General features: G+C 72.4%; 49 protein-coding genes, 3 tRNA genes and 1 pseudogene (2 of these 53 only partly in view). 29 read left to right on the plus strand and 24 right to left on the minus strand.

Annotated elements, in window-relative coordinates; translation table 11 throughout:
* Nucleotides 1-1,380 carry the 3' portion of a DNA primase gene (gene dnaG, locus ACF1BH_RS14010; RefSeq protein WP_391642712.1) on the plus strand. 522 nt of this gene lie to the left of the window's left edge, so 1,380 of the gene's 1,902 nt are visible here — the last part of the coding sequence; its start codon lies beyond the left edge, outside the window; the stop codon is at nucleotides 1,378-1,380.
* A 398-nt stretch (nucleotides 1,381-1,778) separates the two neighbouring features.
* Complete coding sequence (locus ACF1BH_RS14015) at nucleotides 1,779-2,948, plus strand: sigma-70 family RNA polymerase sigma factor (protein ID WP_391642713.1); 1,170 nt, start codon at nucleotides 1,779-1,781, stop codon at nucleotides 2,946-2,948.
* Between the two features lie 4 nt (nucleotides 2,949-2,952).
* Here the strand turns inward: ACF1BH_RS14015 and ACF1BH_RS14020 are convergent, their stop codons facing one another.
* Both ACF1BH_RS14020 and ACF1BH_RS14025 read right to left on the minus strand, forming a co-directional pair.
* Nucleotides 2,953-4,437 carry an FGGY family carbohydrate kinase gene (locus ACF1BH_RS14020; RefSeq protein ID WP_391642714.1) on the minus strand — a complete coding sequence of 495 codons (1,485 nt, stop codon included), beginning with the start codon at nucleotides 4,435-4,437 and terminating at the stop codon, nucleotides 2,953-2,955.
* Nucleotides 4,438-4,519: 82 nt separating this feature from the next.
* Complete coding sequence (locus ACF1BH_RS14025; RefSeq protein WP_391642715.1) at nucleotides 4,520-4,819, minus strand: YtxH domain-containing protein; 300 nt, start codon at nucleotides 4,817-4,819, stop codon at nucleotides 4,520-4,522.
* Nucleotides 4,820-5,079: 260 nt separating this feature from the next.
* On the opposite strand from ACF1BH_RS14025, the gene ACF1BH_RS14030 reads away from it, so the two are divergent.
* The 5 genes from ACF1BH_RS14030 (at nucleotide 5,080) to ACF1BH_RS14050 (ending at nucleotide 6,995) form a co-directional block, all read left to right on the plus strand.
* Nucleotides 5,080-5,152, plus strand: a tRNA-Asn gene (locus ACF1BH_RS14030).
* A gap of 5 nt (nucleotides 5,153-5,157) precedes the next feature.
* Nucleotides 5,158-5,230 (plus strand) — tRNA-Asn (locus ACF1BH_RS14035).
* 179 nt (nucleotides 5,231-5,409) lie between these two features.
* Nucleotides 5,410-5,483: transfer RNA gene (locus ACF1BH_RS14040), tRNA-Ile, on the plus strand.
* A gap of 541 nt (nucleotides 5,484-6,024) precedes the next feature.
* The gene (gene trxA, locus ACF1BH_RS14045) at nucleotides 6,025-6,408 is read left to right on the plus strand and encodes a thioredoxin (protein ID WP_030286841.1); all 384 of its coding nucleotides are present in this window, start codon (nucleotides 6,025-6,027) and stop codon (nucleotides 6,406-6,408) included.
* Nucleotides 6,405-6,995 carry a histidine phosphatase family protein gene (locus tag ACF1BH_RS14050; protein ID WP_391642716.1) on the plus strand — a complete coding sequence of 197 codons (591 nt, stop codon included), beginning with the start codon at nucleotides 6,405-6,407 and terminating at the stop codon, nucleotides 6,993-6,995. The genes trxA and ACF1BH_RS14050 overlap by 4 nt, the downstream gene beginning before the upstream one ends.
* 38 nt (nucleotides 6,996-7,033) lie before the next feature.
* Here the strand turns inward: ACF1BH_RS14050 and ACF1BH_RS14055 are convergent, their stop codons facing one another.
* The 4 genes from ACF1BH_RS14055 to ACF1BH_RS14070 form a co-directional block, all read right to left on the minus strand.
* On the minus strand, nucleotides 7,034-8,065 hold the full coding sequence (locus ACF1BH_RS14055) for a rod shape-determining protein (protein WP_391642717.1): 1,032 nt from the start codon (nucleotides 8,063-8,065) through the stop codon (nucleotides 7,034-7,036).
* Between the two features lie 148 nt (nucleotides 8,066-8,213).
* On the minus strand, nucleotides 8,214-8,810 hold the full coding sequence (locus ACF1BH_RS14060; protein WP_391642718.1) for a hypothetical protein: 597 nt from the start codon (nucleotides 8,808-8,810) through the stop codon (nucleotides 8,214-8,216).
* A gap of 148 nt (nucleotides 8,811-8,958) precedes the next feature.
* Nucleotides 8,959-9,612 carry a disulfide bond formation protein DsbA gene (locus ACF1BH_RS14065; protein ID WP_391642719.1) on the minus strand — a complete coding sequence of 218 codons (654 nt, stop codon included), beginning with the start codon at nucleotides 9,610-9,612 and terminating at the stop codon, nucleotides 8,959-8,961.
* A 111-nt stretch (nucleotides 9,613-9,723) separates the two neighbouring features.
* The gene (locus ACF1BH_RS14070; RefSeq protein ID WP_391642720.1) at nucleotides 9,724-10,155 is read right to left on the minus strand and encodes a MarR family winged helix-turn-helix transcriptional regulator; all 432 of its coding nucleotides are present in this window, start codon (nucleotides 10,153-10,155) and stop codon (nucleotides 9,724-9,726) included.
* Nucleotides 10,156-10,242: 87 nt separating this feature from the next.
* On the opposite strand from ACF1BH_RS14070, the gene ACF1BH_RS14075 reads away from it, so the two are divergent.
* The 6 genes and pseudogenes from ACF1BH_RS14075 to ACF1BH_RS14100 all read left to right on the plus strand — a co-directional run bounded on the left by ACF1BH_RS14075 (nucleotide 10,243) and on the right by ACF1BH_RS14100 (nucleotide 18,696).
* Entirely contained in the window at nucleotides 10,243-11,262 is a 1,020-nt protein-coding gene (locus tag ACF1BH_RS14075) for an NADP-dependent oxidoreductase (RefSeq protein WP_391642721.1), read from the plus strand.
* Between the two features lie 267 nt (nucleotides 11,263-11,529).
* Nucleotides 11,530-11,958: an organic hydroperoxide resistance protein gene (locus tag ACF1BH_RS14080; protein ID WP_391642722.1), complete on the plus strand. Its 429-nt coding sequence runs from the start codon at nucleotides 11,530-11,532 to the stop codon at nucleotides 11,956-11,958.
* Nucleotides 11,959-12,625: 667 nt separating this feature from the next.
* Nucleotides 12,626-13,660: a LacI family DNA-binding transcriptional regulator gene (locus tag ACF1BH_RS14085; protein ID WP_391642723.1), complete on the plus strand. Its 1,035-nt coding sequence runs from the start codon at nucleotides 12,626-12,628 to the stop codon at nucleotides 13,658-13,660.
* A 268-nt stretch (nucleotides 13,661-13,928) separates the two neighbouring features.
* Entirely contained in the window at nucleotides 13,929-15,656 is a 1,728-nt protein-coding gene (locus ACF1BH_RS14090) for a sugar ABC transporter ATP-binding protein (RefSeq protein ID WP_391642724.1), read from the plus strand.
* Nucleotides 15,649-17,642, plus strand: a pseudogene (locus tag ACF1BH_RS14095) (substrate-binding domain-containing protein). Before ACF1BH_RS14090 ends, ACF1BH_RS14095 begins: the two are co-directional and overlap by 8 nt.
* Before the next feature lie 127 nt (nucleotides 17,643-17,769).
* Nucleotides 17,770-18,696: a ribokinase gene (locus tag ACF1BH_RS14100; protein ID WP_391642725.1), complete on the plus strand. Its 927-nt coding sequence runs from the start codon at nucleotides 17,770-17,772 to the stop codon at nucleotides 18,694-18,696.
* A 118-nt stretch (nucleotides 18,697-18,814) separates the two neighbouring features.
* Here ACF1BH_RS14100 and ACF1BH_RS14105 read toward each other — a convergent pair whose 3' ends face one another.
* From ACF1BH_RS14105 to ACF1BH_RS14120, 4 genes are all read right to left on the minus strand, one after another.
* Nucleotides 18,815-19,759, minus strand: a complete 945-nt coding sequence (locus tag ACF1BH_RS14105) for an ornithine cyclodeaminase family protein (RefSeq protein ID WP_391642726.1) — start codon at nucleotides 19,757-19,759, stop codon at nucleotides 18,815-18,817.
* Nucleotides 19,756-21,147: a nitrilase-related carbon-nitrogen hydrolase gene (locus ACF1BH_RS14110; protein ID WP_391642727.1), complete on the minus strand. Its 1,392-nt coding sequence runs from the start codon at nucleotides 21,145-21,147 to the stop codon at nucleotides 19,756-19,758. Before ACF1BH_RS14110 ends, ACF1BH_RS14105 begins: the two co-directional genes overlap by 4 nt.
* A 124-nt stretch (nucleotides 21,148-21,271) precedes the next feature.
* Nucleotides 21,272-22,012: a DUF4097 family beta strand repeat-containing protein gene (locus tag ACF1BH_RS14115; RefSeq protein WP_391642728.1), complete on the minus strand. Its 741-nt coding sequence runs from the start codon at nucleotides 22,010-22,012 to the stop codon at nucleotides 21,272-21,274.
* Nucleotides 22,013-22,086: 74 nt separating this feature from the next.
* On the minus strand, nucleotides 22,087-23,070 hold the full coding sequence (locus ACF1BH_RS14120; protein ID WP_391642729.1) for a GDSL-type esterase/lipase family protein: 984 nt from the start codon (nucleotides 23,068-23,070) through the stop codon (nucleotides 22,087-22,089).
* Nucleotides 23,071-23,406: 336 nt separating this feature from the next.
* Between ACF1BH_RS14120 and ACF1BH_RS14125 the strand changes: the two genes are divergently transcribed.
* Both ACF1BH_RS14125 and ACF1BH_RS14130 read left to right on the plus strand, forming a co-directional pair.
* The gene (locus ACF1BH_RS14125; RefSeq protein ID WP_391642730.1) at nucleotides 23,407-23,901 is read left to right on the plus strand and encodes a DUF3145 domain-containing protein; all 495 of its coding nucleotides are present in this window, start codon (nucleotides 23,407-23,409) and stop codon (nucleotides 23,899-23,901) included.
* 52 nt (nucleotides 23,902-23,953) lie between these two features.
* A complete protein-coding gene (locus ACF1BH_RS14130; protein WP_391642731.1) occupies nucleotides 23,954-24,829 on the plus strand; it encodes an NAD(P)-dependent oxidoreductase in 876 nt (291 codons plus the stop codon).
* A gap of 70 nt (nucleotides 24,830-24,899) precedes the next feature.
* On the opposite strand, the gene ACF1BH_RS14135 is transcribed toward ACF1BH_RS14130, so the two are convergent.
* The 5 genes from ACF1BH_RS14135 to ACF1BH_RS14155 all read right to left on the minus strand — a co-directional run bounded on the left by ACF1BH_RS14135 (nucleotide 24,900) and on the right by ACF1BH_RS14155 (nucleotide 29,876).
* Complete coding sequence (locus ACF1BH_RS14135; RefSeq protein WP_391642732.1) at nucleotides 24,900-26,165, minus strand: beta-ketoacyl-[acyl-carrier-protein] synthase family protein; 1,266 nt, start codon at nucleotides 26,163-26,165, stop codon at nucleotides 24,900-24,902.
* Between the two features lie 75 nt (nucleotides 26,166-26,240).
* Complete coding sequence (locus ACF1BH_RS14140; RefSeq protein WP_033268693.1) at nucleotides 26,241-26,489, minus strand: acyl carrier protein; 249 nt, start codon at nucleotides 26,487-26,489, stop codon at nucleotides 26,241-26,243.
* A 98-nt stretch (nucleotides 26,490-26,587) separates the two neighbouring features.
* On the minus strand, nucleotides 26,588-27,634 hold the full coding sequence (locus ACF1BH_RS14145; RefSeq protein WP_391642733.1) for a ketoacyl-ACP synthase III: 1,047 nt from the start codon (nucleotides 27,632-27,634) through the stop codon (nucleotides 26,588-26,590).
* Nucleotides 27,631-28,602: an ACP S-malonyltransferase gene (locus ACF1BH_RS14150; protein ID WP_391643063.1), complete on the minus strand. Its 972-nt coding sequence runs from the start codon at nucleotides 28,600-28,602 to the stop codon at nucleotides 27,631-27,633. Before ACF1BH_RS14150 ends, ACF1BH_RS14145 begins: the two co-directional genes overlap by 4 nt.
* 89 nt (nucleotides 28,603-28,691) lie before the next feature.
* Nucleotides 28,692-29,876, minus strand: coding sequence for a CdaR family transcriptional regulator (locus ACF1BH_RS14155; RefSeq protein ID WP_030286795.1), 1,185 nt, complete (start codon nucleotides 29,874-29,876; stop codon nucleotides 28,692-28,694).
* A 57-nt stretch (nucleotides 29,877-29,933) separates the two neighbouring features.
* Between ACF1BH_RS14155 and ACF1BH_RS14160 the strand changes: the two genes are divergently transcribed.
* The gene (locus ACF1BH_RS14160; RefSeq protein WP_391642734.1) at nucleotides 29,934-30,605 is read left to right on the plus strand and encodes a pirin family protein; all 672 of its coding nucleotides are present in this window, start codon (nucleotides 29,934-29,936) and stop codon (nucleotides 30,603-30,605) included.
* Nucleotides 30,606-30,763: 158 nt separating this feature from the next.
* Here the strand turns inward: ACF1BH_RS14160 and ACF1BH_RS14165 are convergent, their stop codons facing one another.
* Entirely contained in the window at nucleotides 30,764-31,591 is an 828-nt protein-coding gene (locus ACF1BH_RS14165) for a serine hydrolase domain-containing protein (protein ID WP_391642735.1), read from the minus strand.
* A 250-nt stretch (nucleotides 31,592-31,841) separates the two neighbouring features.
* Here ACF1BH_RS14165 and ACF1BH_RS14170 point away from each other — a divergent pair, with 250 nt between their 5' ends.
* Entirely contained in the window at nucleotides 31,842-32,363 is a 522-nt protein-coding gene (locus tag ACF1BH_RS14170) for a MerR family transcriptional regulator (RefSeq protein WP_391642736.1), read from the plus strand.
* A gap of 6 nt (nucleotides 32,364-32,369) precedes the next feature.
* A complete protein-coding gene (locus ACF1BH_RS14175; RefSeq protein WP_391642737.1) occupies nucleotides 32,370-33,386 on the plus strand; it encodes an aldo/keto reductase in 1,017 nt (338 codons plus the stop codon).
* A gap of 130 nt (nucleotides 33,387-33,516) precedes the next feature.
* Here ACF1BH_RS14175 and ACF1BH_RS14180 read toward each other — a convergent pair whose 3' ends face one another.
* From ACF1BH_RS14180 to ACF1BH_RS14205, 6 genes are all read right to left on the minus strand, one after another.
* Entirely contained in the window at nucleotides 33,517-34,680 is a 1,164-nt protein-coding gene (locus tag ACF1BH_RS14180) for an alpha/beta hydrolase (protein ID WP_391642738.1), read from the minus strand.
* 353 nt (nucleotides 34,681-35,033) lie between these two features.
* Nucleotides 35,034-35,714, minus strand: a complete 681-nt coding sequence (locus tag ACF1BH_RS14185; RefSeq protein ID WP_391642739.1) for a response regulator — start codon at nucleotides 35,712-35,714, stop codon at nucleotides 35,034-35,036.
* Entirely contained in the window at nucleotides 35,711-37,084 is a 1,374-nt protein-coding gene (locus ACF1BH_RS14190) for a sensor histidine kinase (RefSeq protein WP_391642740.1), read from the minus strand. Before ACF1BH_RS14190 ends, ACF1BH_RS14185 begins: the two co-directional genes overlap by 4 nt.
* 112 nt (nucleotides 37,085-37,196) lie before the next feature.
* Complete coding sequence (locus ACF1BH_RS14195; RefSeq protein ID WP_391642741.1) at nucleotides 37,197-38,075, minus strand: DUF4429 domain-containing protein; 879 nt, start codon at nucleotides 38,073-38,075, stop codon at nucleotides 37,197-37,199.
* Nucleotides 38,076-38,166: 91 nt separating this feature from the next.
* Nucleotides 38,167-39,390 carry an alpha/beta hydrolase gene (locus ACF1BH_RS14200; protein ID WP_391642742.1) on the minus strand — a complete coding sequence of 408 codons (1,224 nt, stop codon included), beginning with the start codon at nucleotides 39,388-39,390 and terminating at the stop codon, nucleotides 38,167-38,169.
* 233 nt (nucleotides 39,391-39,623) lie between these two features.
* The gene (locus ACF1BH_RS14205) at nucleotides 39,624-40,283 is read right to left on the minus strand and encodes a TetR family transcriptional regulator (protein WP_391642743.1); all 660 of its coding nucleotides are present in this window, start codon (nucleotides 40,281-40,283) and stop codon (nucleotides 39,624-39,626) included.
* 117 nt (nucleotides 40,284-40,400) lie between these two features.
* Here ACF1BH_RS14205 and ACF1BH_RS14210 point away from each other — a divergent pair, with 117 nt between their 5' ends.
* On the plus strand, nucleotides 40,401-42,002 hold the full coding sequence (locus ACF1BH_RS14210) for an MFS transporter (protein WP_391642744.1): 1,602 nt from the start codon (nucleotides 40,401-40,403) through the stop codon (nucleotides 42,000-42,002).
* Between the two features lie 597 nt (nucleotides 42,003-42,599).
* A complete protein-coding gene (locus tag ACF1BH_RS14215) occupies nucleotides 42,600-43,004 on the plus strand; it encodes a peptidase inhibitor family I36 protein (protein ID WP_391642745.1) in 405 nt (134 codons plus the stop codon).
* Between the two features lie 99 nt (nucleotides 43,005-43,103).
* On the opposite strand, the gene aceE is transcribed toward ACF1BH_RS14215, so the two are convergent.
* Nucleotides 43,104-45,836, minus strand: a complete 2,733-nt coding sequence (aceE, locus tag ACF1BH_RS14220; RefSeq protein ID WP_391642746.1) for a pyruvate dehydrogenase (acetyl-transferring), homodimeric type — start codon at nucleotides 45,834-45,836, stop codon at nucleotides 43,104-43,106.
* 529 nt (nucleotides 45,837-46,365) lie between these two features.
* Here aceE and ACF1BH_RS14225 point away from each other — a divergent pair.
* The 6 genes from ACF1BH_RS14225 (at nucleotide 46,366) to ACF1BH_RS14250 (ending at nucleotide 50,909) form a co-directional block, all read left to right on the plus strand.
* Entirely contained in the window at nucleotides 46,366-46,806 is a 441-nt protein-coding gene (locus ACF1BH_RS14225; RefSeq protein WP_391642747.1) for a DUF3052 domain-containing protein, read from the plus strand.
* Nucleotides 46,807-46,952: 146 nt separating this feature from the next.
* Nucleotides 46,953-47,411, plus strand: coding sequence for a peroxiredoxin (locus tag ACF1BH_RS14230; RefSeq protein WP_391642748.1), 459 nt, complete (start codon nucleotides 46,953-46,955; stop codon nucleotides 47,409-47,411).
* Nucleotides 47,412-47,572: 161 nt separating this feature from the next.
* The gene (locus ACF1BH_RS14235; protein ID WP_391642749.1) at nucleotides 47,573-48,148 is read left to right on the plus strand and encodes a TerD family protein; all 576 of its coding nucleotides are present in this window, start codon (nucleotides 47,573-47,575) and stop codon (nucleotides 48,146-48,148) included.
* A 164-nt stretch (nucleotides 48,149-48,312) separates the two neighbouring features.
* Nucleotides 48,313-48,888, plus strand: a complete 576-nt coding sequence (locus ACF1BH_RS14240; RefSeq protein ID WP_391642750.1) for a TerD family protein — start codon at nucleotides 48,313-48,315, stop codon at nucleotides 48,886-48,888.
* 53 nt (nucleotides 48,889-48,941) lie between these two features.
* Nucleotides 48,942-50,075 (plus strand): DUF475 domain-containing protein, encoded by a 1,134-nt coding sequence (locus ACF1BH_RS14245; protein ID WP_391642751.1) that lies wholly within the window; start codon nucleotides 48,942-48,944, stop codon nucleotides 50,073-50,075.
* A gap of 96 nt (nucleotides 50,076-50,171) precedes the next feature.
* Nucleotides 50,172-50,909 (plus strand): Tellurium resistance, encoded by a 738-nt coding sequence (locus ACF1BH_RS14250; RefSeq protein WP_391642752.1) that lies wholly within the window; start codon nucleotides 50,172-50,174, stop codon nucleotides 50,907-50,909.
* Nucleotides 50,910-50,988: 79 nt separating this feature from the next.
* On the opposite strand, the gene ACF1BH_RS14255 is transcribed toward ACF1BH_RS14250, so the two are convergent.
* Nucleotides 50,989-52,002, minus strand: a complete 1,014-nt coding sequence (locus ACF1BH_RS14255; protein ID WP_391642753.1) for a TerD family protein — start codon at nucleotides 52,000-52,002, stop codon at nucleotides 50,989-50,991.
* Between the two features lie 195 nt (nucleotides 52,003-52,197).
* On the opposite strand from ACF1BH_RS14255, the gene ACF1BH_RS14260 reads away from it, so the two are divergent.
* From ACF1BH_RS14260 to ACF1BH_RS14270, 3 genes are all read left to right on the plus strand, one after another.
* Nucleotides 52,198-53,370 (plus strand): HpcH/HpaI aldolase/citrate lyase family protein, encoded by a 1,173-nt coding sequence (locus tag ACF1BH_RS14260; protein WP_391642754.1) that lies wholly within the window; start codon nucleotides 52,198-52,200, stop codon nucleotides 53,368-53,370.
* A 98-nt stretch (nucleotides 53,371-53,468) separates the two neighbouring features.
* Nucleotides 53,469-56,015, plus strand: a complete 2,547-nt coding sequence (locus tag ACF1BH_RS14265) for a phosphoribosyltransferase (RefSeq protein ID WP_391642755.1) — start codon at nucleotides 53,469-53,471, stop codon at nucleotides 56,013-56,015.
* Nucleotides 56,015-56,479 carry the 5' portion of an HAD family hydrolase gene (locus ACF1BH_RS14270; protein ID WP_391642756.1) on the plus strand. It continues 372 nt past the right edge of the window, so 465 of the gene's 837 nt are visible here — the first part of the coding sequence; its start codon is at nucleotides 56,015-56,017; its stop codon lies off the right edge, out of view. Before ACF1BH_RS14265 ends, ACF1BH_RS14270 begins: the two co-directional genes overlap by 1 nt.

Below are 56,479 nucleotides of genomic sequence, written 5' to 3' on the forward strand. Positions count from 1 at the left end.
GGCCGCGGCTTCACCGACAAGGAGCTGATCCTCTCCGGACTCTCCCAGGACGGCCGCCGCGGCCCCATCGACCGCTTCCGCGGCCGTCTGATGTGGCCGATCCGCGACATCTCCGGCGAGGTCGTCGGCTTCGGCGCCCGCAAGCTCCGCGACGACGACAACGGCCCCAAGTACCTCAACACCCCCGAGACCCCGATCTACAAGAAGGGCCAGGTCCTGTACGGCATCGACCTGGCCAAGAAGGAGATCGCCAAGACCTCCCGCGCGGTCGTCGTCGAGGGCTACACCGACGTCATGGCCTGCCATCTCGCCGGGGTCACCACCGCCATCGCCACCTCCGGCACCGCCTTCGGCGAGGGCCACATCAAGATCCTCCGCAGGCTCCTGATGGACAACGGCTCGGCCCGGGTGATCTTCACCTTCGACGGCGACGCAGCAGGCCAGAAGGCCGCCCTGCGCGCCTTCGAGGACGACCAGAAGTTCGCCGCCGAGACCTACATCGCGATCGCCCCCGACGGTATGGACCCGTGCGAGCTGCGCCTCGCCAAGGGGGACGCGGCAGTCACCGATCTCGTCGAACCCCGCACCCCGCTCTTCGAGTTCGCCCTCCGCCAGATCGTGAGCCGCTACGCCCTGGAGACCCCCGCGGGCCGCGCCGCCGCTCTCGACGAGGCGGCGCCCGTCGTGGCCCGGATCAAGAACAGCGGCGCACAGCACGAGGTCGCCGTCCAGCTGGCCGGGCTGCTCGGCATCCTCGACACCCAGTTCGTCGTCCGCCGCGTCGCCCAGCTGGCCCGCTGGGCCCGCGAGCGCGGCCGCGACGGCGGCGACCAGCCGCGCAGAGCCCCCCGCGGCCAGGCCCCGGCGCCCGAGGCGCCCGCCCCCGGCCTGCGCGGCCCCGCGCTCAACCTCCGCAGCCCCGCCCACCGCGTCGAACGCGAACTCCTCAAGCTCGCCCTGCAACGCCCCGACCTGGTCTCCCCGGCCTTCGACGCCTACGGCATCGACGAGTTCACCGCCCCGCCGTACGCCGTGGTCCGCCGCTGCATCGAGGACGCCGGGGGCGCCGCGGCGCACGACGACGGCTATGTCCAGCGGGTCCGCGAGGCCGCGCCGGACGACACCGTCCGTGCCCTGGTCACCGAGCTGATCGTCGAGCCGCTGCACACCCGCCGAGATCCGGACGAGGCCTACGCGGGCGTCCAGCTCGTCGCCGTCCGCCTCGCCGCGGTCAATCAGCGCGTCACCGAGATCCGCGGCACCCTCCAACGCCTCGGCCCCCAGGCCGACCCGGAACACCTCGCCGCCGTCCAGAACGAACTCTGGGTCCTCCAGCAGTACGGCCAGTCCCTGCGCGACCGGGGCTACGCGGCGCTGTAGGCCGGGCGGGGCCGCGTACCCGGCCCGGCGGCCCCGCTCCCGGCGCCGCCGCCCGGCCCTCGTACGTCCGCCCCGGCCGCGTGACCCGGCCGTTTCCGGCCCCGAGCCCGCCCCGCCGACCCCAGAAGCCTCCCGTATCCCGCACGCCCGGCCGCCGCGCTCCGCACGACGCCCCGGCGTAGCCGGACGGTAACGGAACGAACTCAGAAAGTACTCGCACGCCCCTCGTGGCAGCCCTGTGTCGTACTCCACACTGAGAAGCGGTGCGCGAGCTCGCCGCGCCCCATCCGCTCCCGCGCACCCGCTTCCCGCCCGCGGCCACTCGCGGTACGACGGCCGGCCCGCCGCCGCTCCCGGACTCTGCCGCCCGCGCAGCGAAACCCCTGGAGGTCGCCCCCGTGCAGAGCCAGATCCTCCCCGGGGCGTCCGGCGCCCCGCAGGCCGCGACCGGGACGACCCTGCCGCAGGGGGAGGAGGCCCCGGCCCGCGGCCCCGCCGGCCGCGACAGCCCCCGGCCGGCCCCCCGCGCGGTCCGCGTCCCCGTACAGCCCACCGGCCCCGCCCGCACCGCCCCGCCGGAGACCGGGCACCTCCTGGACGACCCGGAGGCGGCCCCCGAGGACGCCCCCGGCGCACCGCTGCGACCCGAGACGGCGGGCCCGTCCGCCGACCTGTTCCGTCAGTACCTCCGCGAGATCGGCCGCATCCCGCTGCTCACCGCCGCCGACGAGGTCGACCTCGCGCGCCGCGTCGAGGCCGGTCTCTTCGCCGAGGAGAAGCTGGCCCGCACCCCGGACCTCGACTCCCAACTCGCCGGTGACCTCGACACGTTGGTGGTCCGCGGCCGGATGGCCAAACGCCGTCTGATCGAGGCCAACCTCCGCCTCGTCGTCTCCGTCGCCAAGCGCTACCTCGGACGCGGCCTGACCATGCTCGACCTCGTCCAGGAGGGCAACCTCGGCCTGATCCGCGCCGTCGAGAAGTTCGACTACGCCCGCGGCTTCAAGTTCTCCACCTACGCCACGTGGTGGATCCGCCAGGCGATGTCCCGCGCCCTCGCCGACCAGGCGCGCACCATCCGCGTCCCGGTCCACGTCGTCGAACTGATCAACCGCGTGGTCCGCACCCAGCGCCGCATCCTCCAGGAGACCGGCCACGAACCGTCCCACGACGAGATCGCCGCCCAGCTGGGCCTGACCACCGAACGCGTCGCGGAGGTGCTGCGCCTCGCCCAGGAACCGGTCTCGCTGCACGCCCCCGTGGGCGAGGAGGACGACGTCTCCTTCGGCGATCTCATCGAGGACGGCGACGCCCCCTCACCCGCCGAATCCGCCGCCTTCCTCCTGCTCCGCGAACACCTCGACGCCGTCCTGTCCACCCTCGGCGAACGCGAACGCCGCGTCGTCCAGCTCCGCTACGGACTCGCCGACGGCCGCCCCCGCACCCTGGAGGAGATCGGCCGCCTCTTCGGCGTCACCCGCGAACGCATACGCCAGATCGAGTCCAAGACCCTCGGCAAGCTCCGCGACCACGCCTACGCCGACCAGCTCCGCGGCTACCTCGACTGACGCCTCACCCCTCCGGTACGAACGCCTCCGCGGGCGCCGCCGCGGCGAACGCGCCCGGGTACGCCTCCTCCCGCACCGCCGCGTACTGCTGGCGCACCGCCTGGCCCACCGGCAGCTCCTCGCCCGGCTCGAAGACCTGGCTCGCCGCCGCCGGCCACTGCGGCGGCTCCGCGGGACCGCCCGGCTCGGCGGCGGGCAGCGTGCCGTGCGCCGCACCGAGCGCCCACGCCGCCTGCCGCGCCGCGCCCAGCGCCGCGTACTCGGCCGGCTGCGGCACCACGACCTGCACCCCGAAGAGCGCCGGCGCGGCCGCCTGCACCGCGGTCAGCTCCGCCGCCGCGCCCAGCAGGAACACCCGGCGCACCGTCACGCCCCGCCCGCGCAGCACGTCCAGCGCGTCCGCGAGCCCGCAGAGCATCCCCTCGACCGCGGCGCGCGCCAGATGCTCCGGCTTCATGCTCTCCCGGCGCATTCCGTGCAACGACCCCGCGGTGTGCGGCAGATGCGGCGTCCGCTCCCCTTCCAGGTACGGCAGCAGCACCATGCCGTACGCGCCGGGCGTCGACCGCAGCGCCAGTTCCGACAGCCCCTCCAGGTCCGTCCCGAGCATCTCGGCGGTGCCGCGCAGCACCCGCACCGCGTTGCTGGTGTGCACCACCGGCAGATGGCGGCCGGTCGCGTCGGCGAACGAGGTGATGGTGCCCTCGGCGTCGACCAGTGCCTCGTGGTGGATGCTGAAGACCGAACCGGACGCGCCCAGCGAGATCACCGCGTCGCCGACGCCCACCCCGAGCCCGAACGCCGCCGCCATCGTCTCGCCGGTACCGGCGGAGATCAGCAGCCCCTCCGGGGTGAAGCCCGCGGTCCCCCAGGGGCGGAGCACCTCCGGCAGCCGTACCTGGTGCCCGAGCGCCAGCTCCACCAGGTCGGGCCGGTACTCCTCGGCGGCGGCCGACCAGAATCCGGTGGTCGAGGCGCCGCCCCGGTCCGTCGTCCGCCGCGCCGGGCGGCCCAGCAGCTGCCAGGCGAGCCAGTCGTGCGGCTGCATGACCTCGGCGATGCGGGCGGCGTTCGCCGGTTCGCTCCGCGCCAGCCAGCGCAGCTTCGTCACCGGATGTGCCGCCTGCGGCACCGCCCCGACGGCCTGCGCCCACGCCGCCCGTCCGCCCAGCGAGTCCGCCAGATCGGCCGCGGCGCTCTGCGCCCGCTTGTCGTTGCCCACCAGCGCCGGCCGGACGAGCCCGCCCTCGGCGTCCAGCGGTACCAGCCCGTGCTGCTGCGCCGAGACCCCGATCGCCTGGACGCCTTCGAGCAGGCCGTTCCCGGCGGCCTCACCCAGTGACATCAGCCACGCCTGAGGGTCGACCTCGGGCCCTTTCTCGGCGGGGTGCGGCGCGTACCCCCGCCTGATGACGGCACCGGTATCGGTATCGCAGACCACGATCCGTGTGCACTCGGAAGAACTGTCCAACCCGGCGACTTTCCCCATGGCTCCAGATGATGCCCCATCCGGAGGGCCCGGGACGCCTCAGGGTTTGGGATGGCCGCCACGGGGAAGAGGGCGCGCCCCGTCAGGTGTTGCTCGTGCCCCAGTCGTCCAGGTCGGCGTCGCGCTGCTCACGCAGCGAACGGACCCGGTCGGTGACCGCCTGCGGCATGCGGTGCCCGACCTTCGCCGACACCGTGTCGAACGCCTTGGTCGCCGCCTGCCGGCCGCCCAGCGCGGCGCTCTCGGCGGTGTTGCGCACCGCGGGGTTCTCCGCGACCCGCCGGGCCGCTTTGCGCAGCTGCTCGTACCGCTCCCGTCCGGCCCGCGTGCCGAGCACATATCCGACGGTCAGTCCCGCGATGAACGTGAGCCGGTAGCGCATCGCTCCACCCTTTCCTGTCGTCGGCGGTGGGCCCGCCGGGAGGGCTCCCGCGGCGCCGCCCGCCGATGGCGTCCGGTCGCGTCCGGTGCCGGTGCACCGGACCTGTGGGCTGTGCCGCGCGCCTGCCCTGCGGGGCCGGTGATCGCCTCTGGCGATACCGATTGGCGGAGCACCCCCCTGCTTGCGCTAATGTATGTGTCGCAGCGAGCGCACGCCGTCCGGAGTTCCGGTCGACGAAGCATTCGAGGCACACGCAGCATTCCCCTGTAGCTCAATTGGCAGAGCAGCCGGCTGTTAACCGGCAGGTTACTGGTTCGAGTCCAGTCGGGGGAGCGCGATCCCCTGTAGCTCAATTGGCAGAGCATTCGGCTGTTAACCGGAGGGTTACTGGTTCGAGTCCAGTCGGGGGAGCACCGGCGAAGAGGACCCCGAAAGGGGTCCTTTTCCGTATGCGGGGAACCGAAAGCCCCACGGGTGAAGTCCTGTTGACCGTGCACAGTCGCCGGACGGCAGCCCACACGGGCAACAGATCGTATGAGCGGCTATGCTGCGGCAGACGGCGCGCACAAATGTGCGCGGCGCGCCGTGTGGGGGCGGTAGCTCAGCCGGTCAGAGCAGCGGACTCATAATCCGTCGGTCGTGGGTTCGAGCCCCACCCGCCCCACCGCGCGGCAGGGACGTCACACCGTTCCTACCTGCGGGAACGTAAGAGCGTGGGCCGCCACTCCGTAGTGGCGGCCCGCACTCACCCGCTCAGACCAAGATCCGGTGGACGCGGAGCGGCGCCTGGTGCGTCGTGATCCCGGACGGTCCGCGCAAGCCCCGAATTCTCTGAGTGATCTCCGTCGCCTCGCGCCTCACCGCGATCATCCCCTCGTCGCCACGGGGCGCTCTGCCGAGCCATGAGGGATCCCGTCGGGGTCCTCGAAGGGGGAAGGGCGCCCGCACACGCCCTCGCCGGGGAGAGGGACCGGGGCGCGGCCCCCGGGAGCGTCCGGAATGATCTTGCGCGTGCGGCCCGGAGGGCACCCGCCAAGTGTGCTGCGTGCCACGTCAACCAGGTGCCGCCGGGATGTCTAGGACGCCGCGCCCTGGGCAGGGGAGCGGGACGGTCCGGCGTGCGGAATACGGTGCGGGGTGATCTCGTTGCCGCAGCTGGATACGGACCGGACATACACGTACAGAGCCGCAAGCAGGGAGCCCGCATGAGCACCGTAGAGCTGACCAAGGACAACTTCGACGAGATCGTCTCCGGCAACGATTTCGTCCTCATCGACTTCTGGGCCGAGTGGTGCGGCCCGTGCAAGCAGTTCGGCCCGGTCTTCGAGCGGTCCTCCGACAAGCACGACGACCTGGTCTTCGCCAAGGTCGACACCGAGGCGCAGCCCGAGCTGGCTCAGGCGTTCCAGATCCAGTCGATCCCCACGCTGATGATCGTCCGTGACAACATCGCCGTGTTCGCCCAGCCCGGGGCGCTGCCGGAGGCCGCCCTGGAGGACGTCATCGGGCAGGCCCGCGGTCTGGACATGGACGAGGTCCGCGCTTCGGTCGCCGAGGCACAGCAGGCCGAGCAGGCGCAGGAGAAGTGAGCGAGCTGCTGCTGGTCCGGCACGGCGAGACCGAGTGGAGCAGGGACGGCCGGCACACCAGCTGGACGGATCTGCCGCTCACCGCCGAGGGCGAGGAGCAGGCCCGCGCCCTGCGGCCCCTCCTCGCCCGCCGGCGGATCGCCGCCGTCCGCGTCAGCCCGATGGCCCGGGCGCGCCGCACCGCGGAGCTGGCCGGACTGGACGGCGCGCGGACCGACGAGGGTCTGCGCGAATGGGACTACGGCGGCTACGAGGGCGTCTCGACGCCCGACATCCAGCGGGAGCGGCCGGACTGGTTCCTCTTCACCGACGGCGCCGTCCCGGGGCCCGACGGCCATCCCGGGGAGTCCCCCGAGGAGGTCGGGGCGCGCGCGGACGCGGTGCTGGCGCGGGTGCTGCCGCTGCTGGAGCGGGGAGACGGGGATGTCGCGCTCGTCGCACACGCGCATTTCCTGCGGGTGCTCACCGCCCGCCGGCTCGGCCTGCCGCCGTCCGCGGGGGCGCTGTTCACGTTCGGGACCGGCGCCGTCGGCATCATCGGCACCGAGCACGACCGGCCCGCCGTGGTGGCCTGGAACGCCCGGTAGCCGCGGCGCGTCCGGCCGTGCCCCGACGGGGTGCGGGGTCAGGGCGCCATCGGGTCGAGGTGCATCGGCTCGACCTTGCCCTCGATCATGGCGCCGAGCCCCTGGACGGCGCAGGTGTCGGGCCGGTCGGCGATGTGCACCGGCACCGTGGTCGCCTCCCGGATCATCGACTCCAGGCCCGGGATCAGGGCGCTGCCGCCGGCCAGCATGATGCCGCGTTCGCCGAGGTCGGCGACGAGGTCGGGCGGGCAGCGGCGCAGCACCGCCCCGATGCCGTCCAGGATCGCCGTCAGCGGCGTCGCGATGGCGTGCCGGACCCGCTCGGTGTCCACCTGCACGCACCGCGTCGTCCCGCTGACCACATCGCGGCCGTGCACCTCGGTCGGCCCGGAGGCGAGTCCCCCGGCGCCGGCGAGCATCAGATGCAGCGGCCGCACCGCGCGGCTGGCCAGGTGGACCTCGTGGTGCTGGCGCAGATGCTGGATGACGGCGTGGTCGATGGCGTTGCCGCCCACGGCCACGGTCTCCGCCGCCACGATCGACCCCAGGGAGAGCACCGCGATCTGGGTGGTGCCCGCCCCGCACACCACGATCATGGTCGCCTCGGGCTGTTCGACGGGTAGTCCGCAGCCGACCGCCGCGGCCACCAGCGTGTCGACCAGCTCCACGCGCCGCGCCCCCAGCCCGCTCAGCGTCTCCACCGCGGCGCGCTGCGCCAGCGGTTCACTGCCGAACGGCTGGCAGACCGCGGCCCGCATCGTGGGGCGCCGCCGCCAGGTCCGGCGCAGCTTGTTGCCGACGAGATGCCGCAGCAGCCGCTGCGCCATGTCGATGTCGACCACCGTGCCGTTGGCGACCGGCCGGACGACCCGGATGTACTCCGGCGTCCGGCCGTCCATCACCGCGGCGTCGCTGCCGACGGCCAGCAGCGCGCCGGTACGGACGTTCACGGCGGCCACCGTCGGCTCGTCGACGATCAGCCCCTGGTTCTTGAGGTAGACCCGGGTCCGGGACGCTCCGATGTCGACGGCGACCGAGCAACGGCGCAGCTGGGCGAGGCTGATGGTCATGGAAGATTCCTCCCCTGTGGGCCGGTACGGACGGAGCGTCGCGAGGAGCACTCCCAGCCATCCTGTGGCGGCCGTCCGCCCGCTGCGCGTTGGGGAGGTCCGGTCGGGGGACGTACCGGTGCCCGCGGGAACGGGCCCCGGAGCGGCGTCAGCTCAGCCGGCGCTGGAAGAGGCCCCAGGTGAACTCCAGGACCGCGGGGCGGAGTTCGCCCGCCGGGTCGGGGACGGTGGCCCGCAGGTTCCAGCGGTTCGGGGCGTCGCCCTCCAAGGGGCGGGCCGGGGCGAAGGCGCGGGCGGCCTCGTCGACGGTGCAGGACCAGGGGGTGAGGTCGTCGGCGGTGCGCAGCAGCGGGGCGGCGGCGCCGGGCGCGCGGACCAGCCAGGCGTTCCGGACGGCGCCGCCCGGGTCGGTGAGCACCTCGAACCGCAGATCGGGCCAGAGCGGCACCGGCCAGCGCAACGCCTCGCAGGTCAGATCGCCGATGCGGTGGGTCGTGACGGTCTCCGGCGTACCGAGCAGCGCGCGGTAGGGGCGTGCCCCGGTGCGCGCCCCGGGTGCGTGCAACCGGGCCTGCCACCGCTTGTTCGCCTCCCGCTGCCGGGCGCGGTCCACCCCCAGCTCCCGCAGCGCCGCCTCGACGAGGCCGGGCTGGTGGTCGGCCATCCGCCGCAACAGCACCAGCTGGAACGCGAGCGGACCGGGCAGCGTGCCGGAGGAGCCGGAGTTCGGGTTCATGGGAGCCATCGTCGTACAGGGCGGGGCGCGGCGGGCGGACGCCGGCGGGCATGCCGGCGCGGTGGTGCGGTACGGGAGTTGGGGAGGGGGCTGCGGGGGAGTGGCGGTGCGAGGGCCGGGCGGTGGCCCCGGCCGTCGCACCGCCCGGCCGTGGCCGTCAGCTGAAGTCGAACTCCCCGGTGCGGGTCCGCTTCAGCTCGAAGAACCGGTCGTAGCCCGCGAGCAGCCGGGCGCCGTCGAAGACCCGTACCGCGTCCTCGCCGCGCGGGATCGACATCAGGACCGGCCCGAAGAACGCCACCCCGTCGATGTGGATGGTCGGTGTGCCGACGTCCTCGCCCACCGGGTCCATGCCCTCGTGGTGGCTCCGGCGCAGCAGTTCGTCGTAGCGGTCGGTCTCGGCCGCACCGGCCAGTGCGGCGGGCAGCCCCACCTCGGCCAGCGCCTCCCGGATCACGTTCTCGGTGTCCTCGCGGGCCTCGTTGTGCAGCCGGGTGCCGAGCGCGGTGTACAGATCGCGCAGCACCTCCTCGCCGTGCCCGGCCGCCGCGGCGATGCAGACCCGGACCGGGCCCCACCCCGCGTCCAGCAGTTCCCGGTACTTCTCCGGCAGGTCCTCGCGCCCCTCGTTCAGCACGGACAGGCTCATGACCCGGAACCGCAGGTCCAGGTCGCGGTGGCGCTCGACCTCCAGGATCCACCGGGAGGAGATCCAGGCGAACGGGCAGATGGGGTCGAAGTAGAAGTCGACGGTGTGGCGGGCGCCCCCGGGCTGCGGGGTGCGGTCTTCCGGGGCGGTGATCTCGGTCATGGGCTCAGGCTATGCCGCGGCGCGGTGCGGCGCCCGGGCCACTTTCCGTCCGCGCCGGTGGGCCACCGTCCGCCGCCGTCCGCCCGGGGCGGGCCCGGTGGCGTGGACCGCTCACTCCGGGGCGGTGCCGAGCATCCGCTGGAGCAGCTCCTTGAGCAGCGTCCGCTCGGTGACCGTCAGGCGGCTCAGCGGCTCGCGCGCGAAGTTCAGCGAACCGCGCAGCGCCTCGGCGGTGCGTCTGCCCTCGTCCGTGGGCGCGGCCAGCTTCACCCGGCGGTCGGCGGGATCGGGCCGCCGCTCGACCAGCCCGCGGGACTCCAGCCGGTCGACGATGCCGGTGATGTTCGACGGCTCGCACTTCAGGCGCTGCGCTATCCGCCGCATCGGGAGCGGCTCGGCGGCCAGCAGGCTGAGCACCCGGGCCTGTGCGCCGGTGAGGGAGTGCCGCGACGCCGCGTGCTCGTACTCCTCGTGGTAGCGGGCGACGACGGTGCCGATGAGATCGACGACCTCGACGGTCAGGTGGTCTGCGCGCGGAGTCATGCCCACAGGATACCCAATTGCTTGACAGCATGAAATATTCAGAGGCATGGTTGTTTCAGTTACTGAAGCATCAGGAAGGATCGCGTCATGTCCGCACTGCCCACGACCGGCCGTGAATGGCACCTCGTCGCCCGCCCGCACGGCTGGCCCACGCCGGACGACTTCGCCCTGCGCGAGGCAGCGGTGCCCGAGGTCGGCGAGGGCCAGATCCTCGTCCGCACCCGGCATTTCTCCGTCGACCCGTACATGCGCGGCCGGATGAACGACGTGAAGTCCTACGTCCCCCCGTTCCGGCTGGACCACCCCATGGACGGCGGCGCGGTCGGCGAGGTCATCGCCTCGCGCTCCGACGCCGTGGCCGTCGGTGATCACGTACTGCACGGTCTCGGCTGGCGGGAGTACGCGGTGCTCGACGCCGAGCGCGCCGCGAAGGTCGACCCGTCGCTGGCCCCGCTGAGCGCCTACCTCGGCGTGCTGGGGATGCCCGGTCTGACCGCCTACGCGGGCCTGCTGGAGGTGGCCTCCTTCAAGGAGGGGGACGCGGTCTTCGTCTCCGGCGCGGCCGGCGCGGTGGGCAGTGAGGTCGGCCAGATCGCCAAGCTCAAGGGCGCGTCCCGGGTGATCGGCTCGGCCGGTTCCGACGAGAAGGTCAAGCTCCTCGTCGAGGAGTACGGCTTCGACGCGGCGTTCAACTACAAGAACGGCCCGGTCTCCGAGCAGCTCAAGAAGGCCGCACCCGACGGCATCGACGTCTACTTCGACAACGTCGGCGGCGACCACCTCGAAGCGGCCATCAGCTCCCTCAACGTCCACGGCCGGGCGGCGATCTGCGGCATGATCTCGATGTACAACGCCACCGAGCCCACCCCCGCCCCGCGCAACCTCGCGCTGGTCATCGGCAAGCGGCTCCGCCTCCAGGGCCTGCTGGTCGCCGACCACAGCGCGCTGCAGCCGCAGTTCGTCGAGGAGGTCTCCGGCTGGATCCGGTCCGGTGCGCTCAAGTACCGCGAGACGGAGGTCGTCGGCATCGAGAAGGGCGCCGAGGCGTTCCTCGGCCTCCTCCGCGGCGAGAACACCGGCAAGATGATCGTGACCGTCGCCGACTGACCTGCCTCCGGGTCCCTCCGCGGACGTTGCCGGGGCCGTGCGTCGACGTGGTCGGCGTACGGCCCCGGGCCTGCGAACTCGGCGCGCTGCGGCGGGTGATCGGACCGCCCGGCCCGCCGCGGGCCGGGGCGACAGGTATCGGCCGGTGTCGCCGGGCGGGATCGGCTTTACCGGCTCGTCATGTCATGCCTACAGGCGGACCGTTAGGCTCGGGGCAAGCCGTCGCGATCGTGGGCGCGAGTCGCGACGAACCACAGGAGGATTCACATGTCCATCCAGCCGGTCGAGGTCGTCTACACCGCCGTCGCCACCGCCGAGAACGGCCGCGACGGCCGCGTCTCCAGCGACGACGGCAAGCTCGATGTCATCGTCAACCCGCCCAAGGAGCAGGGCGGCAGCGGTGCGGGCACCAACCCGGAGCAGCTGTTCGCCGCGGGCTACAGCGCCTGCTTCCAGGGCGCGCTCAGCGTCGTCGCCCGCCGGGAGAACGCCGACGTCTCGGGCTCCCGCGTCACCGCCCATGTCGGCATCGGCAAGACCCCGGCCGGCGGCTTCGGCCTCAAGGTCGAGATCTCCGCCTCGATCCCCCACGTCGACGCCGCCACCGCCAAGGACCTCATAGAGAAGGCCCACCAGGTCTGCCCGTACTCGAACGCCACCCGCGGCAACATCGAGGTCACGCTGACGCTCGCCTGACCTGGGCCGTTGCTGTACGGGCCGCTGCCTGTTACCTGCAACTCGCCGACCCTGCCGGGCGGTAGGGGCGGCGGAGCGGTGCGGCGGTAGGGCGGCAGCGGTAGGGCAGCAAGCGGACCTGAAGGCCGCTTCCGTATCCGTACGGAGGCGGCCTTCAAGGTTTTCCGGTGCGGGGCGACGTGGCCTCAGTGACCCTCCTTCGTAGGGGAGTTGATGGATGTCGCGCCATGCCGTGCCCGTGCCATGTCATGCCTGCCTCTCCTCAACGGTGCGGCATTCTCGGCCCCTTTGACTGCGCCTCACCGAGTACGCCTTTGGTGCGGTGGTGCGGTGGTGCGGTGGTGCGGCCGCGTACCTGGCCTGCTCCCGCCGCGTCGGCCGGGGCGTCGGCATCGGTGATCGTCCAACCGCGCGCCCAGCCATACGGCCGGCCGTGCGCCCAGCCGCGCGCCCGCCTCGCGTCGCGGCCCTCCCGGATCCTGCTCTTCCCGGCGCGCCCTGCCGCCCTCGCCCGGCTGCGAAGGGTGCCCGCACCGCCCGAAGCGTCCGTCCTTACGTGATGCAGGCCACGCTGCCACCGTCTTGACGAAGCCCTTGTGTAATCGATTTCGTAGCCCCCGAGAAATCGATTACACGTCGATCGCACGCAGAGGATGGAAACGGCGCCATGGCGAACATCAAGGACGTGGCGGAACGGGCAGGGGTCTCGGTCGCCACCGTGTCACGGGTGCTCAACGGGAACGGTCCCGTGGCCGAGACCCGGGAGCGTGTGCTCGCCGCCGTGCGGGAGCTGGGGTATCGCCCCAACAATGTCGCCCGGGCCCTGCGCACCGCGCGGACCGGCACCCTCGGGCTGGTCATCGGCGATCTCACCAATCCGTTCTTCACCGAGCTGGCCGACGCCGTCGAGGACGAGGCCCGCAGCCTCGGCTACAGCCTGGTCATCGGCAACGCCGGGGAACGCCCCGAGCAGCAGGACGACTACATCCGTACGCTCCTCGACCGGCGGATCGACGGACTGCTGGTCAGCTCGGCGGGCACCGGTTCCGCGATGCTCGGCGAGGTCGTCACCTCCGGCACGCCGCTGGTGCTGCTGGACCGGATCGTGCCCGGCATCGACGCCCCGTGCGTACGCGCCGACGGCCGGGAGGCCCTCACCGCTCTCGCCGCACACCTCGCCGCCCTCGGACGCCGCCGCCCCGCGATCATCGTGGCACCGGCCGGAACGCCCACCGGCGACGAACGGCTGCGGCAGTTCCGTACCGCGCTCGCCGCCCACGGCATCGCGCTCCCCGACGCATGCGTCGGCGCCACCCCGGACCTCCAGCCCACCGGTGGCCGCGCCGTGATGCGTGCCTTCCTCGATCTTCCCGAGCCGCCGGACGCGGTGCTGGCGACCGACAACCTCATGGCGCTCGGCGCGATGGACGAACTGCGCGCACGGGGGTTGCGCATCCCCGAGGACATGGCGCTGGTGGTCTACGACGAGGTCCCGTGGTTCCGCCACACCGACCCGCCGCTGACCGCCATCGCCCAGCCCACCCGCGAACTGGGACGGGCCGCCGTGCACACCCTGCTCGCCCGTATCGAGGGACGGGAGGCCGAATCGGTGCTGCTCCCGGCGCGGTTGGTGGCCCGCCACTCGTGCGGTGAGCCGACCGGGAGCCGGGTGCCCGTGCCCAGCCCCGCCGATGCCGTATGAGTCGGCCGTCCCGCACACCTCCGGGCTGACCGAGCACCCTCGGCCGACCGCCCTCCGGGGCGCCCCGGTCCGACGGCGGTCCGGAGCGTTCCACCCCCGCCGCGTCGCCGGCCCCCGTTCCGGGAAGGCGCCGGCGGGCGGCCGGTGAACGCCCGGAGGCACCATCCGGACCGGGCGCCCCGAGTGTGCCCCCGTCCACCTGTATCCCACCCCCACCACCCGAGCACGAGAAACCCGAGCACCACACCCGAGGAAGAGAGGGCAGCGCATGACCGGCGTCAAAGACGACGTACCGGGCGGCCGCGAACTGCTGCGCGTCGAGGGGGTGACGAAGTCGTTCCCCGGCGTGCGCGCGCTGGACGGCGTGGACCTGAGCCTGCGCTCCGGCGAGGTGCACGTCCTGCTCGGCGAGAACGGGGCGGGCAAGAGCACCCTGATCAAGATGCTCTCCGGCGCCCACCGCCCCGACCAGGGACGCATCCTCGCCGCCGGAGGCGCGGACGGCAGCGCCGACGGACTCCACGAGGTGCACATCCGCTCCGCCCAGGACGCGGAACGGATCGGGATCGCCACGATCTACCAGGAGTTCAACCTCGTCCCCGGCCTGACCGTCGCCGAGAACATCTTCCTGGGGCGGCAGCCGCGCACCGCGCTCGGACTCGTCGACCGGAAGACCATGCGCAGACGCGCCGCCGAGTTGCTGCGCCGGGTCCGCCTGGACATCTCCCCGTCCACCCCGGTCGCCGAACTGGGCATCGCCCGGCTCCAGATGGTGGAGATCGCCAAGGCGCTCAGCCTCGACGCCCGCGTCCTGATCATGGACGAGCCGACCGCGGTCCTCACCTCCGAGGAGGTCGACACCCTCTTCGGCATCGTGCGGGAGCTGCGCGCGGACGGCGTGGGCGTCATCTTCATCACCCACCACCTGGAGGAGATCGGCGCCCTCGGCGACCGCGTCACCGTCCTGCGCGACGGCCGCTCGGTCGCCGAGGTCCCGGCCACCACCGACGAGGACGAGCTGATCCGGCTGATGGTCGGCCGTGACATCTCCGAGCAGTACCCGCGCCGACGGCCCGGCTCGCCGGGCGCGCCGCTGCTGCGCGTACGCGGTCTGACCAGGCACGGAGCGCCCAGCAGCAAGGGCGCGCCAGCCCGTCCCGTCTTCGCGGGTATCGACTTCGAGGTGCGGGCGGGGGAGGTGGTCGGCCTCGCCGGACTCGTCGGCGCGGGCCGCACGGAGGTCGCGCGGGCGCTCTTCGGCGTGGACCGCTATGACGCCGGGACCGTCGAGATCGACGGCAAGGCGCTGGCCCCCGGCGACGTACGGGCGGCGATGCGCGCGGGGCTCGGCCTGGTGCCGGAGGACCGCAAGGGCCAGGGACTGGTCCTCGACGCGTCGTTGCAGGACAACCTGGTGCTGGCCCGGCTGGACCGGGACACCCGCGGCGGGTTGGTCGACCGGCGCGGGCAGCGGCGCGAGGCGGCCGCGGTCGCCGCGCAGCTGAAGGTCCGGATGAGCGGTCTGGGCCAGAGCGCCCGCACTCTCTCCGGCGGCAATCAGCAGAAGATCGTGATCGGCAAGTGGCTGCTGACCGAGACCCGGCTGCTGATCCTCGACGAGCCGACGCGCGGTATCGACGTCGGCGCCAAGGTCGAGATCTACCAGCTGATCAACGAGCTGACCGCGGCCGGCTGCGGGGTCCTGATGATCTCCAGCGATCTGCCCGAGGTGCTCGGCATGAGCGACCGGGTGCTGGTCATGGCCCAGGGCCGGATCGCCGGTGAGCTTCCGGCCGGAGCGGCCACCCAGGACGCGGTCATGGAACTGGCCGTCCAGGCCCCGACCACCGGGAGCCGGACCCCCGCCGAGGCGACGAAGCCGACGGCCGACGGTCCCACCGCGGCGGCCGCAGCGGTCGGTCCCGACTCGTCCGCCACCCCGCAGAACCCCATGAAAACCCCTGGTCAGAGCGCGATGGAGGGCTCCGATGACTGAGTTGCTGAAGACCCCGGAGGAGACACCTCCGGCCCTGGACGCGAGCCGGGGCGCCGCGCTCGGCGGATGGTTCACCCGGGCGGTCCTGAAGAACGGCCCGCTGGGCGGTCTGATCGCGCTCGTCGTGGTGATGGCCGTGCTGTCCAAGGACTTCCTCAACGGCCAGAACCTCCTCAACGTCGGCGTCCAGGCATCCGTCACCGCGATCCTCGCCTTCGGCGTCACCTTCGTCATCGTCTCCGCGGGCATCGATCTGTCCGTCGGCTCGGTCGCCGCGCTGTCCGCCACCGTCGTCGCCTGGGCCGCGACCAACGAGGGACTGCCGGTGTGGTGCGCGGTCCTCCTCGGCCTGGCGGTCGGTGTGGCCGCGGGGCTCGTCTCCGGCGCGCTCGTGGCGTACGGCAGGCTGCCCGCGTTCATCGCGACGCTGGCGATGCTGTCGGTCGGCCGTGGCCTGGCGCTGGTCGTCTCCGGCGGTACGCCCATTCCGTTCCCCTCCTCGGTCAGTGCGCTCGGCGACACCCTCGGCGGCTGGTTGCCGGTCCCCGTCCTCGTGATGATCGCGATGGGGCTGATCACCGCGGTGATCCTGGCCCGTACGTACACGGGCCGGGCGATGTTCGCGATCGGCGGCAACGAGGAGGCGGCCCGTCTCTCCGGCATCCACGTCAAGCGCCGCAAGCTCGTCATCTACGCGCTCTCCGGCCTGTTCGCGGCGGTCGCCGGTATCGTGCTGGCCGCCCGGCTCACCTCCGCGCAGCCGCAGGCGGCGTCCGGGTACGAACTCGACGCCATCGCCGCCGTCGTCATCGGCGGTGCCAGCCTCTCCGGCGGCTCCGGCAAGGCGTCCGGCACCCTCATCGGCGCCCTGATCCTCGCGGTGCTCCGCAACGGCCTCAACCTGCTGAGCGTCTCGGCGTTCTGGCAGCAGGTCGCCACCGGTCTGGTCATCGCCGTCGCCGTCCTCCTGGACACGCTGCGCCGCCGGAGCGCCCGATGAGCGCCCGGAACGCGGTGCCCGAAGGCGGCCAGGCGCAGCCCCGTACGGGGCGGGCAGGCGCGGGCCGCCGGCGGGGCGTGCGGTGCGCGGTGGCCGCCGTGGCGGCCGGGCTGACGCTGGGGCTGGCGGGCTGCGACCGCGGTGGCGACACCGATCTGGGCCTGGCGCTCTCCACACTCAACAACCCGTTCTTCGTCGGCATCAAGGAAGGCGCCCAGGCGGAGGCGGACGCCCGGGGGTTGCACATCAACATCACCGATGCGCAGAACGACCCCACCCAGCAGATCAACCAGATGGAGACGTTCACCAGCCAGGACGTCAAGGCCGCCATCATCAACCCGGTCGATTCGGATGCGGCGGTACCGGCCGTCGGCGTCGCCAACCGGGCGGACGTCCCGGTCATCTCCATCGACCGTGGTGTCAACGGCGGCAAGGTCGGCTCCACGATCGCCTCCGACAACGTCGCGGGCGGCCGCCTCGCCGCGAAGACGCTCGCCGAATCGCTGGGCGGCAAGGGCAAGGTGGCGTTCCTGGAGGGCCAGCCCGGGACGTCCGCGGCCCGCGAGCGAGGCCAGGGCTTCGAGGAGGGCATCAAGAAATACCCCGGCATCCAGGTCGTGGCCCGCCAGCCCGCCGACTTCGACCGGACCAAGGGCATGGACGTGATGGCGAACATGCTCCAGGCCCACCGCGACATCGGCGGGGTCTTCGCCGCCAACGACGAGATGGCGCTCGGCGCGTCCAAGGCGCTCGGGGCCCGCTCCGGCAAGGAGGTCAAGGTCGTGGCGTTCGACGGCACCCCCGACGGCGTGACGGCCGTGCGCCGGGGCACACTGACCGCGACCGTCGCCCAGCAGCCCGAACTGCTCGGCAGGAAGGCGGTGGACTGGGCGCTCAAGGCCGCCCGCGGTGAGAAGCTGCCGGCCTCGGTGAAGGTGCCGGTCGTCCTGGTGTCGGCAAAGAACGCGGCGTCGTTCGACGGCTGACCGGACCGCGGCCCGCGCCGCCCGGGCGGCACGGGCCGCGGCTGCCCGGTGGCCCGCGAACCGCCACCGGGCAGCCCGGCAGGCAAGATTTTCACGACGGACACGAGAGAGCGGAGCGGTGAAGGTGATGAGCGGAGCGGGGCGCGGGTACGACGTCCTGGTGGTCGGTTCGGCCAACGCGGACCTGACGGTGCGGGTGGACCGGCGGCCCGGCGCGGGGGAGACCGTGCTCGGCACCGATCTGGTGGAATCGGCCGGTGGCAAGGGCGCCAACCAGGCAGCGGCGGCGGCCCGGATCGGTGGCCGGACCGCGCTGCTGGCCCGGGTCGGCAAGGACGCGTACGGCGACCTGCTGCTCGCCGCGCAGCGTGCGGCCGGGACCGATGTGTCGCCGGTCGTGGTCGACGCGGCGGCCCGTACCGGCACCGCGATGATCATCGTCGGCCCGGACGGCGACAACAGCATCGTCGTCTCACCCGGCGCCAACGCCGCGCTCACCCCGCAGGACGTCGCCGCCGCCCGGCAGACCGTCGCCGCTGCCACCGTTCTCTCCCTTCAGCTGGAAATTCCGATCGAAACCGTGCGGGCGGCCGCCGCGACCGCCGAGGAGTGCGGCACCCGCGTCGTCCTCAACCCCTCCCCGGTGCCGGAGCGGCTGGCCCCCGAACTCCTGGCCGCGGCCGACCCGTTGGTGGTCAACGAGCACGAGGCCCGGCGCCTCTCCGGCGCCGCCGACGGCACCCCGCGGGACTGGGCGCACGCCCTGCGGGAGCTGGGCGCCCGCTCCGTCGTCGTCACCCTCGGCGGTGACGGCGCCCTGCTCCTGGACGGGGACGGCGTGCACGAGGTGCCCGGGGTCACGGTCGACGTGGTCGACACCACGGGCGCCGGTGACGCCTTCACCGGAGCCCTCGCCACCCGCCTGGCCCGCGGCGACGGTCTGCCCGACGCCGCCCGCTTCGCCGTACGCGTCGGCGCCGCCGCCGTCACCAAGCCCGGCGCCCAGCCCTCCTACCCGACCCTCGCCGACCTGGACGCCCTTCCGCACAGCTGAACGGTGGACGGGGCGCGCGGCGCGCGGCGGGTGCGGCCGTACGACATGCGCCTCGCAGGGGAGCCAGGGGTGGGCCCGGGAGCGGGCTCCTTTCGGGAACGCCCTGCCCGGCGGTCCGTCAGCCCCGCCCCCGGTACCTCCCCACCAGCTCCGCCGCCACCGCGACCTCCGTGCCAGCCAGGCCGACCGACGCGAAGAGGGTGATCGCGTCGGCGTCGGTCCGGCCCGGTGCGGAGCCCGCCAGGATCGCGCCGAGTGCCGTCATCGGGGCCGGGCCCAGCAGATGGCCGGTGCCGTACGCCCCGGCCTGAGCCGGGGAATCCGTGGCGATCACCGCTGCCCGCGCCGCCAGCTCGGGCGGTATCTCGTGGCGGGTGGGGGACTTGGGGCCGAGCGTGCTCAGATGGGTGCCCGGCGCCACCCACCCCGCCTCCAGCACCGGCCGCGGGCTGTTCGTCGCCACGATGACCACGTCCTGCCCGGACACCGCCTCCCGTACCTCGCGCGCCACCCGGACCGGGAGCCCCCACTCCGCCCCGGCGCGGGCGGCGAACCGTTCGGCGCGGTCCCTCCGGCGCCCGCAGACCGTGACCGCCTCGGGCCGCAGCGGGCCCGCCGCCAGCGCCCAGAGCTGGGCCCAGGCCTGCGGACCCGTGCCGATCAGCCCCCACCGCACCGCGTCCGGCCGGGCCAGGGCCTCGACCGCCACCGCCCCGATCGCGCCCGTCCGCCGCGGCCCCAGCTCCGCGCCGTGCACCACCGCCAGCAGCGCCCCGCTTGCGGTGTCCCAGACCGCCACCAGCTGATCGCCGCCGCCGATGCCGTACGCACGGAAGCCGTGCAGCCCCTCACCGGCCAGCCGACCGGCGGTGAACACCAGCTCCTGTCCGCCCAGCCCGGCGCGGAGGCGGGGCGGTGCGGCCAGCTGTCCCGCGTGGTGTTCCAGCAACGCGCGCCGCACCGCCCGTACCGTGCACGGTACGTCCAGCACCTCCCGTACCTCGGCGTCCCCCAGCAGCACCGGACCGGGCAACTCCGCTCCTCCGCCGCGGTCTTCGCTCATGCCGGCTCCTTCGGCCCGTACAGCGCGGCGTCCGCGCCCGTCTCCAGCGCCCAGTAGCGGTCGCCGTACGACCAGTGCCACCACTCCGTCGGGTAGTTGACCAGCCCGGCCGCCGTCAGCGCGGCGCCCAGCGTCCGCCGGGCCCGACGCGCCGCCGCGGATATGCCGGGCGCGGCGGTGTAGCAGGCGCCGTCGCTCTCCTCCGGCGAGGCGTTCAGCCGCGTTCCCATGTCGACCGGAGTGCCGTCGGCGCTGGTCAGGATCAGATCCGCGGCGCCGCCCGCACTGTGCGGGGCGATCTCCGGCGGCGAGACGTACCGGGACGCCGCGGAGTGCACCCGCTCCGCCGCCCAGTCGGGGTGCGCCTCGCGCAGCGTGTCGGCGTACTCCTCGAAGTAGTGCCGCTGGAGGGCCGGCGGGCGGTACCCCTCAGCCAGCCGGAGCCGCAGGCCGTCCGGGAGCGCCCGCTCCGCGGTGAGCAGCCGCTCCAGCACCCCGGACCGCAGATACGCGGCGGCGCCGTCCGCGGTCAGCTTCCCCGCCTCGGGCGCCAGCAGGCCGGGAGCCGCCTCCCGCACATCCACCAGCGGCTCCCCGCACTCACGGACCGGCACCGCGGCCACCGCCGGATCCGCCATCAGCACGACGGCGTCCCGTACATCGGTCAGCACCAGCTCACCCTCCTCCGGCCCGCCCGCCCCCGGCCCGGCCGACGCCACCCGGCGTCCGTCCGGCAGCCAGGCGCCGCTGAGGCCGCAGCCCGGGCCGGAGGCGCCGCTGCCGGTGCCCACGCCGTTGGCGAGCAGCACATGGAGGCCGTTGTCCCGCGCCCGCTCCGGATACTTCGTCAGGCTCTGAGCCGAACTGTGGAACGAACTCGCCAGATACACCCGGCAGCCGTCCGCCGCGGCGCGCTCGGCTAGCTCCGGGAAGGAGTTGTCGTAGCAGGTGGCGAGGGAGAAGTGGATGCCGCCGAGACGGAACCGGCCCTCAGTGCGGCCCGGGGCGAAGAGCGCGCCCTCCCGGCCGAACAGATGACGCTTCGTATAGCGCGTCAGCAGCGCCCCGTCCGGACCGAAGACGAACGAGGTGATCCCCGGTCTGCCCGCCGGGGCGCCGGGCTCCCGCGCGGGGAGGTTGACCACCGCCCCGACACCGTGGGCCCGGCACGCCTGCCGCACCGGCGCCAGCCGTGTGTCGTCCGGCGTGAGGGCGAGGCCCGGATCGGCTGCGACGGCGTCGAGGTCGTACTGCGTGAGAGCCAGCTCGGCGAAGACGACCAGGGACACGCCGAGATCGGCGGCGCGGGCGAGGAGGGCGGCCATGCGTGCGGCGTTGGCCGCGATGTCGTGGCGGCGGGACGGGAATTGAGCTGCGGCGATCAACATGCCGTCATCATGCATCCGCGCAACTCATCCGCGCAGAGCCTGTGGACAACTCACGTCCGGCGGGAAGACCAGCAGGTCGGGAGGGTGACCGGCAGACCACCCGCCGCCCTCGCCCCGCCCGCTCTCAGGAAGTCGCCAGCACCGACACGTCCCCGCCGCTGGTGCGCGCCTCCACCCGGCGGCGGGCGTCCGGGTCCGTGGGCACCGTGACCTTCCGGTCCCCGCCGCTGGTCGTGGCCTCCACGTCGTACGTGCTCTTCGGCACCCGGATCGTGACGTCCCCGCCGCTGGTGACGCCCGACACCTCGTCGGGCACGGTGGTGAACGTGGCGCTCACATTGCCACCGCTGGTCTTCGCCCGTGCCTTGTGCGCGGCGACGGCGTCCAGGGTGACGTCCCCGCCGCTGGTCTCCGCGGCGACGGAACCCGCCGTGCCGCGCACGGTGACGTCCCCGCCGCTGGTGTGCAGATCGACCGCGATCGCCCGCGGCACCTGCACCCGGTAGCTCACCGTGCAGTTGTCGCCCATGCCCCGGCACACCGCGGCGTCCAGCGTCAGTTCGCCGTCCGCGACGGAATGGGTCGGCGTCGGGCGGTCGCCGCGGTACGAATACTTCTCCGTGACGCGTACCGGACCGCTGCCGTCCGTCGCCACCACCTCGACGGAGCCGCCCGCCGTCTTGGCCGTCACCGTCCGGACGTCACCGGACACCGAATACGTCCGCTCCCCGGACTGCGACGGACCGAACCCGCCCGAGCAGCCGGTCAGCAAGGCTGCCGCTCCCGCGCAGGTCAGGGCGAGGACGGTGGTACGGAGACGGGCCATGGCGAGGTTCCCCCAGAAGTCGACGGCGATACCGGTCACCGAAGATCTTCCGGTACAGCGCGCCGGGGCGCCTCATGCCACAGGACGACCGGACCCGGACACCGCAGCCAGGGTCACGCCACCGGACCCTTACGGGTGATCGTCCGGAACGCCATCTCCGCCAGCTCACCCTGGCCGCGGACGCCGGGATGGAACCAGTCCCAGCTGCTCAACTGCCGCTCCGTGAAGCGGTAGTCGAAGACCCCCGGGTCGAAGCGGCAGAGGGAGTCCTCGGCGCAGACCTCCTCCAGCGCCTTGTTGTACGTCTTGACGCGCTCGCGTACCTCTTCGCGGCGCTCGGCCGCCGCGTCCGTCAGATCGTCCGGGTCGCGCAGCATCGAGCCGCAGATCCCCAGCTGCCACACCTGCTTGCCGAGCGGGTTCTTGCGCCCCTCCGACCACAGGCGCAGCAGGTCGGGCACGGCCGCGACGTACACCTGTGTCCGCGGCAGCGAGGTGCGCAGCTTCTTCATCGCCCGGGCGAAGTCGGCGCGGAAGGCGGCGGCCGGGGTCATCGCGCGCACCTCGCTCCGGCAGGCGTCATTGGCGCCGATCAGCACCGTCACCAGCTCGGGCCGGTGCGCCTTGGCCGCGTCGACCTGATCCGGCAGGTCGCTCATCAGCGCACCGGTGCGGGCATGGTTCCAGCTGTGCCCCGCGGGGCGCTCCAGCAGTCGCCTCGCGAGGCTGTCGACCTTGGGGGAGGTGCCCGTCGACCAGGAGACCTCCGGGCAGTCGGAGAGCACCGTGCAGGCGTCGAAGCCGACGGTGATGGAGTCGCCGAGCGCCGCGATCGACGCCGGGGCGGTGCGCCACACCGGAGCGGGCCCGGCGGACGGCGTGGAAGCCTTCGGGCTCGGCCGTGCCGTCGGCGCTCCGGAGCCGTCCTCGCTGCACGCGGTCACGGAGAGCAGCAGCGCACCGACGACGAGGGCGGCGCCCGCGCGGCGCCGCACGCCCCCTGCCGAACCGTTCCGCCCGGGGAGGGCCACCTCAGCGGACCGCATCCGGAAGAAAGCCGTACGCCGAGAGGAGAACGACCGGTCGATCTCTGTCATCCCCTGTCCCCTCCGGCCCGTGGGTGATATCTCTTCGAAGTACCGACGGTACGTCACCCCTCGGCCGGCACCGTGGGACAGCCCCGGTCCGGGGCCGCCGCGCGATGGCCCGAACGGGTACGCACCATCGGCGCAAACCTCTGGCAACCCGTCATTTCCTGTCCTTTTTACGGCAGATTGCGGCATATTGAGCCCAATGGTGTTTACTGTAGGTCACCTGGCAGGCCGGTGCCGAAACGCTCACCCGGGCGGACCGCCGGCACTCGCCCCGGCCGCCGACAGGGCGGGCACGAGGCCGCCGGGGAAGGCGAACCTCGAACCGCACTGGAGGTCCCGGTGACGACCCGTGGAGTTCTGTACGTCCACTCCGCACCCCGCGCGCTCTGCCCTCACGTCGAATGGGCCGTCGCGGGCGTCCTCGGCGTACGCGTCACCCTCGACTGGATCGCCCAGCCCGCCGCCCCCGGCACCTGGAGAGCCGAATTCTCCTGGCAGGGCGCCGTCGGCACCGCCTCCAAGCTCGCCTCCGCGCTGCGCGGCTGGCATCTGCTGCGCTTCGAGGTCACCGCCGAACCCTGCGCCACGGCCGAGGGCGAGCGCTACAGCTCCACGCCCGACCTGGGCATCTTCCACGCCGTCACCGGAATCCACGGCGACATCCTCATCCCCGAGGACCGGCTGCGCGCCGCCGTCGTCCGCGCCGAGGGCGGTGAGAGCGACCTCACCGCCGAGGTCGCCCGCCTCCTCGGCAAACCCTGGGACGACGAACTGGAACCCTTCCGGCACGCCGGCGAAGGCGCCCCCGTCCGCTGGCTGCATCAAGTCGTCTGACCGCTCCGCCGCGCCGTGCCCCCGTGCGCACACGACGCCTTAGCGTGCGGACATGGCTGATCACATCTCTGTGGCGGTGCTCGGCACCGGCATCATGGGCACGGCGATGGCCCGCAACCTCGCCCGCGCCGGGCACGACGTCCGCGCCTGGAACCGCACCCGCGCCCGGGCCGAACCCCTCACCGCCGACGGCATCCGCGTCACCGACACCCCGGCCGAGGCCGTGGACGGGGCGGACACCGTCCTCACCATGCTCCTCGACGGTCCCGCCGTCCTCCACGCGATGACGGCGGCGGCACCGCACCTCGCCCGCGGCACCCTCTGGCTTCAGACGAGCACCGTCGGCATCGAGGGCACCGCCCCGCTCTCGGACTTGGCCGCCGCCCACGGTCTCCGCTACGTCGACGCCCCCGTCCTGGGCACCAAGGCCCCCGCGGAACAGGGCCAACTGACCGTTCTGGCCGCCGGGCCGACCGACGTCCGCGAGCGGGCCGCCGCCGTCTTCGACGTCATCGGGCGCACCACCCGCTGGGTCGGCGACGACGGGACGGACGGCCGCGCCAGCCGTCTCAAACTCGTCTTCAACAGCTGGGTGCTGACCGTCATCAACGGCGTCGGCGAGGCCGTCGCGCTCGCCGAAGGGCTCGACGTCGACCCGCGCGACTTCCTCGCCACCGTCGACGGCGGCCCGCTCGACCTGCCCTACCTGCACATGAAGGCCGAGGCCATCCTCTCCGGCGACCTCCGGCCCAGCTTCACCGTCTCCGCGGCCCGCAAGGACGCCCGGCTCATCGCCGAGGCCGCCGCGGCGGCCGGCGTCCGCACCGACCTCGCCGCGGCCGCCGCCGAACGGCTGCGCCGGGCGGAGGAGCAGGGCCACGGCGCCGAGGACGCGGCCGCCGCCTACCACGCCTCGTTCGGCGACTGACCGGGCCACGCACGCCGAAGGCCCGCCCGGTCGTGGTGACCGGGCGGGCCCTCGTACGTCAGGGCTGCGTTCAGACGGTGCGGAACGCCAGCACGACGTTGTGACCGCCGAAGCCGAACGAGTCGTTCAGCGCCGCGATGCGGCCCTCGGCGGGCAGCTTGCGGGGCTCGTCGCGGATGATGTCGACGTCGATCTCGGGGTCGAGGTTCTCGACGTTGATCGTCGGCGGCGCCACCCGGTGGTACACCGACAGGATCGACGCGACGGACTCGATACCACCGGCGCCACCCAGCAGGTGACCGGTCATCGACTTGGTGCTGGCGACGGCGATGTGGTCGGTGTCGTCGCCGAAGACCTTGCGCAGCGCCTTCAGCTCGGCGAGGTCGCCCTGCGGCGTCGAGGTCGCGTGCGCGTTGACGTGCACGATCTCGGACGGGTCCAGGTCGCTGTTGTCGAGCAGGCTCTGCAGCGCGTGCGCGATGCCGTTGCCGGACGGCTCGGGCTGCACGATGTCGTGGCTGTCGGCGGAGATGCCCTGGCCGACGGCCTCGGCGTAGACCCGCGCACCGCGCTTGGCGGCGTGCTCCGCGGACTCCAGCACGATCACACCGGCGCCCTCACCGAGGACGAAACCGTTGCGCGCGGAGTCGAAGGGGCGGGAGGCGCCCTGCGGGTCGTCGTTCGACTTCGACATCGCCATCATGTTGCCGAACGCGGCGATCGGCAGCGGGTGGATCGCCGCCTCCGTACCGCCCGCGACCACGATGTCCGCACGGCCGGTGCGGATCATCTCGATGGCGTAGCCGATCGCCTCGGAACCGGACGCACAGGCGCTGACGGGGGTGTGCACACCCGCGCGGGCGTTGACGGCCAGGCCGACGTTGGCGGACGGGCCGTTCGGCATCAGCATCGGCACGGTGTGCGGGGAGACGCGGCGAACGCCCTTCTCCTTCAGCACGTCGTACTGGCCGAGCAGGGTCGTCACGCCGCCGATGCCGGAGGCGATGACGGTGCCGAGCCGGTCGGGGTCGACCGAGGTGTCCTCGCCCGCCTTACCGGTGAAACCGGCGTCGGCCCACGCCTCACGGGCCGCGATCAGCGCGAACTGCGCCGAGCGGTCCAGCTTGCGGGCCTGCGGCTTGGGGAGGACCTCACCGGGGTCCACCGCCGCACGGGCGGCGATACGGACCGGGAGGTCGGCTGCCCAGTCCTCGTCCAGGGTGCCCACACCGGACCGGCCGGCGAGCAGGGCCTCCCAGGTCGAAGCGCTGTCGCCACCCAGCGGTGTGGTTGCGCCGATACCGGTGACGACCACGGTGCGATTGGTCGCGTTCACGGGAATTCTTACTCCACGGGTAGAGGGGTCTGAATACGGCGCCACCGCGGGGTGGCGACATGCGCAGGAGCTGGATCAGCTCTGGTGCTTGAGGATGTAATCGGTCGCGTCGCCGACGGTCTTGAGGTTCTTGACGTCGTCGTCGGGGATCTTCACGTCGAAGCGCTCCTCAGCGGCGACGACGACCTCGACCATGGACAGCGAGTCGACGTCCAGGTCGTCGGTGAAGGACTTGTCCACCTTGACGTCCTCGGTGGGGATCCCGGCGATCTCGTTCACGATCTCGGCGAGACCGGCGACGATCTCTTCCTGGGTGGCAGCCATGGTGGCGCTCCTTGGTGTTCTAGTGGTAACTGACGGGGTGAAGCTGGGCGCGCAGCGATCGGCACGTCGGAGGACGGACGGCGCTGCGCAGATCTTGCCTAGGGGAGGGTAACGACCGTAGCCGCGTAAACGAGACCCGCCCCGAAGCCGATGACCAGCGCGGTGTCGCCGCTCTTGGCCTGACCGGTCGCCAACAGCCGCTCCATGGCGAGCGGGATGGAGGCGGCGGAGGTGTTGCCGGTGGTCTCCACGTCACGGGCGACCGTGACGCTCTCCGGCAGTTTCAGCGTCTTCACCATCGAGTCGATGATCCGCATATTCGCCTGGTGCGGAATGAAGACATCCAGGTCGTCCGGGCTGACCCCGGCCGCGTCCAGCGCCTGCTGGGCGACCTTCGCCATCTCGAACACCGCCCACCGGAAGACCGCCTGGCCCTCCTGCGTGATGGCGGGGTAGCGGATGGCCTCCGGGGCCGTCCGCTCCTCGGGGCCGTCGCCACCGGGCACCGGCGTGGTGCGGTACGCGTCCCAGGCGACGGTCTGCTTGATCGTTTCCGCTTTGTCGCCCTCGGAGCCCCAGACGGTCGGGCCGATCGAGGGCTGCTTGGCGGGGCCGACGATGACCGCGCCGGCACCGTCACCGAAGAGGAAGGCCGTCGCACGGTCCTCCAGGTCGGTGAGGTCCGACAGCCGCTCCACGCCGATGACCAGCACGTATGCGGCGGAACCCTCGGTGACCATGCCCTTGGCGAGGGTCAGGCCGTAGCCGAAGCCCGCGCAGCCGGCCGAGATGTCGAACGCCGCGGGACGGTCCGCACCGATGCGGTGCGCGATCTCCGTCGCGATGGCCGGGGTCTGCTTGAAGTGCGAGACGGTGGAGACGATGACCGCGCCGATCTGCTCGGGCGTGATGCCCGCGTCGGCGATGGCCTTGCCCGCCGCCTCGATCGACATGACGGCGACGGTCTCCTCCGGGCTCGCCCAGTGCCGGGTGGCGATGCCCGACCGCGAGCGGATCCACTCGTCGGAGGAGTCGATGTGCTTGAGGATTTCCTCGTTGGGCACGACACGGGTCGGGCGGTAGCCGCCGACACCCATGATCCGGGCGTATTCGGCGCCCTTCGAGGGCTTGATCTTCGAGGTCATGCGCGGGCTCCTTCTTCGGCCGACGGGTCGGCGACCGGAGAGCTGTGCTCGGCGATCAGGGTGCGGGCCGCGTCGAGGTCGTCGGGGGTCTTGAGGGCGAGCGTCTTCACACCGGGCAGGGCGCGCTTGGCCAGGCCGACGAGCGTGCCGCCCGGCGCCGCCTCGATGAGCGCCGTGACACCCAGCTCCTTGAACGTCTCCATGCACAGGTCCCAGCGCACCGGGTTCGCCACCTGGCCCACCAGGCGCTCCACCAGCTCGTCGCCGGTGGCGACGGTCCGGCCGTCCTTGTTGGAGACGTAGCGGGTGTGCGGGTCGGTGACGTCCAGCTCGCCGACCGCTGACCGCAACGCCGCCACGGCGGGTGCCATGTGGTGGGTGTGGAACGCGCCCGCCACCTTCAGCGGGACGACCCGCCGGGTGCCCTCCGGCTTGTCCGCGACGAGGGCCGCGATCTGCTCGGCGGTGCCCGCCGCAACGATCTGACCGGCGCCGTTGACGTTCGCCGGGGTCAGCCCCAGCTTCTCCAGATGAGGCACGACGACGGACTCCTCGCCGCCGAGCAGTGCCGCCATGCCGGTCTCGGTGACGGCGGCGGCCTCGGCCATCGCCATGCCCCGCCGGCGGACCAGCTGCATCGCGGAGGTGTCGGTGAGCGTGCCGGTCAGCGCGGCGGCCGCCAGCTCGCCGACGCTGTGGCCGGCCGCGGCGCCGACGTGCGCGGTGAACTCCTCGGGCGTCGCGAACAGCTGCCGGGAGGAGATCAGTGCGGACGCCACCAGCAGCGGCTGCGCCACGGCGGTGTCGCGGATCTCGTCCGCGTCGGCGTTCGTGCCGTAGTGGATCAGATCCAGGTCGATGGCCGCGGACCACTCACGGAGCCGGTCTTCGACACCGGGGAGGTCGAGCCAGGGGGTCAGGAAGCCGGGCGTCTGAGCGCCTTGGCCGGGAGCGACGAGTACGAGCACCCTCACACTCTCTCTTGTGGGAGGTCCCGCCCGCCCGTGGGGACAGGGACGAAGAACCATCGGGGGAATTGTTGGTGTCCGACAAAAGTCTAGAGCTGCGATTCTCCGTCAGCCAGACGCCCCAGGATCAGCGCGATACGCAGGGTGAAGGCCGAGCGCACATCGGACGGGGACCATCCGGTGACGTCCGTCACGCGTCGGAGCCGATAGCGCACGGTGTTCGGGTGCACGAACAGCATCCGCGCCGCGCCCTCCAGGCTGCTGGCCTGCTCCAGATAGACGCTCAGCGTTTCCAGGAGCGCGGAGCCCGCCTCCTCCAGCGGCCTGTAGATCTCCTCCACCAGCTGGTCGCGCGCGACCGGGTCCGACGCCATCGCGCGCTCCGGCAGCAGATCGTCCGCGAGCACCGGCCGCGGGGCGTCGGGCCAGGCGGCACAGGCCCGCAGGCCGGCGGCGGCGGCCTGCGCCGAGCGCGTCGCGGCGAGCAGGTCGGCGACGACCGGACCGGCCACCACCGGGCCCGCCGCGTACGGCCCGATCAGCGCCTTCGCCGCCTTGAGCGGGTTGTCGGAACCGCCGGCGATCACCACCAGGCGGCTGCCCAGAACGCCGGTCAGCACCTGGAGCTTGGCGTGCCGGGCGGCCCGGCGGATCGCCTCCACGGTCAGTTCGCTGTCGCCGTCGGGGGCGGTGCCCAGAACGACGCAGACGTGCTCGGGGGAGTTCCAGCCCAGGGCCGCGGCCCGGGAGACCGCGCCCTCGTCGGCCTCACCGGAGAGCACCGCGTTGACGACGAGTGACTCCAGCCGGGCGTCCCAGGCGCCCCGGGCCTCGGCGGCCTGGGCGTATACCTGCGCGGTGGCGAAGGCGATCTCGCGGGCGTAGACGAGCAGCGCTTCCCGCAGGACCGATTCGTCACCGGGTGCCGCGACCTCGTCGATCGCCGACTCCATGACCTCGATGGTCGTCCGGACCATCTCCACGGTCTGGCGCAGCGTGATCGCCCGGGTCAGCTCGCGCGGTGCGGTGCCGAAGACATCGGTACTGATCGCCTGGGGGGTCTCGGGGTGCCGGAACCACTCGGTGAACGCGGCGATACCGGCCTGTGCCACCAGACCGATCCAGGAGCGGTTCTCCGGTGGCATCGCGCGGTACCAGGGCAGCTGCGCGTCCATGCGGGCGATGGCTGCCGCGGCGAGTTTCCCGGACGACTGCTCCAGCCTGCGGAGGGTCGCCTGGTGCGGATGAGGGGCGCGCGATGCGGGTTCAGACACGGGACAAGACTGCCTTATCGGGGCGGGCACGTGGCGCGGCGGGGCTACGGTGACTGCATGATTCAGGTGCACGCGGGCGCGGAACGCTATCGGGGCGGCGATCCGGAAGCCGGCATCGAGACGCTGCACGCGTTCTCCTTCGGTCCCCATTACGACCCCGCCAACCTGCGGTTCGGCGCACTGATCGCCTGCAACGAGGAGCGGCTCGCACCGGGCGCCGGATTCGACGAGCACCCGCACCGTGACACCGAGATCGTCACCTGGGTCGTCGAGGGTGAACTGACCCACCGCGACTCCGCGGGGCACGAGACGACGGTACGGCCGGGTGACCTGGCCCGGCTGAGCGCCGCCGACGGTGTCCGGCACATCGAGCGCAACGACGGCCCCGAACCGCTGCGCTTCGTCCAGATGTGGCTGGCACCGACGGAGTTCGGCGGCACCCCCGCGTACGACGTGGTGCGCGGCCTCGCGGACAACACCCCGTACGCCGTGCCGCGGGCCGGCGCGACGCTGCACATCCGCCGCCTCGCCGCCGGCGAGAGCACCGAACTCCCGGCTGCCTCGCGGGTGTATGCGCAGGTGGTACGCGGTGAGCTGCGGCTGGGCGAGGACGTGCTGACGGCCGGTGACGCCGCGCGGCTCACCGAGGAGCGCGGCGTCCGGCTGCGGGCGAACGGCCCCGCGGAGTGCCTGATCTGGGAGATGGGGGCGGAGCCGCGGTACGTGTGAGCCGTGGGGCAGGGGGAGCGCGGGGCAGGGGAGTCGCGGTGTGGATGAGTGACGGGCGGTGTGCTGCGGGCGCCCCTCGGCGCGGGGTGCGGCCCGGTCGGTGACGGGCCGGGCCGGGTGGTCGGCGGCCGGGACCTGCGGGGCCCGGCCGCCGGATGTCAGGCGGAGCGCAGCTCGGCCAGGACCGCGTCGGTCAGCGGCGGCCAGGCGTCCACGGCCCAGGGGCCGAAGGCCCGGTCGGTGAGGGCGATGCAGGCGGCGCCGGAGCCGCCCGCCTCCGGGTCCACCCACAGGAACGTCCCGGACTGACCGAAGTGGCCGAACGTCCGCGCCGACGACGAAGCGCCCGTCCAGTGCGGCGACTTCCCGTCGCGGATCTCGAACCCCAGACCCCAGTCGTTGGGCTTCTGATGACCGTAGCCGGGGAGTACGCCGGTGAGCCCGGCGAAGACCACGGAGGTCGCGGCGGTGACGGTCTCCGGCGCGAGCAGCCGCGGCGCCTGCAACTCGGCGGCGAAGCGGATCAGGTCGGCGACGGTCGAGACGCCGTCCTTGGCCGGGGAACCGGCCAGCTCCGTCGCCTCCATCCCGAGCGGCTCCAGCACCGCTTCCCGCAGGTACTGGGGGAAGGGGATGTCGGTGGCCTTGGCGATGTGGTCGCCCAGCGTCTCGAAACCGGCGTTGGAGTAGATCCGCCGGGTACCCGGCGCGGCCATGGTGCGCTGCTCGTCGAAGGCGAGGCCGGAGGTGTGGGCGAGGAGATGGCGCACGGTGGAGCCCTCGGGCCCGGCCGGTTCGTCCAGCTCGACCGCGCCCTCCTCGATCGCCACCAGTGCGGCATAGGCGGCCAGCGGCTTGGTCACCGAGGCCAGCGGGAAGCGGTGCTGCTGGGGCCCGTGTGCCCCGGCCACGCTGCCGTCGGCTCGTACGACGGCGGCCGCAGCGGTCGGCACCGGCCAGTTCTCGATCATCCGCAGGCTCTGCATGGGACGAGCCTAAAGGCCACCTGACCCGGGCTCGCAGGCCGGTCGGCGCAGGGCTTCTGCCGGGCCGGTGCTCCGGCCGGAGAGGGAACGGCGGACCGGGCCCGCGCCCGGGGGCCGGGCCGGGGACGGCACGGGCGGCTCCGGGGGCTTGCCAAATCCAGGTCAAGATCGCGCTTGCCTGGAGTGCACTCCAACTCTCTAGCGTTGAACCACGTCGACGGGGGCGACAGCCGAACAGGGGAGACGCGGCATGACGGTGACGCAGAGCGAGCCGGTGATCGAGGAAACGGCGGCGGGTGACGGAGCGGTGTCCGTCCAGCGGACACCCGGCGGCCCGCAGCGGGCGGCGCAGAGCTGTGCGCAGGAGGTGTTCCATCCGCGCCCGACCGGCCGGGACCGCTACTCGATCAGCGAGGTGGCGTCGTACACCGGGCTCAGCGCCCACACCCTGCGCTGGTACGAGCGGATCGGCCTGATGCCGCACGTCGACCGCAGCCACACCGGGCAGCGGCGCTTCACCAACCGCGATCTGGACTGGCTGGCGCTGGTCGCCAAACTGCGGCTCACCGGCATGCCGGTCGCCGACATGGTGCGCTACGCCGAACTGGTCAAGGGCGGCGACGCCACCTTCACCGAACGCGAAGAGCTGCTGACCATGCACCGCGAGGACGTACGGCACCGCATCGCGGAGCTGCAGGACACCCTCGCCGTACTCGACTACAAGATCGATATCTACGCCGACGCCCGACGCCGGGCGTCCGAGAAGGGCTGATCCGCTATGGGGAGCGAGAAGATCGACACCGTGGAACTGGGCACCGGCGGCCCCCGCGTCGGAATCCAGGGCCTGGGCTGCATGGGCATGAGCTTCGCCTACGGCCCGACCGACGCCGACGCGGCACGGGAGACGCTGGAGCGCGCCCTGGAACTGGGCGTGACCCTCTACGACACCGCCGACCTCTACGGAAGCGGTGAGAACGAGAAGTTCATCGGACCCTTCATCCGCAACTATCGCGACGAGGTCGTGCTGGCCACCAAGTTCGCGCTGTCCCTCGACCCTGCCGACCCGACCAAGCGCGTCATCCGCAACGACCGCCCCTACATCCGGCAGGCCGTCGAAGGCAGCCTGCAACGCCTCGGCGTGGACACGATCGACCTCTACTACATGCACCGCCGCGACACCTCCGTCCCGATCGAGGAAACCGTCGGCGCGATGGCCGAGCTGGTCGCCGAAGGCAAGGTCAAGCACCTGGGCCTCAGCGAGGTGACCGCCTCCGAACTGCGCGCCGCCCAGGCCGTCCACCCGATCGCCGCGCTCCAGTCCGAGTGGTCGCTCTTCAGCCGTGACGTGGAGAACGGCGTGGTCGCTGCCGCCGCCGAGCTGGGCGTGGGCTTCGTCCCGTACTCGCCGCTCGGCCGGGGCTTCCTGACCGGTTCCTTCGTCAGCGCGGAGAAGGAGCTGGGCCAGGACGACTTCCGCCGCCAGCAGCCGCGCTTCACCGGTGACAACGCCACGGTCAACGCCGCACTGCTGGAGCCCGTCCACGCCCTCGCCGCCGCGCACGGCGCGACGCCCGGACAGATCGCGCTCGCGTGGGTCCAGCAGCGGGCCGAGGTCCACGGCCTCAGCGTGGTGCCGATCCCGGGCACCCGCAGGCGTACCCGTATCGAAGAGAACGCCGCCGCCACCCGCATCCGCCTCACGGCGGAGGAGTTGGCACTGCTGGAGCCCATCGCGGGGAAGGTCGCGGGGGACCGGTACGCGGACATGACGTTCACCTCTGCCGGACGGGGATGACGGACAGGACGGCGGGGGAACCCCCGCCGTGGGGACGGGCCGTCCTTGCCCGGTGGGTCGTTGTCGAGCAGACCACCGAGTGCGGGCGGCCGCAGGCCTGCGCCCGAACCGGCCGTTGACCGGCCCTGGTTCAGGTGACGACCGAGTAGTGGCCGAGCGTGATGGCGGCGAAGTTGCGCAGCGAGTCGGTGCCCGGGGCGAGATAGCCGGTGTGGCCCTCGGCCCGCTGTGCGGAGACCCGCCGCGCGCCGAATGCCGGGTCGGTGGGGTCCTCTCCATGCCCCAGTCCCAGGACATCGACGTGCGGAACGTTGCCTATCCAGTCCGTGGCGTCCCGCGCGGCCCACACCTGGGCGTAGTCGTCCACCGCGGCGGCGGAGGGGCGGCGCATACCGGGGGAGCCGAAGATGATCAGATCCCGTGCGGTGTGGCCCAGCACCGGCCCGGCGAGACCGCAGACGACCGAGCCGTAGCTGTGGCAGAGCAGCGCCGGTGCGGGGGCGCCCACCGCGGCCAACCCGGACAGGAAGCGCACCAGCCGGGGCGCACCGGCCTCGGCGAGCCGCCCGGTCGCGGCGTCAGGCCCCAGACCGACCGGGGTGGTGTACCCGGTCCAGGCGATCACGGCCGTCCGGACACCGGGGCCGTCGGCGGCCATCCGGGCACGTAGCGATATCGCCATCCCTGTCGGTGTGCCGTACGGATCGTGAGCGCGGTCGAAGGTGGTCAGGTCGATGTCGGAGCCGGGCACGATCACAGCGGTGCGCTCCGCTCTCGTCAGATCGCCGTGCACCTCCGCTATCTGACCGCGACCGCGCGGGTCGAAGGCGAGGATCTGCCGGCCGGGCGCGAGCAGTTCGGCGCAGCGGTCGGCCGCCCGGCGTGCCGCCCGATGGTCCTCCAGGGTGCCGCCGGGGTCGGTGGACAGCGCCCGCTGCCGGTCCCGTTCGGCCTTCAGAGCAAGGGAGTTGGCCTGGTACCGCAGGGCTGTCGGGGCGCCGTCGAGGTTGCCGACGGTCAGCGGGTGCCGCACCACGAGGATGCGCCGCTGGGTGGTGGTCAGCCCGTGGAAGAAGCGGGCCACCTCGGCCGGGGAGGCCGTTGCCGGGTCCGGCAGCCGGATGCCCAGGGAGTGGTCCGCGCGCCAGGCGGCGGCGCCCGGTGCGGGGCCGGTCACGGCGGTCTCGGCGGAGCCCGCGGCCCAGCCGCCCGTACCCCCGGCGACGAGCGCGACGAGCGCGGCGGTGATCAGCGCGCGTCGGCCGCGCCGGGTGGCGGCTCGGAACAGTGCCATGGTGTCTCCCTCGTGCGGTGGTGCGACGGAAGGAAACGTAGAAAGGCGTCGGGCGGGACGGCGTCACCCCTCGGAGCCAACTCCCGAGTGATACCGCAGTAGGGGGTGGAGCTCCGGGTCCCACCTGAGTACCACCCGCCCACCCTGCGGCAGGGAAACGGTGGTTGACCTGCGGGCATGTCGCGGCGCGGGCCGACCGGGCGGCGGCCTACGGGCCGCCCGCCGGCGGCCGCCGGAGCACAATCGGCCGACTGCGCGGAGGGCCTCCGGGGCACCCGCCACGTACCGACATGTCCCGTACCGCGTGACGCCCCCTCGCGCCGGCCCGCAGAATCTCCCGGCCCCGCGCGGCCTCAGCGTTCGCCGGGTGTGACCAGCCCCGACTCGTACGCGAAGATGACCGCCTGCGCCCGGTCACGCAGCTCCAACTTGGCGAGCACGCGCCCGATATGGGTCTTCACGGTCTGCTCGGCGAGGACCAGCGCATCCGCGATCTCCTGGTTGGAGAGGCCCCGGGCGATCAGCTTCAGCACCTCCGTCTCCCGCGGGGTGAGGCCGTTGAGCCGCAGTGCGGTGGCGTCCTTGCGGGGTGCCGGGCCCTGGCGTGCGAAATCCGCGATCAGCCGGCGGGTCACGGACGGGGCGAGCAGGGCCTCACCTGCGGCGACGATCCGGACCGCGGCGATGAGATCGGCGGGCGGGGCGTCCTTGAGGAGAAACCCCGAGGCGCCGGCGCGCAGCGCCTCGTAGACGTAGTCGTCGACGTCGAACGTGGTCAGCATCAGCACCTTCGGGCGGTGGGTGACGCCCGGTGGTGGGGAGAGCAGCTGCCGCGCCGCCTCCAGGCCGTCCATCTGCGGCATCCGCACATCCATCAGGACCACATCCGGGTGCGTACGGCGGCTCAGTTCGACGCCCTGGACGCCGTCCGGAGCGTCGCCTACCACGTCGATGTCGCTCTGCGCGGCGAGCAGCGCGGCGAAGCCGGCCCGCACCATGGCCTGGTCATCGACGATGATCACTCGTGTGGTCATGGGGAGCCGGTGTCCTTGTCGATCAGAAACGGTAGGGGCAGGGGGAGTCGGGCGGCGATCATGAAGCCGCCGTCGGGCAGGGGGCCGGTGGACAGGGACCCCTTCACCAGGCGCACCCGCTCGCGCATCCCCACGAGGCCGTGCCCGGTACCCGAGGTCTCCCATGCGGTGGACGGCGTCGGAGGCGGGCCGTTGAGGACCAGCACCGTCAGCACGGTGCCGTCCATGGAGCGCACCACCGATACCCGGGTGCGGGCCCCGGGGGCGTGCCGCACCACGTTGGCCAGGGCTTCCTGCACGATGCGGTAGGCCGAGAGGGCCACTGCGGGCTCCGGCGCCACCGGCTCGTCGGGCAGTGTCAACTCGACCGGTACACCGGCCCGTATGGTGGCCTCGACCAGCCGCGGCAGCTCGTCCAGACCTGGCTGCGGGGCCTTCTCCGGACCTGCGTCCCGCTCCGCCTCCGCGCTGCGCAACACCCCCAGCAGCCGCCGCATCTCCGTCAGCGACTCCCGGGCCGTCGTCGCGATGGCGGCGAACTCCTCCTGCGCCTGCGGAGGTATGCCGTCGATGCGGTACGGCGCGCTGTCGGCCTGGACGGTGATCACCGACATGTGATGGGCGACCACGTCGTGCAGCTCGCGGGCGATCCGGGCCCGCTCCTCCAGCAGGGTGCGGCGGGCCCGCTCCGCCTCGCTGATCGTCTCCTGCTCCCGCAACTTCCGCCGGGCGTCGCCGCGTTCTCGCACCACGAGGCCGACCAGCAGCAACACACCCGCCAGGACGAACATCAGCATCCAGGTGTTGTCGCTGCGGCGGGGTGTCAGCGGTTCCAGGAGAACGCCCACCACGCCCGTCGCCGCCCAGACCGTGGCCAAGGTCCGGCGGCTCTCCCGCTGGGACAGCGGCACCATCAGTGCGAGATAACCGATGATCGCCGTCGGCGGCCACGGCCAGGGTTGCGTCTGCGGGGGCTTGGAGAGCAGCGCCGCGCACAGCACGTCGGAACCGAAGATCACCCACCACGCCGGTAGCGGTCGGACCACCGCCATCAGCAACGGCACCGTCTGCGCCGCCCCCAGGAGCCCGGCCAGAGCGCCGCCCATGCCGTAGTTCTCCCTCAGGTTGTGCACGCCGACCGGCATCAACACGAAGGTGAGGAGCACGGCGAGGACGTACGGGAGGCGGCGGACCCAGCTGCTGCGGGCCGAGTCGAGCAGCGGTGCGCCGGGCCGGTCGCCCAAGCCGAAGAGCGTGGCCAGGCCCCGGCGGGCCGCGCGCAGGGCGGGCTCCCGGGCCGGTGCGCGCGCCGCGCCGGTGCCGGTCGGGGAAGGGGAAGAAGGAGAAGAAGGGGAAGCGTCTCGGATCATTGCGCAGTCAATGTAAGCGGATGACGATGACCCGAACGTCATACCGGAGTGCGGAGCTGCCCCCTACCACGGTATGACCCACGGCAGTGCGGGCAGCGGTCGCGAGCAGCGGCTACAGCTCGGCGAGGAGTTCGGCCTTCTTCGCGCTGAACTCGCCGTCGGTCAGCAGCCCGGCGCCGTGCAACTCGCCGAGCTGGCGGATCCGGTCGGCGATGTCGGCCGGATTCCGCCCGGCGTCCCCGACCCGGCGCACCGGCGCGCACGCCGCCGGCTCCGGCCCGTTCTGCGCCGTCCGCACCGCCGCCAGCACCGCCGCGGCGAACGGCAGCGACTCGTGGACGGGCCCGTACCCGAGACCGAAGATCACGGCGGCGGGATCCTGGTCGGCCTCGCCGGGCGCCTTGTCCCGGGCGGTGCGCTCCAGGAGCCGCAGATGGCCGGTGACCAGCTCCGGCGAACGCCACTCCACCCCGCTCAACTCGCCGACGCCGAAGCTCTGGTCGCCGCTCATCCACTTCGCGGACGACGCACCCGTCCAGAACCAGCGGAACGTGACCGCGCTCCCGTCGAACGACGCCTTCCCGTCGTACGCCTTGAAGTGCAGCGGACCCTCGGGCGGCGCGACCAGATGGCGGTCGGCGGGCTCCCCGGCGCCCGGTCCCAGCGACCGGCGCAGCTCGTCGGCGTAGTGCGCCGCCGAGTCCTCCTGTTCGGCGGGCAGCACCAGGCGGTACGGGTCGGAGTCCTCCTTGAGCTGTCCGGCAGCCGCCTCCATCAGGGGGTCGGAGCCCGGCCGGGGCACGGCGTGCAGCACGACGGTGCCGCGCCTGCCCTCGGACAGCTCGACGGCGCTCAGCGCCTCGTACGGAATGCGTCGCTCGCCGAGCGCCTGGAACAGCTTCGGCCTGCGGATCCCCCGTTCGAAGCGGATGAGTACGGAGTCCGAGCCGAACTCCCAGACGGCGTGAAAACCGGCCAGCACATCACCCATGCGGCTCATCGTATGCGGCGGTTGCCCGCCCGTCCCCCTTATGGACACCTTGTACCTTCCGGGGCCGACGGCTCCCGGCCGCCGCGGCGGATCAGGTGAGCCCGGCGTCGCAGCCGGCGTCGTCGGCCGCGCAGCGTACGTCCGAGAGCGCACCCACGCCGATCTTCGCGAAGTTGCGCAGGCTCTCGGTGCCGGGTGTGAAGTACCCGGCGTGGCCGTCGGCGCCGGCTGCCGACAGCAGGCGGCTGCCGAACGCCGGGTCGACCGGGTCGGGGCCGTGGCCCAGCCCGCCGACCTCCAGGTACGGCACGTCCTGGATCCAGTCGTCGGAGTCCCGCATGGCCCACAGCCGGGCCCGGGTGTCGAGCGCCGTCTTGTTGGCCGCGCGCATGCCGGGGCTGCCCGCCACCGCGATGTCCCGCACGTTCGACGGCAGATCACGCGCGGCCAGACCGCAGACGACCGAGCCGTAGCTGTGGCAGAAGAGCGCGACGCTGTCGGCCGACGGCAGCGCCCGGGTCAGCGCCCGCAGACGGACGGCGCCCGCCTGGGCGAGCTGCCCGGTGGCGGCCTCCACCCCGAGACCGGCCGGGGCGGTGTAGTCGGCCCAGGCGATCACCGCGGTCCGGGCGCCCGGCCGGGCGGCACGCTCGGCGCCGTAGAGCGCGTCGGCCATGCCCACGGGGGCGCTGGTGGCGCGGGTGGTGCGTTCGAAATTCGTCAGGTTGGTGTCCACCCCGGGGACGACCACGGAGACCCGGCGGGCCGTGTCGAGGTCGCCGAAGACCTCCGCGGCGCGGCCGCCGCCCGCCGGGTCGAACGCCAGGATCTGGCGGCCCTTGGCGGCCATCGACTCGAAGCGGTGCATCAGACGGCCCGCGTCCTGACGGCCCACGGGCGTCAGGCGGCGGTCGGTGGAGCGCCGCTCCTCGATGGCGCGGGCCTGGTCGAGCGCGGTGTGGTTGGCGCGGTAGCGCAGCTCCACCGGCGCACCGTTCATGTTGCCGACGACCAGCGGATACCGGTCGGCGAGCTCACGGCGACCGGCGCGGTCCAGCGAGGCGAAGAAGGCGCGGAGCCGGTTCGGCGCGGCGTCCGGGTCGGGCAGCCGGTCGCCGCGGAAGGTGGCGTGCCGCCAGTCGGTCTCCGCGGTGGCCAGCGGGTTGGCGTCGTCCTGGTGACCTCTGATCGCGGTCCATCCGGTGAGGGTGAGCATGACGAACACCACCGCCAGGGCGAGTGCCGCACGCCAGGCGGTGGACTGCAGGAATCCGAAGGAACCGAAGGAGGGGCCGAGCCCAGAGAAAGAAGTCACCGCGGGCCACCCTAGGAGACGCGGCAGCATGCCTGCTCCACGGGTGAGCCATGTCACGTTTCACGACGGGTAATTCGAACAAAGCGGACGCCCGGAACCGTGTATCCGCGCTCAGAGGTGCGGCGTCGGACTCATCCGGAATCACCGCGTCACGCACTGCCGATGCCGGGTGACGGCGCGTCCCGGAGCGGAGCCTCCCGGCGCGCGGACGGACCGTGCGCGCCGGGGGCGCGCTACCGCACCGTGCGCCAGTTGTCGTCGAGGGCGGGCCCGATGTGATCGAGGTACGAACGGGTCAGCTCACGGATCGATGTCACGGTGAAGTCGTCGCCCTCGCTCCACGCCTTCCCGGCGGCGCGCATCACGCCGTTGAACGCCCCGACGAGTACCCGGGGGCGCGGGTCCCGGTCCGCGTCGAGCCCTTCCCGCCGGGCGATGAGCCGGGCGACCTCCGCCTCCAGCTCGCAGGAGCGCCGCATATGGGCGGCGATCAGCGCGGGCGTCGACTCGATCATCTGGTAGGCGCGCATGTGCAGCTCCACCGGGACTATCGGCTCGATCGAGGCGGCGATGTCGTCCCAGGCGGCCATCACCGAGCTGCGCAGCGCGGTCAGCGGCGACTCGTCGGCGGGCCGGTGGCTCAGCTCCTCCAGGAAGCGCGCCTCGACCATCTCCTGGACGGCGAAGGTGACCTCTTCCTTGTTGCTGAAGTACCGGAAGAAGGTGCGCTGCGAGACGTCGACGGCGGCGGCGATCTCGTCGACGGTCGTCGCCTCGTAGCCCTGGGCCGTGAACAGCTCCAGTGCGGCGCGTATCAGGGCGTCCCTGGTGCGTTGCTTCTTGCGGGCGCGCAGTCCGCAAAGAGCCGGTTCGCGCGGCGTCGACGGGGTCATGCTGCGCCGCCTTTCCATGGTGTTCTCGCTGCTCAGGATAGCTGTGAGCGAAATGACAGTTACCGACTCATGAATTGCTTTGTCAACTGTCAGTGGCTGACATTAATGTCTCCGGGTATGAGTTCCCAGACCCCGGTTGCCCAGAGCGCGCCGGAACTTCCCGTACCGGAGCCCCGTAAGGGGTTGCGCGGCCATCCGTGGCTGACTCTCTTCTCCGTCGCGATCGGCGTCATGATGGTCGCCCTCGACGGCACGATCGTGGCGATCGCCAACCCGGCCATCAAGCAGGACCTGAACGCCTCGCTGGCCGATGTGCAGTGGATCACCAACGGCTACATGCTCGCGCTGGCCATCGCGCTGATCACCGCCGGAAAGCTCGGTGACCGCTTCGGCCACCGTCAGACGTTCCTGATAGGCATCGTCGGCTTCGCCGCCGCCTCCGGAGCCATCGGCTTCTCCAAGGAAGTCACCTTCGTCGTCGTCTTCCGCGTGCTCCAGGGCCTGTTCGGCGCGCTGCTGATGCCCGCGGCCCTCGGTCTGCTGCGCGCGACCTTCCCCGCCGAGAAGCTCAACATGGCGATCGGCATCTGGGGCATGGTCATCGGCGCGTCCACCGCAGGTGGCCCGATCGTCGGCGGGCTGCTCGTCGAGCATGTCAGCTGGCAGTCGGTGTTCTTCATCAACGTCCCGGTGGGCGTGCTGGCGCTCGTCCTGGGCCTGGTGATTCTCAAGGACCACCGCGCCGCCAACGCCCCGCGGTCGTTCGACATACCCGGCATCGCGCTGCTCTCCGGCGCGATGTTCTGCCTCATATGGCCGCTGATCAAGGCGTCCGAGTGGGGCTGGGGCTCCCTGCAGACCTGGGGCTTCCTGATCGGCTCCCTGGTGCTCTTCGCCCTCTTCGGGCTCCTGGAGACGAAGGTGCGCGAGCCGCTCATCCCGCTGCGGATGTTCCGCTCCGTGCCGCTCACTGCGGGCGCGGTCCTGATGGTCCTGATGGCCTTCGCGTTCATGGGCGGCCTCTTCTTCGTGACGTTCTACCTCCAGAACGTCCACGGCATGAGCCCGGTCGACAGCGGTCTGCACCTCCTGCCGCTCACCGGCATGATGATCGTCGGCTCGCCGCTGGCCGGCGCCCTGATCACCAAGCTCGGCCCGCGCATCCCGCTGGTCGGCGGCATGGTGCTGACCGCCGTCGCGATGTACGGCATGTCCGGTCTGGACACCGGGACCGGCACGGCGACGATGTCGGTCTGGTTCGCCCTGCTCGGTCTGGGCCTCGCCCCGGTCATGGTCGGCGCCACCGAGGTCATCGTCGGCAACGCCCCGCTGGAGCTGTCCGGCGTGGCCGGCGGTCTCCAGCAGGCCGCGATGCAGGTCGGCGGCAGCCTCGGCACCGCCGTCCTGGGCGCGGTGATGGCGTCCCGCGTCGAGAACGACCTGCCGGGCAACTGGAAGGACGCGGGGCTGCCCCCGGTCAACTCCCAGCAGCTGTCGCAGGCGTCCGACGCGGTCTCGGCGGGCTTCGCGCCGGTGCCGCCGAACACCCCGCCGGCGATCGGCCAGAAGATCGTCGCGGTCGCCCACGAGACCTTCATCTCCGGCATGGGCCTCGCCTTCACCGTGGCCTGCGGTGTCGCCGTGGTCGCCGCCGTGGTCGCGCTCTTCACCAAGCGCGGCGCGAACGCGGAGGCGGGCGCGGGCGTCGGGCACATCTGAGCCACCCGCATCCCTGACGGCGCGCGGCCGGCCCGGTCAACTCCGGGTCGGCCGCGCGCCGTTCCGCTGCCGTGCGGCAGGCGCTGCCCGGGCCGCGTCCGGGCCCGCGCCAGCCGGCCTCAGGCGCGTCTCCACTCCCCGGGGCCCTGTACCCGCCCGGCCGTTCGGCCCGGACGCCACGGCCGTCTCGCGCATTTCCCCTGCCGTCCGCGTCAACTCCCTGCCGTACGCGCCACATCGGGCAGCAGACGCCGACGCGTGCCACGCCTGGCCCCCGCTTCCGCCCCGTTTCGCTCCTTCGGATGAGTCCCGCACGGGAACTCCCCGGGGCGGCTTCGGCATGGCCGGTCGGCAGGCCCCTTGGCGCGGGCGGGAGGAATGGTTTCCGCGCCGTCGCGCGCCCGCTGCCGGGGCGTCAACCTGACGCCGCGAAGGCTTGGCCCCGAGCCCTACGCTCCGTCCACATCGCCCCACCGGGTGGTGCTGCCGCCAAGCTCTTGGCAGCCGCCCCGGCCGGCGCCGAAGCTCGGCAGTGAACCCGCCGCGGGCAACCGGCCGGCGGCACACCCATCGCCGTATTCACGGGGGAGATTCTTGATGCGTATGTACCGCAGCGCCGCGCTCGTCACCGGCCTCACCGCGCTGGCCGCCACCCTCACCGCACCCACCGTCCTCGCCGCTCCCGCCGCCCGTGCGGCGTCCGGCGGCAGCAGCGCCACCTCCGGCGACTGTGCCAAGGGGCAGCTCTGCGTCTGGCCGGACGCGGAGTTCGGCGGCAAGCGGCAGACCTTCGAGCTGGCCGACACCGACATCGACAGCTGTATCGCCCTGCCCAAGGGCACCACGGCCGCCTCGCTGGCCAACCGCACCGGCCGCCCGGTCACCACGTACCAGAGCGCCGAATGTGCCGAGACCGGCGAGTTCGACACCTACCCGGGCGGCGGCAGCTGGCTGCCCAGCTCGCCGTACCGCTTCCGGGCCGTGAAGATCTGGGAGCGCTGACCGGCGATGGTCCGCACCCCGGACACGGCCGTGCCCGGACACGCGCCGCGCCCCCGACCGGCGGACCGGTCGGGGGCGCGGCAGGGGCCGTGCGGTGGCTCAGGCGTCGCCGCCCGCCTCCCCGGCGTCGGCGGCCGTGACGTCCAGCAGCTCGTAGCGGTCGATGGCCTGCTTCAGCAGCGAGCGGTCGACCTTGCCCTCCTTCGCCAGCTCGGTCAGCACACCGAGCACGATCGACTGCGCGTCGATGTGGAAGAAGCGGCGGGCGGCGCCGCGGGTGTCCGCGAAGCCGAAGCCGTCGGCGCCCAGCGACTGGTACGCACCGGGCACCCAGCGCGCGATCTGGTCCGGCACCGAACGCATCCAGTCCGACACCGCGACCTTCGGGCCGGGCGCGTCCGCCAGCTTGCGGGTGACGTACGGGACCTGCTGCTCCTCCTCGGGGTGGAGCAGGTTGTGGCGCTCGACCTCGACGGCCTCGCGGCGCAGCTCGTTCCAGGAGGTCGCCGACCAGACGTCCGCCTTGACGTTCCACTCGTCCGCCAGGATCCGCTGGGCCTCCTCGGCCCACGGCACCGCGACACCCGAGGCGAGGATCTGGGCCCGGTGCTCGCCCTTCTCCCCGGCCCTGACCCGGTGCAGACCCTTGAGGATGCCGTCGACGTCCACGTCGGACGGCTCGGCCGGGTGCTGGATCGGCTCGTTGTAGACGGTCAGGTAGTAGAAGACGTCCTCGGAGTTCTCGCCGTACATCCGGCGCAGACCGTCCTTGACGATGTGCGCGATCTCGTAGCCGTACGCCGGGTCGTAGGCGACGCACGCCGGGTTGGTCGAGGCCAGCAGCTGGGAGTGGCCGTCGGCGTGCTGGAGGCCCTCGCCGGTCAGCGTCGTACGGCCGGCGGTCGCGCCGAGCACGAAACCGCGCGCCAGCTGGTCGGCCATCTGCCAGAACTGGTCGCCGGTCCGCTGGAAACCGAACATCGAGTAGAAGACGTAGACCGGGATCAGCGGCTCGCCGTGGGTGGCGTAGGCGGAGCCCGCGGCGATCAGGGAGGCGGTGCAACCGGCCTCGGTGATGCCGTCGTGCAGCATCTGGCCGGTCGGCGACTCCTTGTACGCCAGCAGCAGCTCGCGGTCGACCGACTCGTAGATCTGGCCCAGCGGGTTGTAGATCTTCGCCGACGGGAAGAACGCGTCCATGCCGAAGGTGCGGTACTCGTCGGGCGCGATCGGCACGAAGCGCTTGCCGATCTCCTTGTCCCGCATGAGGTCCTTCAGGACCCGGACGAACGCCATGGTCGTGGCGATCTTCTGCTGGCCGGAGCCCTTCTTGGCACCGGCGTACGCCTTGTCGTCCGGCAGCGGCAGCGGCTTGGCGCGCACGACACGGGTCGGCACATAGCCGCCCAGCGCCTTGCGGCGGTCGTGCATGTACTGGATCTCTTCGGAGTCGTGGCCCGGGTGGTAGTACGGCGGCAGGCCGTCCTCCAGGTCCTTGTCCGGGATCGGCAGCCGCAGCCGGTCGCGGAAGCCCTTGAGGTCGTCGACCGTGAGCTTCTTCATCTGGTGGGTCGCGTTGCGGCCCTCGAAGTTCGGGCCGAGCGTCCAGCCCTTGACGGTCTGCGCGAGGATCACCGTCGGCTGGCCCTTGTGCGCCTTGGCCGCCGCGTACGCCGCGTAGATCTTCTTGTGGTCGTGACCGCCGCGGCCCAGGTGCAGGATCTGGTCGTCGGTCATGTTCTCGACCATGGCGCGCAGCCGGTGGTCGCCGCCGAAGAAGTGGTCACGGATGTACGCACCGGTCTCGGTGGCGTACGTCTGGAACTGACCGTCGGGCGTGGTGTTGAGCTTGTTGACCAGGATGCCGTCGCGGTCCTGCGCCAGCAGCGGGTCCCAGCTGCGGTCCCAGACCAGCTTGATGACGTTCCAGCCGGCGCCGCGGAACTGCGACTCCAGCTCCTGCATGATCTTGCCGTTGCCGCGGACCGGGCCGTCCAGGCGCTGCAGGTTGCAGTTGACCACGAAGGTGAGGTTGTCCAGCCCCTCGCGCGCGGCGATGGAGAGCTGGCCCAGCGACTCCGGCTCGTCCATCTCGCCGTCGCCCAGGAAGGCCCAGACGTGGCTGTCGGAGGTGTCGGCGATGCCGCGCGCCTCCATGTAGCGGTTCATCCGCGCCTGATAGATCGCGCCGAGCGGGCCCAGGCCCATCGAGACGGTCGGGAACTCCCAGAAGTCCGGCATCAGCCGCGGGTGCGGGTAGCTGGACAGACCGTTGGGGGCCTTGGACTTCTCCTGGCGGAACGCGTCCAGCTGGGCGTCGGAGAGCCGGTCGAGCAGATATGCGCGGGCGTACACGCCGGGGGAGGCATGGCCCTGGAAGAAGATCTGGTCGCCGCCCTTGCCGTCGTCCTTGCCCCGGAAGAAGTGGTTGAAGCCCACGTCGTACAGGGAGGCGGAGGAGGCGAACGTGGCGATGTGACCACCGACGCCGATACCGGGGCGCTGCGCCCGGGAGACCATGACGGCCGCGTTCCACCGGGTCGCGTTCAGGACCTTGCGCTCGATCTCCTCGTTACCGGGGAAGAACGGCTCGTCCTTGGTGGCGATGGTGTTGACGTAGTCCGTGCTGCGCATCTCGGGCACGGCCACGCGCTTCTCGCGGGCACGCTCGATCAGTCGAAGCATGAGGTAGCGAGCTCGTTCCCGGCCTCGCTCATCGACGGCTGCGTCGAGCGAGTCGAGCCATTCCTGGGTCTCTTCGGGATCGAAGTCCGGGACCTGGCTGGGAAGGCCGCCAATGATGATCGGGTTTCGATCGGATCCGGAAGCCACGCTGTTCCTTCGTGTTCGGGTCATGTCGTGCTCTGCACGCGATAGCTGCTGCGCACGCGGTCGGATGGTGTCTCTCTGTGGTGTCTGTCGGTGGTCGCGCCGCCTTCCATCGTGTACCGCGCGATCGGGATACGTCATCTCTACCGAGAGGTAACCCCAGGCGGGGAGCCGACGGCGGCTCGGGCCGTGGTGACAGGTCGGCCAAATCGCAACCATACGCCCATGTCGACAGAGGGTGACGTACTGAGGTACGGAATCCGCATGGGTGTCCGAGAGGCGGGTAGAACGTCTAGGTGGGATCGTCGAGACTGTCCACACCGCAAACCCGGCAGATCGTCGTGAGGTGCATCACTTCGGCCTGTCCGGATGGGGTCGCAGTTGCGGCGAGACGCCGCCAATCGTCACCGTTTAGGCGGTCTCCGCGGCCGGGTACTTGCGCGATCCGTCCCGCCCGTGTGGACTACGCCCAATGCTCCGCGCACGCGCGGAGCGTTCCAGAGCATTTCCGAAACACGACAGGAGGCAATCCGTGAGCGCGACCGCGGACCACGCGGAGGAGCGGACCAACCCTGCCGCCAGGCTGGGGTTCGAGCCCGGACAGGTGGTCCAGGAGATCGGCTACGACGACGATGTCGACCACGATCTCCGCGAAGGTATTGAGGCCGTTATCGGCCAGGACCTCGTCGACGAGGACTACGAGGACGTGGCGGATGCCGTCGCCCTGTGGTTCCGGGACGACGACGGCGACCTCACGGACGCGCTGGTGGATGCCATCGGCCTGATCGACGAGGGAGGCGTCGTGTGGTTGCTGACGCCCAAGACCGGGCGCGAGGGCTACATCGAGCCGAGCGACATCAATGAGGCCGCGCAGACCGCGGGTCTGTCCCAGACCAAGAGCATCAGCGCGGGCAAGGACTGGACCGGCAGCCGACTGGTCACGCCGAAGGCGGCCAAGTCCGGCAAGCGCTGAGCCGCCCCTCCCCGCTGCGTTCCCGAGCCCCCTCCGGATCCGTCCGGAGGGGGCTCGGTGTCGTCCGGGGACGGTCTCCGGGGCGCGCGGGCGGGCGCGTAGGGTTGGGCCGATATCTGTTGAACGTGAGCGAAGGGATGGACCCCATGGCGATCGAGGTCGGCACGAAGGCTCCGGATTTCGAGCTGAAGAACCAGCACGGCGAGCTGGTCACGCTCTCCCAGTTCCGTGGTGAGAAGGCCGTTGTCCTCCTCTTCTACCCCTTCGCCTTCACCGGCGTCTGCACCGGCGAGCTGTGCGCGCTCCGCGACGAGCTGCCCCAGTTCGTCAACGACGACGTCCAGCTGCTGGCCGTCTCCAACGACTCCCCGTTCTCGCTGCGCGTCTTCGCCGAGCAGGAGGGCCTGGAGTACCCGCTGCTGTCGGACTTCTGGCCGCACGGCGAGGCGTCGCGCGCCTACGGCGTCTTCGACGAGGAGAAGGGCTGCGCGGTGCGCGGCACCTTCGTCATCGACAAGGAGGGCGTGGTGCGCTGGTCGATCGTCAACGGCCTGCCCGACGCCCGCGACCTGAACGACTACGTCAAGGCGCTCGAAGCCCTCTGAGCGACGCCCTGGGTGGCGCCGGTTCCCGCCGCAGCCGACATTCGCCGGTGATATCTGCGATCGGCGGGAACCGGTCACTAGGATCGATTCGTTGATCCGATGCCATGCACGATGGGGGCGCAAAAAATCTTGACGTACCCCTCGAACCTATGGGAGGACTCGTGGGAGTCAGCCTCAGCAAGGGCGGCAACGTCTCGCTGACGAAGGAAGCCCCCAATCTCACCGCCGTACTCGTCGGCCTGGGCTGGGACGCGCGTACCACCACCGGTACGGACTTCGACCTGGACGCCAGCGCTCTGCTGACGAACGACCAGGGCAAGGTGGGCAGCGACCAGAACTTCGTGTTCTTCAACAACCTGAAGAGCCCCGACGGTTCGGTCGAGCACACCGGCGACAACACCACCGGTGAGGGCGAGGGCGACGACGAGGCCATCAAGGTCAACCTCGCCGGTGTCCCCGCCGATGTCGCGAAGATCGTCTTCCCGGTGTCGATCTACGACGCCGAGACCCGCCAGCAGAGCTTCGGCCAGGTCCGCAACGCGTACATCCGCGTCGTCAACCAGGCCGACGGCAACGAGCTGGCGCGCTACGACCTCAGCGAGGACGCCTCGACCGAGACCGCCATGGTCTTCGGCGAGCTGTACCGCAACGGCGCGGAGTGGAAGTTCCGTGCCATCGGCCAGGGGTACGCCTCCGGGCTGCGCGGCATCGCGCAGGACTTCGGCGTCAACGTCTGACCGCTCGCGGACCCGCGCTCCCTGGGTGCGCGGTCCGCGACACCGCTCGACCACGTGCGGCGCCGTACGCCCCGCAAGGGGGTGCGGCGCCGCACGCGCGCAACAGGGGCGGCGGCCCAGGGCGCGCCGCGGCCCGTCACGACACCGGGGAGGATCCGAACACCATGAGCGTCACACTCGCCAAGGGAGGCAATGTCTCCCTGTCCAAGGCCGCGCCGGACCTCACGCAGATCATGGTCGGTCTCGGCTGGGACGCACGGTCCACCACAGGGGCCCCCTTCGACCTCGACGCCAGCGCGCTGCTGTGCGCCGACGGCCGGGTGCTGGGCGACGAGTACTTCGTCTTCTACAACAACCTCAAGAGCCCCGAGGGCTCCGTCGAACACACCGGCGACAACCTCACCGGTGAGGGCGAGGGCGACGACGAGTCGATCCTGGTCGACCTCACCGGCGTGCCCGACGGGGTCGACAAGATCGTCTTTCCGGTGTCGATCCATGAGGCGGATCTGCGCGGTCAGAGCTTCGGCCAGGTCAGCAACGCGTTCATCCGCATCGTGAATCAGGCGGACGGCAGCGAACTCGCGCGCTACGACCTGAGCGAGGACGCCTCCGCCGAAACGGCGATGATCTTCGGTGAGGTGTACCGCTACCACGGCGAATGGAAGTTCCGCGCGGTGGGACAGGGGTACGCGTCGGGTCTGCGGGGCATCGCTCTAGACTTCGGGGTCAACGTTTCGTAAAGGCACCACGCCGTACGCGCGGGGGCCCGCAGAGCTAGGGAAATGGGTAGGCAGTGCTCCTGAAAACCTTTGGCTGGTCGTTCGCCGTCACGGTGGTCGGCCTCGCCGTGGCCGGCGTGCTCTGGGGGTGGCAGGGCCTCGCGATCGTCGGGATTCTCTCCATCCTGGAGATCTCGCTGTCGTTCGACAACGCGGTCATCAACGCGGGCATCCTGCGCAAGATGAACGCCTTCTGGCAGAAGATCTTCCTGACCTTCGGCATTCTGATCGCGGTCTTCGGTATGCGGCTGGTGTTCCCGGTCGTCATCGTGGCGATCACCGCGAAACTCGGGCCGATCGAAGCGGTCAATCTCGCCATCAACGACAAGGCGCATTACCAGGAGCTGGTCACCGCCGCCCATCCGGCCATTGCGGCCTTCGGTGGTGTCTTCCTGCTGATGATCTTCCTCGAATTCCTCTTCGAGGAGCGGGAGCACAAGTGGCTCGCCTGGATCGAGAGGCCGATGGCCCGCCTGGGCAAGCTCGAAACCCTCTCCGTGATCGTCGCGCTGGTCGTGCTGCTGGTGGCCGCGGTGACGGTCGCCACCGACGTCGCGCACGGCGGCGGTGACAAGACCGCCACGGTCCTGCTCTCCGGCGTCGCCGGTCTGATCACCTACCTCGTCGTCGGCGGTATCTCCGGCTACTTCGAGGACAAGCTGGAGGACGAGGAAGACGAAGGCGCCGACGAGGAGGGCGGCGCGGCGCCCGCGAAGAAGGGCAGCGGCGCCGTCGTGGGCCTGGCCGGCAAGGCCGCGTTCTTCATGTTCCTCTACCTGGAGGTCATCGACGCGTCGTTCTCCTTCGACGGCGTCATCGGTGCGTTCGCCATCACCAACGACATCTTCGAGATGGCGCTGGGTCTGGGCATCGGCGCGATGTACATCAGGTCGCTGACGGTCTTCCTGGTCCGCAAGGGCACCCTCGACGACTACGTCTACCTGGAGCACGGCGCGCACTACGCGATCGGCGCGCTCGCCGTCATCCTCATCGCCACCATCAAGTACGAGATCCCCGAGGTCGTCACCGGTCTCATCGGCATCGTGCTGATCGGGCTGTCCTTCTGGTCCTCGGTGGTGAAGAACCGTCGCGAGGCCGGCCCCGGCGACGGCGCCGAGCCGAAGGCCGAAGTATCCTCCGGCGTGTGACGCCGGCCTGATTGAGGAACGCTCTCAGCGGGGCGGCCACGGGGTGCGGACCTCGGGCCGCCCCGTTGTCATCGGTCCGAGCAGTGGGGTGGGCAAGTGTCGTTCCTCGGGAACCTCTGGCGCGGCGGCGCGCCGGCGTTCGACAACGGCGGCGGGTCGTACGTCGTCGAGCTGACGAAGCGGAAACAGGTGGTCTCGCTCAGCAAGCAGGGCGCGGACCACGGCCATATGCGGGTCAATCTGCACTGGCAGATGCGGACCACGGATCTGGGGGAGCGGAACACCCGGAGCCTGCGCACCCTGCTGCGGCACCCGAGCCGGATCTTCACACCCGAGGTGGTGCAGTCACAGGGCCCGGCGGTCGTCCAGATCGACCTCGATCTGGCCTGCATGTACGAGCTGAAGGATGGCACCAAGGGTGTGGTGCAGCCGCTCGGCGATTTCCTCGGCGAGCTGAATTCCCCGCCGTATGTGCAGCTCAGCGGCGACGACCGGTTCGGTTCGGGGTCCGGCGAGACGCTGTACATCAACTTGGACCAGAGCGATGAGATCAAGCGGCTGCTGATCTTCGTCTACATCTACGACGGCACGCCCGCCTTCGACCGTACGCACGCGGTGGTCACGCTCTTCCCGACCACCGGGCCGCGGGTGGAGATCCCGCTCAACGAGCGGGCGCCGCAGGCCCGGTCCTGCGCGATCTTCACGCTGGAGAACACCAAGGGCGAGCTGACGGTGCGCCGCGAGGTGAAGTACGTCTACGGCTTCCAGGCGGAGCTGGACCGGCTCTACGGCTGGGGACTCCAGTGGGGCCGGGGATACAAGTCCAGGGCGTGAGCCCGGCCCCGTCCGCCCGCCGTCCGCCGCGCCCCGGGGCGCGCCTCCGCCGTGGGGCCCGGCCCGGGGCGCGCCCCGCTCAGCGCCGCTGGAACTGCGGCCCCTGGGGCGGCAGTACGAACGTCGGCTCCGGCACGGGCGGTTGCTGCGGGTAGCCGTACGCCGGTGGCTGCTGCGGGTACGGCTGCTGGGGCGGCGGGCCCGGGTAGCCGTAGGCGGGCTGGGCCGGAGGCTGGGCGGGCGGCGGGGGGACGTGCTGCGGATAGCCGTAGCCGCCGGTCGCCGGGGAGCTCTGCGGCGGGGCGAGGGGGAAGGCGTCGGGGAGTTGGCCCGGCTCCGGGACGTGCTGGGTCGCGGCGTCCGGGTCGGACACCGGGTGACCGCCGCCCGGCGCGGCGACCGGCGGGGCGGCCGCCTCCTCGGGCCAGGCGGACGGCGGCGGGACCACCGGGGCGTCGGTGCCGCCCACCGCCGGGGGGCTGTCCGGGCGCGGCGGTGCGGCGGGCCGCGGGGCCGGTGCGGCGGACGGTTCGGGGGTGTGGCCCTCGGCGTCCTCCTCGACCGAGATGCCGAACTCCGTGGCCAGACCGAGCAGCCCGCTGTCGTACCCCTGTCCCAGGGCGCGGAACTTCCAGCCGCCGGCGCGGCGGTACAGCTCGCCGCAGATCAGGGCCGTCTCGTCGCCGGTGTCGGGCGCGATGTCGAAGAGCAGCAGCGGTTCGCCGTCGCCGCCCGCCGCGTCGTACAGCAGGACCCGCAGGTCCGGTACGTGTCCGAAGGTGCCGCCGTCGGCGGAGGCGGTGAGGACGATGCGGTCGACGGAGGCGTCGAGCGTGGTGAGGTCCGCCTCCAGGCTGTCGGTCAGGCTCTCGCCGACCGGGGCCTTGGCCAGGTGACGGACGCCGCAGCCGGGGTGCTGCGGCTGGTTGTAGAAGACGAAGTCCGCGTCGGAGCGCACGCGTCCGTCGGGGCCGACCACCAGCGCCGAGGCGTCGACGTCCGGGACGCCGGCGCCGGGTGTCCACCGCAGGACGGCACGTACGGCCGTGGTGTCCACGGGTACGTTCGACCCTTTCAGCATGGCGTGCGTCATAGCGCAATCCTGCCTTCTGCGAGGCCGGGCGGACAACGCGGGGCCCTGGCCTGCGGGTGCGCGGGACGGGCGTACCGGGGCGATTTCCCGCCCGAGGGAACTTTCCGTCACCCCCCGCACGTACGATTATCGGCTGGATCCAGAGGTCATGACGCAGCGGGTATGCCCGGTTCGCGCCTGTATACGGGGAGTTGTATGCGGCATTTTGGGCATCTTGGGCCCGACATCCGGAAGAAGTTGTTCCATCGGGAGCCGGTGGAGTTCACCGCCGCCTCGTCCGCCCGCACCCTCGCGACCGCGCTCGGCGCCACCCTCTACAGCCCCGCCACCCGGCCCCGGCTCGCCGACGACATCCGCAAACAGTCCGGGCGGGGCGTCGTCTCGATGGTCCTCTGCCTGGAGGACTCCATCAGCGACGCCGAGGTGGTGGCCGGCGAGACCAATCTCGTCCGGCAGTTCGCCCTGCTAGACGAGGCGGCCGAGGGCGGCGCCGACCTCCCCCTCCTCTTCATCCGCGTCCGCACCCCCGAGCAGATAGCCGACCTCGCGCGGCGGATGGGGCCCGCGGTGCGCCGCCTCTCCGGCTTCGTGGTGCCGAAGTTCACCGCGGAGCGCGGCGCCGCGTTCCTGGAGACGCTGCGCGCCACCGAAGACGCCTGCGGGCAGCGGCTCTTCGCGATGCCGGTCCTGGAGTCCCCGCAACTGCTCCACCTGGAGAGCCGCCGCGCCACGCTCGCCGGGATCGCCGCCGCCGTCGACGCCCACCGCGACCGCGTCCTCGCGCTGCGCCTGGGCGTCACCGACTTCTGCTCCGCGTACGGACTGCGCCGCGCGCCGGACATGACCGCCTACGACGTCCAGATCGTCGCCTCCGTCATCGCCGACGTGGTCAACGTGCTGGGCCGGGCCGACGGCAGCGGGTTCACCGTGACCGGGCCGGTGTGGGAGTACTTCCGGCTGCACGAGCGGATGTTCAAACCGCAGCTGCGCCAGAGCCCGTTCCGGGGCCGCGCCGAGGAGCTGCGGACGGCGCTGATCGCACACGACATGGACGGCCTGCTGCGCGAGATCGAACTCGACCGCGCCAACGGCCTGCTGGGCAAGACCTGCATCCACCCCTCGCACGTCGCGCCGGTGCACGCCCTCTCGGTCGTCAGCCACGAGGAGTTCAGCGACGCCGCCGACATCCTGCGGCCCGAGCGCGGCGACGGCGGCGTCCTGCGCTCCGCGTACACCAACAAGATGAACGAGGTGAAGCCGCACCGCGCCTGGGCGGAGCGCACGCTGCTGCGCGCCGAGGCGTTCGGGGTGGCCCGCGAGGGCGTCGGCTTCGTGGAGCTGCTCACCGCGAGCGTGCCGCAGGACTGACCGCGGCGGACGGAACACACGACGGGCGGCGCGACCGCCCCCGCGGGCCCGGCACGGCGCCCGCACCCACAGAGTTGTCGACGGAGGAGAAGAAGCGCGTGGTGTGGACGGGAGAATGGGTCGCCCGGCGGCTCGGGGTCTCGCTGAGCGGTGGGGACCGGCTGCCCGGGCTGCTGGGGCTGGCGCTGCGGCGCAACCCCAAACGGGCCCATCTGCTCGTCTCGCATGTGCTCGGCAAGCATGTGCCGCAGCGGCCCGGAGTGGTGCACGGCGTCGGCGTGGGGCTCGGCCGCCGGGTCCGCGCGCTGCTCGGCGACGACGCGGCGTCCCGCGCGGTGGTCCTCGGGTACGCCGAGACGGCCACCGGACTCGGCCACTCCGTCGCCGACGGGCTGGGCCTCGCGCCCTATCTGCACTCCACCCGACGCCCGGTGGCGGGCGTCGCCCCCGCCGGCGGCTTCGAGGAGGAGCACTCCCACGCCACCTCCCATCTGCTGCTGCCCGAGGACCCCGCGCTGCTCGCGGGCGACGGCCCGCTGGTCCTCGTCGACGACGAGTTCTCCACCGGCCGCACGGTCCTGAACACCATCAAGGCGCTGCACGCCCGCTTCCCCCGGCAGCGATACGTCGTCGTCGCCCTCGTCGACATGCGCTCCGAGGGCGACCGCCGCCACCTGGAGAAGTTCGCCGCCGACCTGGGCGCCCGCGTCGACCTCCTCGCGCTCGCCGCCGGCGGCGTACGGCTGCCCGCCGACGTCCTGCGCCGCGGCCAGGAGCTGGTCGCCGCCCACGACGTCCCGGAGGAGGCACCGCCCGGCGAGGCGCGGAACGCCGCCGTCCGGGTCGAGCTGGCCTGGCCCGACGGCCTGCCGGACGGCGGCCGCCACGGCTTCACCCCCGCCCACCGCGCCCGGCTGGACGCGGCGCTGCCCGCCATGGCCGACCGGCTCCGCGACCATCTCGCCGGCGCCCGCCGCGTCCTCGTCCTCGGCAACGAGGAGCTGATGTACGCCCCGCTGCGGCTGGCCCACGCCCTCGACGCACGGCTCGGCGCCCCCGGCGGCTTCGGCGCGCTGGACGCCGAACGCGCCGCCGAGACCTGGGCCGCGGGCGGCGCCGACGCCGGTGACGGGCCCGCGGTGTTCTTCTCCACCACCACCCGCTCCCCGGTCCTCGCCGTCGACGACCCCGGCTACGCCCTCCGCACCCGCCTCACCTTCCCCGCCCACGACGACCCGGCCGACGGCCCCGGCCCGCGCCACGCCTACAACGTCGCGCCCGGCGCGGACCCGGCCCGCCGCTTCGACGCGATCGTCGCCGTCGTCGACTCGGCCGGCGACACGCCCCGGCTCCACGCCCCCGGCGGCCTGCTGGACCGGCTCGCCGCCCACACCGACCGGCTGCTCCTCGCGGTCGTCCCCGCCCACACCCCGCGGCCCGCCGCGGGCCCCGTACCGCACCGACAGGCCCCGCCCGTGTCCCTTCCCGAGCCGCTGCGCGGCCCCGCGTTCTCCTCGTACGCCCCGGAGGAGGTCGGCTGGCTGCTCCAGGACCTGTCCGCGGTGACGCTGGAGGCGCCGACCGAGGAGCGCGAGGAGGCCATCCAGAGCGGCGGCGCGCACTACGCGGAGTCGCTGCCCGTCGAGTACCAGCCGTCCCAGCGGTACCAGGAGCTGTTCCACGCCGCGCTGGAGACCTCCGCCGCCCGGATCGCCCGCGCCGTCGGCGCCGTCACCGAGACCGTTCTCGCCGAACTCCCGCGCCGCCGCGGCCGGCTGACGGGCCCGCCGCCCCGGCCGGTGCTGGTCTCGCTGGCCCGCGCGGGGACACCGGTCGGCGTGCTGATGCGCCGCTGGGCGCAGCACGCCCACGGCCTGGACCTGCCGCACTACGCCGTCTCCATCGTCCGCGGCCGCGGCATCGACACCACCGCGCTGCGCTGGCTCGCCGCCCACCACGACCCGGCCGACGTCGTCTTCGTCGACGGCTGGACGGGCAAGGGCGCCATCACCCGCGAACTCACCGCCGCCCTCGCGGAGTTCCCCGGCTTCGACCCGCGTATCGCGGTCCTCGCCGACCCGGGCGGCTGCGTCGGCACCTACGGCACCCGCGACGACTTCCTCATCCCGTCCGCCTGCCTCAACTCCACCGTCTCCGGCCTGATCTCCCGCACCGTCCTCCGCGACGACCTGGTGGGTCCGGACGACTTCCACGGCGCGAAGTTCTACCGCGAACTGGCCGGCGCCGACCTCTCCGGCACCTTCCTCGACGCGGTCACCGCCCGCTTCGCCGAGGTCACGGACGCCGTCACCGCCGACGCCGCCCGCCTGGCCGCCGAGGACCGCAGCCCCACCTGGGCGGGGTGGGCCGCCGTCGAGCGGATCAGCGAGGAGTACGGCATCGACGACATCAACCTCGTCAAGCCCGGCGTGGGGGAGACCACCCGGGTGCTGCTGCGCCGGGTCCCCTGGAAGATCCTCGCCCGCCGCGGCGCCGGACCCGACCTCGACCACGTCCGTCTGCTCGCCGAGGAGCGCGGCGTCCCCGTCGAGGAGGTCGGCGAACTCCCCTACGCCTGCGTCGGGTTGATCCACCCGCGCTACACCCGCGGCGCGACCGGCGCCGACGGACGGGCGGTGGCCTGATGACGCGCACCCTCGTCGCCAGCGACCTCGACCGCACCCTGATCTACTCGGCGGCGGCCATGGACCTCACCATGCCGGACGCCGAGGCGCCCCGGCTGCTCTGCGTCGAGGTCTACGAGCGGCGGCCGCTCTCCTTCCTGACGGAGACCGCGGCGGCGCTCCTCACCGACCTGGCCGCCCGGGCGCTCTTCGTCCCGGCCACCACCCGCACCCGCGAGCAGTACCTGCGCGTCCATCTGCCCGGCCCGCCGCCGCGGTTCGCGGTCTGCGCCAACGGCGGCCATCTGCTGGTGGACGGGGTGCCGGACCGCGACTGGCAGCGCACCGTCGCCGCCCGCCTCGCCGAGGGCTGCGCACCGCTCGACGAGGTCCACACCCATCTGGTCCGCGCCGCCGACCCCGGCTGGCTGCTCAGGGCGCGGACCGCCGAGGACCTCTTCAGCTACCTCGTCGTGGACCGGGCG

Source organism: Streptomyces sp. NPDC014733, assembly GCF_043083385.1.
Taxonomy (GTDB): domain Bacteria; phylum Actinomycetota; class Actinomycetes; order Streptomycetales; family Streptomycetaceae; genus Streptomyces.

Bases quoted from the DNA above. Each gene is read 5' to 3' on its own strand.
- ACF1BH_RS14105 (WP_391642726.1), bottom strand. From the start codon at position 19,759: ATGAGCGAAGACCGCGGCGGAGGAGCGGAGTTGCCCGGTCCGGTGCTG.
- ACF1BH_RS14175 (WP_391642737.1), top strand. From the start codon at position 32,370: ATGGGGAGCGAGAAGATCGACACCGTGGAACTGGGCACCGGCGGCCCC.
- ACF1BH_RS14060 (WP_391642718.1), bottom strand. From the start codon at position 8,810: ATGGCTCCCATGAACCCGAACTCCGGCTCCTCCGGCACGCTGCCCGGT.
- ACF1BH_RS14195 (WP_391642741.1), bottom strand. From the start codon at position 38,075: ATGGGTGATGTGCTGGCCGGTTTTCACGCCGTCTGGGAGTTCGGCTCG.
- ACF1BH_RS14120 (WP_391642729.1), bottom strand. From the start codon at position 23,070: ATGACAGAGATCGACCGGTCGTTCTCCTCTCGGCGTACGGCTTTCTTC.
- ACF1BH_RS14210 (WP_391642744.1), top strand. From the start codon at position 40,401: ATGAGTTCCCAGACCCCGGTTGCCCAGAGCGCGCCGGAACTTCCCGTA.
- ACF1BH_RS14080 (WP_391642722.1), top strand. From the start codon at position 11,530: ATGTCCATCCAGCCGGTCGAGGTCGTCTACACCGCCGTCGCCACCGCC.
- ACF1BH_RS14065 (WP_391642719.1), bottom strand. From the start codon at position 9,612: ATGACCGAGATCACCGCCCCGGAAGACCGCACCCCGCAGCCCGGGGGC.
- ACF1BH_RS14240 (WP_391642750.1), top strand. From the start codon at position 48,313: ATGAGCGTCACACTCGCCAAGGGAGGCAATGTCTCCCTGTCCAAGGCC.
- ACF1BH_RS14130 (WP_391642731.1), top strand. From the start codon at position 23,954: ATGGCTGATCACATCTCTGTGGCGGTGCTCGGCACCGGCATCATGGGC.
- ACF1BH_RS14230 (WP_391642748.1), top strand. From the start codon at position 46,953: ATGGCGATCGAGGTCGGCACGAAGGCTCCGGATTTCGAGCTGAAGAAC.
- ACF1BH_RS14215 (WP_391642745.1), top strand. From the start codon at position 42,600: ATGCGTATGTACCGCAGCGCCGCGCTCGTCACCGGCCTCACCGCGCTG.
- ACF1BH_RS14260 (WP_391642754.1), top strand. From the start codon at position 52,198: ATGCGGCATTTTGGGCATCTTGGGCCCGACATCCGGAAGAAGTTGTTC.
- ACF1BH_RS14170 (WP_391642736.1), top strand. From the start codon at position 31,842: ATGACGGTGACGCAGAGCGAGCCGGTGATCGAGGAAACGGCGGCGGGT.
- ACF1BH_RS14110 (WP_391642727.1), bottom strand. From the start codon at position 21,147: ATGTTGATCGCCGCAGCTCAATTCCCGTCCCGCCGCCACGACATCGCG.
- ACF1BH_RS14255 (WP_391642753.1), bottom strand. From the start codon at position 52,002: ATGACGCACGCCATGCTGAAAGGGTCGAACGTACCCGTGGACACCACG.
- ACF1BH_RS14160 (WP_391642734.1), top strand. From the start codon at position 29,934: ATGATTCAGGTGCACGCGGGCGCGGAACGCTATCGGGGCGGCGATCCG.
- ACF1BH_RS14165 (WP_391642735.1), bottom strand. From the start codon at position 31,591: ATGCAGAGCCTGCGGATGATCGAGAACTGGCCGGTGCCGACCGCTGCG.
- ACF1BH_RS14140 (WP_033268693.1), bottom strand. From the start codon at position 26,489: ATGGCTGCCACCCAGGAAGAGATCGTCGCCGGTCTCGCCGAGATCGTG.
- ACF1BH_RS14100 (WP_391642725.1), top strand. From the start codon at position 17,770: ATGAGCGGAGCGGGGCGCGGGTACGACGTCCTGGTGGTCGGTTCGGCC.
- ACF1BH_RS14070 (WP_391642720.1), bottom strand. From the start codon at position 10,155: ATGACTCCGCGCGCAGACCACCTGACCGTCGAGGTCGTCGATCTCATC.
- ACF1BH_RS14205 (WP_391642743.1), bottom strand. From the start codon at position 40,283: ATGACCCCGTCGACGCCGCGCGAACCGGCTCTTTGCGGACTGCGCGCC.
- ACF1BH_RS14075 (WP_391642721.1), top strand. From the start codon at position 10,243: ATGTCCGCACTGCCCACGACCGGCCGTGAATGGCACCTCGTCGCCCGC.
- ACF1BH_RS14180 (WP_391642738.1), bottom strand. From the start codon at position 34,680: ATGGCACTGTTCCGAGCCGCCACCCGGCGCGGCCGACGCGCGCTGATC.
- ACF1BH_RS14085 (WP_391642723.1), top strand. From the start codon at position 12,626: ATGGCGAACATCAAGGACGTGGCGGAACGGGCAGGGGTCTCGGTCGCC.
- ACF1BH_RS14185 (WP_391642739.1), bottom strand. From the start codon at position 35,714: ATGACCACACGAGTGATCATCGTCGATGACCAGGCCATGGTGCGGGCC.
- ACF1BH_RS14020 (WP_391642714.1), bottom strand. From the start codon at position 4,437: ATGGGGAAAGTCGCCGGGTTGGACAGTTCTTCCGAGTGCACACGGATC.
- trxA (WP_030286841.1), top strand. From the start codon at position 6,025: ATGAGCACCGTAGAGCTGACCAAGGACAACTTCGACGAGATCGTCTCC.
- ACF1BH_RS14025 (WP_391642715.1), bottom strand. From the start codon at position 4,819: ATGCGCTACCGGCTCACGTTCATCGCGGGACTGACCGTCGGATATGTG.
- ACF1BH_RS14055 (WP_391642717.1), bottom strand. From the start codon at position 8,065: ATGACCATCAGCCTCGCCCAGCTGCGCCGTTGCTCGGTCGCCGTCGAC.
- ACF1BH_RS14090 (WP_391642724.1), top strand. From the start codon at position 13,929: ATGACCGGCGTCAAAGACGACGTACCGGGCGGCCGCGAACTGCTGCGC.
- ACF1BH_RS14190 (WP_391642740.1), bottom strand. From the start codon at position 37,084: ATGATCCGAGACGCTTCCCCTTCTTCTCCTTCTTCCCCTTCCCCGACC.
- ACF1BH_RS14145 (WP_391642733.1), bottom strand. From the start codon at position 27,634: ATGACCTCGAAGATCAAGCCCTCGAAGGGCGCCGAATACGCCCGGATC.